This is a genomic window from Streptomyces doebereineriae (assembly GCF_031845645.1).
Classification (GTDB): Bacteria; Actinomycetota; Actinomycetes; order Streptomycetales; family Streptomycetaceae; genus Streptomyces; species Streptomyces canus.
The window spans coordinates 1-56,338 of the sequence record NZ_JAVREZ010000015.1; the positions used below are offsets into that span (position 1 = coordinate 1).

Here is a 56,338-nt window from a genome sequence, read left to right on the forward strand (position 1 = left end):
ACCGTGATGCAGGCCCTATCACCCCGAAGTGCCCGCGAACTGCGAAAGGTTGTCAGCCGGTCAGACGCCGTCTGGGACCGTCCATCCCCGCTCTATCACGCGGACGGTAGATAAAGAACAAGCTGAGAGCCTGTCTCTGAACCCCAGATCCGCAGAAGTTCGCCGTCGACCCTGGCACACAGCCCCCGGAGCGACGCCACAGTCCGTCTTGAGCCCTGGCGTTCGGGCGTGACAACGTCTGAACTTGTCAGGGAACTGGCCGAGGGAAGTCTGCGTCTCCTGTTCATGCCAAAGTGCATGAGGCGCATGCCGGAGTAGGCCAGGTCGGTCCCGAACGGAGGAGTGGTGACGGGTGGGGCACAGCCGGGGACAGTGATTGGCGAGCGGTACAGGCTGATCCGTCGGCTAGGTGAGGGTGGATTCGGTCAAGTGTGGAAGGCCCACGACGCGGCTCTGGGTGTGGACGTGGCGATCAAGCAGGTCCGCCTCGACGACTCGCTGCCGGATGAGATACGCGCGGAATTGTTGGCCCGGGCGGGGAGAGAGGCCCGCAACGCCGCACGGCTGCGCGATCACCCTCATATTGTCACCGTGTACGACGTGGTCGAGGTGGACGACACCCCCTGGATAGTCATGCAGTTGGTGGACGGTCACTCGCTTGCGGAGGAGCTGGAGGAACACGGCCCGCTGACGGTCGATCGGGCAGCCGCCGTCGCCGGTGGGGTGCTGCGCGCGTTGGAAGCGGCCCATCGGGCAGGCGTGGTGCACCGGGACGTAAAGCCAGCCAATGTGATGCTTGCGAAGAGCCGAGAGGTTCTGCTCGCGGACTTCGGGATCGCCGTTGGACACACTGATCCGCGCTTGACGGCCACCGCGCTGGTCATCGGCTCGCCAGGCTACATAGCCCCCGAGCGCCTTCAGGGCGCGCAAAGCGACGATCGGGCGGACCTCTTCTCACTCGGCGTGACGCTGTACAAAGCGGTAGAGGGCGTACTGCCGTTCCCAACGGACAATCCCATCGCAGCTCTCACCGAACCGCTCCGCACCCCTGCCAACGCCGGCCGACTGACTACTCTGATCACTGGGCTTCTAGAGAAGGATCCCACCCGACGCCCCGCCGTCGCCGAGGCGTTGGCAATGCTCGAGGCTTCCCCCGAACCCCCGGAGCCCCCTTCCAAGAAGGTGACGAATAATCCGGTTCCGGACAAGCCCGTCACGATTACCAACAGCACGCGGGAGCTCGTGAAGGCGTACGAAAAAGTTCCCTGGGGGGTAACGGGGAGGACCGTCAACTTTGGCTGCGCCGGAATTTTCATCGGCGGAATCGCCATGGACTTCGTCCTGAACCACTACTACGCACCCTTCAATGGTCCGGCCTGGGTGGTGACGCCCTTCCTCGTATGGATCTCGGTTGGCCTCCTCATCGGCTGCTACGCCATAGCCGAGGATTGGCTGAAGGCGATGTACACCCAATCCGATGTGGTCACCATCAACCGCCACGGCATCAGCATCAGCCGCTGGACGCCCCAGCGCAGGAGCTTTACGGTCCGATGGGACACATTGGAAGGCATCGCCGTCGATAACGGCTGTGTCATCGCATGGTTCAACAAGACGTTCGAGCCGACGGCCGAGTGGCAGGCTGCGAACGGTGTCAAGCCCCATCAGGGCGGCGGTTTCGACATATATACGCGCGCCGATAGCCCAGCTGCGGTCGATCCCAAACGGCTGCGTGACGGGCTAAAGAAGTTTGCTGGGCCCCGGTATAGCAACCCGAAGCGTGTGCCGGACCTCTGAGGTGGAGCCCTGGGCCGGTGGTCGCGCTACGGGCGCCTGTCGGCGGGTGCGGTCGGGCAGGCGATCGCCGGGAACGCCGCCGTATGGCCGCCCGCGGTGAACGTGATCGCGGCGGGGCGCTGGGCCCAGAAGGGGCAGACGTCGATGAGGTGGTCGCCGTGCTCACCGTTGAGGACGCGCAGCCACACCTCCGTGCTGGTGATGCTGGCGCGGTACGCGGTCACGTCCCACGGCTCGGTGGTGAACCCGCAGGTGTCAGCGCGGGCGATCACGGTGTCCGGGGCGTCGGCCGTGGACAGGTGCAGGCTGGCGCCGTCGTACACGAGCCGGATGCCGTCCTGCTCCAGGTCTCGTCGCCGGGGGGCCTGACGCAGGAGGTCGTACAGATCCCGGATCTTCAGCTGCGCCATGGCCTCGTCCTCTCGCCGCCCGTGGCATCGTGCCGACGGAGGTCAGTAGATCGGTTGCCGGTTGCGCTCATGAGGGGCTCAGGCCGTAGCGCCAGTGGTTGGTGAAGCGCTCCAGCGTCAGCTCGGCGTCGAGTTCTGTGTTCCATACCGCTGCAAGCCACATCGGGACGGTGTCCAGGCGCTCGCAGACCACGAGGCTCTCGGGCTGATGGGTGAGGTAGCAGCGGCTCTCGTCGGCGAAGGCCCCCAACTGCCCTGCGTAGCCGTCCTGCTGCTCGGCGCTGACGCACTTCAGGACGACTGTGAGGATCTCTTCCGACAGGTCGCGGTCGAAGCCGGTGTAGCCGGTGAGGGATACGAAGATGCTCTTGGCCGCCTCCAGCACCTGGTGCACCTGCCCCTCCCCCACGCTGTCGACTGGCGTCGGCAAGGGGTGTGGAGTCCGCCTCGGCGCGGGCGACGGTGTCTTAAGGGCAGCGGCCGTTGCCCGGGCCTGCTGGACGGTGCGGTCGGCGATGTGGGCGAGCCTGTCGGCGATCGCCTCGACAGCGCGAAACCAGCCGTCGTGGACCTGGGCGCTGCTGCCGGAGGGGGCCTGCATGTCCAGCTCGATGACTTCGCCCTGAGCGCTTTCCACGGCGCCGGCCTGGACGGCCGCGATGAGGGTGTGCACCTCAGCCGGGCTCGCGCCTGCGGCGCCGAGAAGCTCGGTCACACGCTGCTCGGCCTTCGCGGCCGTCGCTGCGTACACGGCGATCAGCGGTAACTTCCGGCGTTCTGGGTGGTGGCTCATGATGTGGAGTCCCTTGCTGCGGAGGGCGGTTCGGCTGCTGGTGCGCGCTGCTACCGGACTTCGACGGAGTACGAGGCGCCGGTGAACTCCCAGCCGTCGGTGCCTTCGCCGATGTCCTCGACGATGACGTCGTCGATGAAGTGGTCCTCGAACTCGTCGTCGGTGAGTTCACCGGCGAGCCAGAGTTCCTCGATCGCGTCCCAGTTGCCCCGGCTGCCGTCGATCCGCAGGGGGTTGGCGTCCCGGGTGCCGCGCGTACGTACGTCGTCGCCGGTTTTGACGACGCCGCTGATCTCGTACTGGCCGTCCGTGATGTGGTCGGGGAGCGGGTCGGCGGGGACGATGGCGACGTTCTCGTACGCGGTGTGGATGACGTCCAGGTAGCTGCGGCGGACGTTGTACTCGGCGTCGGACAGCCAGTTGAGGAGGGTCTTGGTCGTGACGTTCAGGCCGGCGTCCGCGAGGGCCTGCTGTCCGCGGTGGGTCGCGGTGAGCTGGCTGAGCTGGGCGTGCCAGTGCTTGGCGTTGTACGACGACAGCCGGTGGCGGGGGGTGACCTGGGAGCGCAGGAGGTCGTTGAGGGCGGCGCCCAGGGAGTCGCCGCGCCCGGTGGGGCCAGCCATCAGTCGTCACCCTCGGGGATCATCTGTCCGGGCTGGACGAACTTGGCCTTCACTTCCCCGAAGCCGGTCCCGATCCGGTACGTGTCGGGCGCGGTGCCGTCCGGCGCCCAGAAGACGGCCGCGTCGACGTTGCGCAGCGCGAGGAGCTGGTGACCTTCCTGGACGGCCCTGAAGGCCACCGACCAGTGGCGGACCGACGCTTCCGCGACCATGCTCATGCGCCAGTCCGGCCGCCAGAACGGGGACCGCTGGGAGGGGCGCTTGGGCCACAGCAGCCGCAGCGCGATGGACAGCCGGGTCTTGTACATCTTGTAGGGGTCTCCGCCGACCTGGACGAGCTCGGTCCGTGCCTTGCGGGTGGCCTCATAGAAGGGCTTGAAGAGGGACTCGTTGTACTTCCCGGTCCAGGAGTCGTAGATGGTCGGCATGGCGCCGAGATGCTTCTCCCGGACGAGCTTCTCCAGCTGCTTGATGTGGGGGGTGGTGACCCACACCCGGCCGTCCTCGTCGGGACGGTCGATGATCCGCCCCAGGGGGTGCGGCATGTCGGTGCGGGTCCACTCCGGGATGTCGATGAGATAGATGCCGGCCTTCGTCTTGTCGTACGCGTCGAGGGGGCCGGTGTGCAGAAGCTTGTTCGGGGCGAGGGGGACGCCTGAACAGGCTGAGGGGAAGGAGCCGTTACGGTCGATCAGGCACAGCACGCCCTCGCCGAACGAGTCGGGCACGTCGAACTGATCGCGCCGGACACGCTTGCCGTTCTCCCGGATGTGGGGAACACGGGTGACGGTGACGTCGGGGCGGACCCAGCGAGGCTCGCCGTCCATGTGCTCGCTGATCAGCGGCCACGGGCCGCTGTCACGCTCCTCCTTGCGGATAACGAGGATCGGGTGCATCTTCGAGCGGCCGACCGCATCCTTGAGGATCTTCAGAGCAGGGAACACGTGCCCCTCGGGCTCGTCAGCCTCGTCGCCCGGCTTCAGCCAGTCCTCGTCCTCGTCCTCGTCCTCCGCTACGTCGTCGGGGGCCTGTCCGCTGTCCGCCGGGACGTGGACAGGGGCACTGGCCGCAGGGTCCTTACCGGCGCTTGCGGCGGTGTCGGCGGACACGGGCGTGCCGTAGGGCCGCAGCGCGGCGGCGAGACGGTGCCCCTCATGGGTGTCCGGCCACTGGGAGACCGTGGCGGCGGCCTGGAGCAGCGACGGCAGGATCTCCTTCAGGGCGGCTTGGTCGCCGCCTGGGACTGCGGTCCGCCATGCCGCGAGCTCGTGGGTGAGGGCGGCGGGGATCCCCTGGTGTCCGCCGGATGTGTAGGGGAGGGCGGCTTCGGCCAGTTCCAGCGCCTGCGGTCCACCGGCGGACGCCGAGAGCCCCGGGCCCGCCGGGCTGTCGGCGCGGCCGAGGGGGGCGGCGCCGGCGTCGAGGAAGCGGGCGTGGATCAGGTCGGGCTGCAGGTACGCCGAGCCGATCGTGCCGAAGTCGCGCTCCGCGACGGTCACCTGGACCTTGGCGGGGTCCTCGGTCGGCGTGAGCGTCAAGGTGACGTCGGCGTCCAACAGGCCCAGGAGTGCGGGATCGTCGCTGTCCACGATGGCGAGCACTGGTACGTGCAGCGTGCGCGCGAGCGTGGCCAGGACCTGCGAGGCGTCCGGGAGACGGTCTCCGGACAGCGGCAGGCGGGCGCTGTGGGCGGCCTGCAGGCGGTCCACGACTACGAGGGCCAGGCCCTCCATGTGCGGTGCGGTCTCCCTGATGTCCTCGGCGGTCAGGTCACTGCCGTCATCGATCATCAGGAGGTCGCCGGCCTGGACGAGCTGGTGGGCGACTTTCTGCTCATGCTCGGTAAGGCGGCCCTGCTTGAGTCGCGCATATTCGCCGCCGGTCTCGGCGGAGATGATCCGGCGGAAGATGTCGTCCCGGTTCGGTCCCGAGGCCGCGTACAGGACCATGTCGTGGTCGACAAGTGCCGTCTTGCGTGCGGCCGCCAGACCCAGCAGGCTTCCGCCGACGCTCGGGCGGGCTGCCACGAGCGTCAGCTTGCCCCGCTGCAGACCGCCTGTCGCAGCGTCCAGGCCGGGCAGTCCGAAGGCAGGGCCGCCGGCAGGGCCGTCGGTGAGTACGGAACCGATGGCGTCGCCGAGCGTGGCGAGCCTGCGGGGCGTGCTGCCGCGGTCCTGGTTGCCTTGGCTGTTCACCGCACCTCCTGCGGTCGCCGCGCCGGGGTGTGCGGCTGTGTCGGACGAGAGGGCATCAGAAGGGGGATCGGCGGGGAGCAGTACCGCGACCGGCGTGGTGTTCCGCAGGAGCACCTGCGGCTGGCCCTTGGCCGCCAGCGTGACGAGGTCACCGAGGTCCTTCTGCGCCACGCTGAGCACATAGGCGGGGAAGGCATCCGTCTTTCGAGCAGCCGGGAACCGGTCCAGCGGCGCCAGCAGAGCGCGCACCTTGTGCTTGGTGATCACCGTGGTGCGCCCGTGATCCTCGGCGAGCTTCACCAGCGAATACAAGGTGTTCCGCGCCGTGGTCGCGTTGACCGCGCCCTCTTCCTGTGGCGACTGACTCACTCACCCTCCTAGGGAACTCTACCGCCCCTCATCATAGCAGAATTCACCCACTTCGCTTGAAGAAGTCACAATGTTCTATGACTTTCTCACTCACCATTGGTGACTCTATGGTGCGTGGATTGACGGGTGGGATCCTCCAGCCGTCAGCGGACAGCAAGGAGGCCGGGACCCCGGCCCCGGCCTCCGCTCCGCACGATCCGTGGTTCACACCTGCCGGACCGGCGGGTCAGCTCCCTGTCGGCGACTCCTTGTACGCGACGCGGCCGATGGCGGAGTAGGCCGTGCTCAGCCTGCCGTGGAGCGCACCCGCGAGGTCCTTCGCCGCGTCGGAGGACTCCGTGAAGCGCTGCAGGATGTCGTCGAGCGGTTCGCCCCGGTAGTCGCTCATCAGCTGGTCCTTGTCCTGCAGTTGCTGCACGGAGGCCTCGATCAACTCGATGGCGGTCCGCAACTCGCCGGCGCAGCGGGTGAGATAGCTGTGGACGCGGTGCGCCTCCCCCGGGTACTCAATACCGCGGTACTGAAGGGTACGGACGAGTTCGACGAGGGAGCGCGCCGCGCCCTCCGCATGCTGCTCGATGGATTCGGTCATTGATCCGGTTCTCCTAGGAGGGTGCTGGTCACGTGGTCGGGATGCGGGCGCCATGCCCAGTGCGGCTGGTCGGGCAGGAGGGTGGCGTCCAGGAACCGGACGATGGCGGGCCGGACGCTGGCCGCCTGATCGGTCTTCAACAGCGAGGCCGGAAGGGTCGGCCACCGTGCCGGGGACGGATGGTTCGGGATTCCCGCCCGGGACGGCGATAGCGGCCCGCGACGCGTCCTTCGTGCCGCTGTTATTGCCGTACAGGAGCCCGGTGGGCTTGGTGCCGTAGAACGTCCACATGCCCAGCGCCTCCTCCAGGAGCGCCGCCCGGTCTTCTGGGAGCAGCAGCTCGACGCAGCGGAGCATGATGTGTTCTTTGCCCGGCGCCGACGCCCGGACGACCAGGAGGAAGAACTGGGAGACGTCGGAGGTGAGGCCTCCTCCGTCCGGCTCGTGGGCCTCATGCAGGCTGTAGGCGGTTCCGGCCGTCACCGCGAGCACGATCGGGTCCTCGTCGAGGAGCTTCGCGGCCAGAGAGGCCTGGCACGGTGCGCACTGCTCGATGCGCGCGCCGATCAGTGCGGACGCGGTCCGCAGGTCCGGGGCCGCGTCGACTCCCCATCGGCCGGGGTCGTCCGGCTGGAGATCCTTGTCGGTCGGGCCGCTGGTGTGCTGGTGGAGTGTCCCGGCTTGGGCGGCGGTGTACGCGGCCCCCCGGCTCCGGCTTGTCTTCCGCGCCCGGCTCTTACGGCCGTGGCCCTTGGTCATGTCTCATCTTCCCGCGCCCGGCCCCATGATCCGATGCGCGCGTCGAAGAGCAGCATGCGGAAGGCTTCAACAGCTGGACAGCCGTCAAGAGTTGGTGTTCACCATCGCACTGATGCGCACAGTCCGGGCCCCTTGTACGGGACCCGCGGGCACCTCTGCCGTCATGCGACCCGGTCATGGGCCAGGCCGCTGGCTTGGGCCGATGCGACGGCCACTGCCACCTTACCGCCCTACGCTCGGACGCGGGACCCGATGACCGAAGTCGCCAAGGACTCTGTTCTTTAGCTGTTGTCCGTGGTCAGGGCCGTGGCCACGAGAGCCGACCCGGCAGGCGGTCCGGGGACGGGGTCGCCTGGTGTGGGCGCGGTCGGCGTGAATGTGGCGCCCCGGCCGCGTATCGGGACTCCCGTGAGTTCCTCGGCCTGCGGCACATCCTCCGGCCTCTCAAGCGCCGGCGGATCATCTTCAGCGACCCCACCACCCGGATCTTCTGCGGCATGCCGATCGCAACCGTCCCGCTGCCGGTCCAGGTCACCGCACTCCGAGATCTCCTTCAGGCCCAGGCGGCGCCGAAGGCCGCGATGTCAGCGCTGGTCATCTTCCATGCACTCACCTCCAAGGAATTACGAACCGTCATGACCACCGACCTGGGCGACGGCAGGCTGTTCCTTCCCACCCGCACGGTCCTGCTCGCCGCCCCGGTCCGCGACCGGATCGCGGCCTACCTGGACTACCGCAACAGCCGGTGGCCCCGCACCGCCAACCCCCACCTATTCCTCTCGCAGACCACCGCCTGCGGCGTGGAAACCGTCAGCAACGTCTGGATCAACAACATCCTCGGCATACCCGCCCGCCGACTCCGCGAGGATCGCCTACTCCACGAGGCCGAGGCCACCGCCGGCGATCCCCGCCGTATCTGCGACCTGTTCGGCCTCTCCGTTGGCGCAGCCCTCCGCTACAACTCCACCGTCGATCAGCCCGGCAACCTCCGCAACGCTGGCCCATCCCCGAGACCCCGCACGGACGGCTTCGACTGACACCGCCCCATTCGGCTCAACAAGACGCCCGTAGCAATCCCAATTGGGTGCCTCCGGAGTGCGGTGCTCGTGTGGCGTCCGCAGCGTGGGTTGTGACTTCTCCCCCAATCGTCTGATCCCGCCTGCGGCTGTGCCGTGCAGCGTGGGTCCAGGAAGGAAGACATGCCCATACGCAAGAGCTCGTCGGTCCGCGCAGTGGCAGCAGCCGCCATATGCGTCACCAGCCTCACCGCGCTCGGCGCAGGCCCGGCCTCAGCAGCGAGGGCCGACGGCCCCGCCCCCAGCGCCAGCCCGCAGCCGGAACGCACGAACGGCCAGTCCACAACACCGACACGGCAGCAGCCCGCCAAGCACACAGTTGTCCCCGGCGACACCCTGTGGGACATCGCCCAACAGACCCTCGGCAACCCCCTGCGGTGGGAAGAGATCTACACGCTCAACCAGCAGACCATCGAGGATGAGGCTCGCCGACACGGCTACGCCTCCAGCGACCGGGGCCACTGGATCTTCCCCGGAACCGTGCTGACGGTTCCCCCGAAGGAAGGCAGCGGGGTGGGGTCGCCCGCCGCTCGGGCCGCACTGGCGAAGCTCCAGAAAAGGATCATGGACTACGTCGCGAAGGGCACTACGCACACGTTCGCCAACTTCCTGGACGCCAGCACCGGGAGGATCGTCCTCGACACCGATGCCCCGGCGAACGTCCTGTCCCGACTCACCGATTTCTCCGGCGAGCCAGCGGGCGAAGCCCAGGTGATCCGCAACATGCAGGTGAACCGGGGAGTGACCACCAAATTCCTACAGTCCCGTCTAAGGGATGAGCCGCCATTCAAGGGTGGTGGCGGAATCCGCGTCGGCCTGGGCGGTTGCTCTGCGGGCTACGCCGTAAAGAAAGACGGAAAGGAGTTCATGGTCACCGCCGGTCACTGCTTCGAGGACGGCGACACAGTCCGCACCCAGCGCCTCGGGGGCCCCATATACGGCAAGGTCTCCGACCGGCTCTTCGGCGGATTCACCTTCCGGGACACCGAGCTCATCGGCGGGAAAGACTACGACGGGCAGATTTTCACCGGGCCCGTAGACAGCACCACCCACGCTCGGGTTGTTGGGGCCGAAGCTGTCACTTTGGACGGAGACTACTGCTTCAGCGGCGCCGCCAGCGGCGAAGTCTGTGGTGAGACGGTCCTGGACACCGGCAGCGGCTTTGGCGCCGGCCTCACGACCCTGGCATGCCCGGTGGACGTGGATTGGACCAAAACACCCCCGGAGGTCAAGCAGGCGAGTTGCGTCACAAACGTGATCGTCTTCGAGGGCCCAGCGCCGGACCACGGGGACTCTGGCGCCCCGTTCTACACCACGGATGGCGACGGCAACGCGATCATCCGTGGTCACATCAGCGGGTTCAATCGCATCCATTACATCGCCGAGTCGTGGACCACGGTGCAGCGTGAACTCGGTGTCGACATCCTCATCGGCGAGGTCGAGCACGGCGAGGTCGAGCACGGCCCGACCGCCTGAGTGTCGCGTCGCTTCGAAGCCCGTGCGTCGGTCCTCCGCACCGACGACGGCGGTACTTCCCTCCAGTTGGGCGGGTCCGGTAAACCCGGGCCCGCCAAAGTACAGTTATGGGCGTGCTACCCGTCGGTTCGGCTTCGAGCACCCCTCGGAAAACTCGAACCCACGGCCTTTAGACATCCGGATCAACACCTTTCGCGCGGACTCGCAGTCCCCGAGGGCACGGTGACGGCCGCCGAGCCGCAGCCATCGGAAGGAGCCGACCCAGTCCTTGTACGCCTCCATCAGGCAGAACCAGGAGTCCTCGGGTTCCAGGTGCATCGGCTTCTTCCCCGCCCGCCGGACGTCGCCGAGGACGACTCCCCTGTCGAAGCCGACGTTGTAGGCACAGATGGCCCTTCCCTTGGTGACTTGGCGCAGCCGCGGGAGGACCTTCTCGAAGGGCCGGGCGTCGGCCACCATCTCGTCGGTGATGCCGTGGACCCAACGGGCACCGTCGCTGATCGGCTCGGTCGGCCTGACCAGGGTGTCCAGCAACTTCTTGCCGGTAGCTGCGTCGATCACGGCGACCTCGACGATCTGCCCGGGCAGGTCGGTCGTCTCGGTGTCGATGATGACCGCGGCGTCCGGCTGAAGGAGTTCGCGCGCAATGCGGGTCACCTCGCCCCACGCCGGGCACAGGGTGATCTCGCTGGCGTACGGGGCGGCCACCGGGTCGGCGAGCAGCTCCTGCCGGACCTCATCCTCGGTCGGCCCGCCGTCGACGCGCTCCCAGTCCAGTTCCCAGTCCCCGGAGTACGGGGAGGACCAGGCCCACACCGTCGTATGGTGCCGGTCGGCCAACCCCTGCGCGAAGCCCTTCACCACGGCGGCCCGGGTGGGGGCGAGGGCCGCGTACTCGCGCAGCGGCGAGACTGCGCCCTTGGGCAGGCCCCGAGCGGCTTCCCAGTCCACGCCCGGCATGTCCCGCACGGCGCGCACGTCGCCGAGGCGGTACAGCGCGACGGTGACGGTGCGGTGCCGGCCGACCTCGCGCTCGTAGGTGTCCGCGGGCGTGATCCACCCGGCCGCCTCCACGTACTTCCAGTCGGCTGGGTGCCGGATCTCCAGCACGTCGGCGGCGGCCTGCGCGGTGATGTACTGCTCCCCGTCCGCCTCGGCGGCCAGCGTCTCCAGCTCGGTGATCAGGTAGCGGCCGCCCTTGCCCTGGGTGATGCGCCCCTCCTCGCCCATCCGCACGATGTCCCGCCAGTGCCAGCCGATCCGCGCGGCCGCCGCATCCCTCGGGACGCTCGCCGCCTCCCACGCGATCCGCTCGGCGACCACGCCGCGCACCAGGTGCTCGTCGAGGGCGAGCGCGGCGGCCGTCGCGTACATCGGCCTGCGCTTGAAGTAGTCGACGACCACTAGGTGCTCCTGGACGACGAGTTCGTCGATGTCGTCCATCGTCACCTCGACATCCAGCCGTTCGGACAGCAGGCCCGCGATCCGCCAGCCACCCAGCTCCTCCGGCAGCGCTGGCGACTCTTCGGCAGTCGTCTCGGTGGTCTGCGTGGTGACCTCGGTCATCAGCGCTCCCTCGTCGGTGCCGGGGCAGGGGTGGTGGTCAGCAATTGGCGCCGCTCGGGGGGCCAGATCAGGCTGAGGTACTGCATGGCGTGGGTCGCGTAGCTGATGTCGACGTTCGCGTCGGTCACCTTGTACGGCGTCTGTCCGGGGACGTCGATGCGGACGGTGGCTCTGGGCCAGGGGATGCCGTCGCGGCCCTCGGCGTCGATGTATCCGCCGAACTCCTCGTACCGGTCGCCGGGATTGGGCACGCGCAGGTCCGGGAGGTACACGGTGAGCGTCTGGCCGCCCGCAAAAACCAGGGTGGCGGGCTCGGCCGGGGTGGTCCGGGGTACCTTGTCGAGGGCGCGCAGCCACTGCTCGGCGGCCGCGCGGGAGAAGGTGGGACTTTCCTCGGTGCCGCCGACCGGCTTCGGGAAGTCGTCGTGCTTCCGGCGCCAGTTGGCGACGCAGGCGCGGCCGACTCCGGCCATCCGCCCGATCGTGGACAGGGTTACTTCCGTGTCGTTCATGGAGGCCCCCGTCACAGGAACGAGACGCGGGCGACGACGGCCAGGAGTTCGCCCGCGTCTCCCGCGGCCTGCAGCGCTCCTGGGTCCTCAGGCCTCGTGACCGGCCCGGCGACGAGCACGTGCTGGACGTGGTCGAACAGGTCCCACGCCGCTGCTGGCAGGCTGACGGACTGGGCGGCCCGCCACAGCTCGATGTCGTCCTCGCCGTCCGAGCCGACGTGCACCAGTCCCGACAGGGAACGGTTGGCGATGTTCGCGCGCAGCCGCCAGCTCGGATCCATGCCCGGCATCCCGTGCAGACCCCAGTGCTCCCAATCGGTTCGTCGCTTGAGGTCCTCGATCCCGGCTTCCTCGGTCTCCGGGTAGAGCACCAGCATCGGCATCGACCGCCCGTCAGGCGTGGTCGTCTGCATCAGCGTCACGCCGTAGTTCGGGGCCAGGTGGTAGGGGTCGACGTCATCGCCCAAGTCAAGGTCGTCCAGGGTGAAGACCTTGATCCCGGCCTCGCGGAGGGCGTCCATCGAGTCGGCGGGCCGCTGACGCGGGGGCGCTTCCATGGACCCGGCGAGCCCGACCCCGGCCCGCGCCGCCCCGGAGCTGGCCCAGACATCGAGCGCCTCGCCCAACAGGTCCGCGGCGGCGTCCTCACTCAGCTCGCCGACAGACCGCAGGATTGCTCCGGCTGCGCTGGTCTGGAACGCGCCGTGCGCCTGCTCGATCCACGCCCGGGCGGCCGAACCGGCGGCGGGAGTCTCCCAGACGGAGTCGTGCGGCGGAGTCAGGAAGACGGCGCCGGCGAGTCCGGCGAGGGTGGCCCGGTCGGCGACGACCGCCGGGATCAGCCTGCTCTGGCAGGGCGCGCATCCGGCCCAGACCGCGCCGACCATCCTGGTTGCCAGGTCGTGGTCGGTCTCCCAGCCCGGCACGTACGGCAGCATCCCCTCCATCAGCCCGGTGTCCGGCTCGGTGTGGAGGTGCCCGGCCCCGTCCAACCCGCCGGCCTTGAGCACGTCGGCGATCCGCTCGGGCGTCGCCCCTGCCAGCGCCCAATGGTCGAGCGCGTCCTGGAGGAGTTCGCCAGCGTGCGCTGCCTCCATCGTCTCGACGACCGCCGCTGCTTCGGTGACATCGCCTGAGACGGCGGCCGCGCGGGCGATCGGCACCCACGACCTGGTCGTGGCCGACACCAACGACGAGTGCGCGGCCCCCTCGTTGAGCGGCAGTCCGTACGGGACGCCGGCGAGCGCGGCCAGCAGCAGACGGTGCCTGCTCACGACCTTGTTGGCGAGGGTCTCCTGGCACGGGCCGCACTTCGCCCGGGACGCGCCGACCAGCCGCGCCGCGACCTCCAGCTCCACTGTCCCGAGCTCGTACCGGGTTTCTTTAAGGATCGACACGTCGGACGGCGGATGCCGGTGCACCGTGCCCGTCGACACGGAGGCCCTGGAGGCCCCCGTGCGCTCGGCGGCCCGCTTATTCCGCTGCTTCTTCCGCTGGTGCTTGACCATGGCAGTCAGCCTTTTCCTCGCGTGCGCGGACCCATGACCCGATGCACGCGCGACTGAGACGACTGCGGTGATCGGCAACAGCACGCCACAACGGCGACGTGAACTTCGCACTGATGCGCACGGACCCGAGGTCCCGCGTACCTTCGCCTCAACCGCCAACAGTCATGGGCCGAGGCGGGCTTGGGCCGGTGCGCGGCCCGTGTTAAGACCATAGCGGTCCCCACTGACAACCAGTGCACGAACGCCTGTCGATGGTCCCTCGCCATGCAGCACCAGGCCCGGGTCGGACGCCCATCTGCGTCGCCGGCGCACTCATACCAGCACCTGGGGATGGCAGAGCCTGGATTCCCGTAACCCGTCGCACGTCAGGGTGACAGTTCGGCAAGAACCCTGTTGCGAGAGAACCGCTTGCAGATACTGGCGTCCATGGCGATGAGTCTGGGCCTGGAGCCGAAGGTGCTAAAGGCAGCCCTGGAGGGCGTGATGCCCTGGCTGACGCCAACAGATCTTGCGTCGGAGGCGTTGGAGAAGCTGGACCGACCGCTGCTGGCCTGGATGCAGGATCCCAAGGTCCACATGTTCGACTCGGCGGCGCACTACGCCGAGTACGCAGACGAGCCAGGTGGCCTGTCCCGGCTGGAGCGGGAGATCGCGAAGCTGTCACCCCGCCCGGAATGGGAGATGGAACGGGTGTGGTCTCCGGACGAGGAAACCGACGAAGCCTATGACGCCGCCTACGAGGAGGCGTGTGTGACGATCGGTGGCCACCGGCTGCATCCGCGCGATCTCGACGCTTACACGTCTATCGCCTACGAACTCGCCGACCTGGCTGACCAGGACGAGGAGTTCGACCCGAATGACGTGGAGAGCAAAGACGATCTCGTCCGTGGTGACCTGGACGCCGGGTTGGGCTGGGCTGCCGCCGGGGTCTGCGTTCTGCAGCAGTCGCTCCCCTACCCCTTCCGCGACGTCCTGCCGTATGGCTGCCTCGACAACCGGCCCGCTCACCGCCTGGTGTACGCCTATGCGAGCCTGCTGCAGTTGAAGCATCCACGCAAGGCCGCCGTCTGGTTCACTGCGATGGTCTACTTCAGCCCGATGGACAACATGGGCGCCCGCTTCCTCGCCCCGGGAGGGCCGTCAAGCGGAATCTGACTCCCCCAGCGGTAACGGCCGGGAGCCATCGAGCCGCGACCACAAGTGCGGACACGTGACTTCTAGCCGCCGTTGGCCCGGTCGCCCTCGCCCGCCTGGCGGACAGGCCCGGCCAGCGCTTCGGTTTCCTGCAAGAGACGGTCCGTGGGAGTGAAGTCCCCCAGTTCGATCGCGAGTGCGGCGCGCACGAACGCGGCGATGGTGATGCCCTCGGTGATCACCTCGAAGATGCGCAGCGCGTTGTCCTCGTACTCCGGGTGGTGTCGACAACCTGCCTGCACGCAGTGGGCTTTGACGGCCAGGGCGAGCCGCGTGTAGGCGGCGTTCTTCTCGTCTGTGAGCTGGGCAGGACGGCCCCAGTGATCCAGGGTGACCAGGATGTGGGCGCGCTTTTCGATCGGGCGGGTGATCGGGCGGATGATCTGGAGCCGTCCGCCGCCGGGGGTGATGTAGAGAGCGCGCGTGGGCTCCACCGGAATCGGGGCGTACGGATGGATCCGCGGCAGACCGCTCTCCCCCGCTAGCAGCGCAGGTAGTCCGTCGTACTCGGTGTCGGGGCCTGCAGCGTCGTGGTACTCGGTCGTCATGCGGTCCTCTCTATCAGTCGGGGGGAGCGAGCTCAGGTCCGCAGTCATGCGCGGGTGCCGGGTGCGTTCCGCGGTAGTGCGGCGGTCATCGCCACAAGCGTCCCCGCCTCGGCCCGGTCGTACTTGAAAGTCTTGGCATCGCCTCAGCGTCCCCTGCATGAACCGCCGGCCTCAGCCGACTGTGGAATCCCGTCCGGCCCACGCTTCCGCTTCTGTCCTCCGATCCGAATCGCATCGGTCGTCAGCCGTACAGCCACTGCTCCCAGGCTTTGCGGCCGGTCAAGGCTGCGGTGGGGATGCCTAGTTCGGTCAGTGCGCGGGGTATACGCGTTCGTAGGCCGCGTTGTAGGCGCTGGCGAGGGCGGCGTCGCCGAGCAGCCACGGCGCGGGCGTGTGGTCGAGGTCGAGCACGGCGAAGGCGCCTTCGTAGCGGATGTGGCCGTGGAGGAGGCCGCGCTCGAGCAGGGTGTGCCAGCCGCGCCCGACTCTCTCGATTTCGGTCATGCCCTTGGCGGTGTCGATGACGGAAGCGACGTCGAACCGGCGGGGCGGGATGCGGGCATAGAGCTTCGCGATCAACCAGGGCAGGCCCAAGATCCGAAAGAGGTGGGTGCGATGAGCGCCGCCGGAGGAGACGTTGTAGAGCGGTCCAGCCGGTCCGTTGATGACTCCGAGGGAGATTTCGGGTTCCTCGGCGAGGTGGTGGCGGACGAACGCGGCGAGTTGCTCGGGCTCGGTGGTGAGTAGTTCGTGGGTAGCCCGGGGTATCCAGCTGGGGCCGCGCGAGGCCTCGGACCGGTCGAAGTCACCCCAGACCTCATCAACGGCCTGCACGATGGCGTCGGTCCGCACCCAGGCGGCGCTCTCGCTGAATGCCCAGGCGTGCTCCCGCTGGGGGTTATAGAGGTTGAAATACGGCGACTGCGGCGCATCGGCCTGAAGCTGGGTGGTGGCCGCGCGCACCCGATCGCTGATCTCGTGCTCGGGCCAGGTCTGCTGGAGTTCGGTGATGGCGGCGACGGTGGCCTCGAGCGCGGCACGGTCGGCATCGAAAGCGCGTAGGACATCCGCCCGACCGATGCCGGATACGTAACTCTCCGCGGCGGGGGCTTCCGGCCTTTCACCGTGCAAGGTCAGGGTGATCTGTGGCCGGTGCCGGCTGGTGGCCTCGAACGACTGCAGGGCTTGCCCGACGGCGTCGGGCGTGGCGCTCCACCCGCGCACAGAAAGACCGTCGTCGCGGTCCGCGGTCAGGGCGCCGTCGCTGTGCCACGTCGCTGCCCAGGTGCCGCCCGGCCGGTCGAGGTGCACGGGACGGCGCGCGAGGTCGGCTTCAAGTCGCTGAAGGTCGCCGCGGCGCCGGGCCCGGGCGAGCAGGCTCGGCGCGGGACGCAGCACACCCGCCAGGAGCGCTTCGTCGAGCGGATACTCTGCGCGCTCGCCGTGCCATTCGCGCAGGAGGTCTCGTGCCTGGGCGATGCGGTGGGCCGCCTGCTGGGCTGCGTCGCGAAGTTCGTCGCCGTCGAGGTGGCCCGCGACGGCGGCCGCCGCATGCTGGCCGGCCTCGGCCACCACCTGGTCCCACTGGTACAGCTCCTCGGTGGCCTGGTGCCACAGGTAGCCCTTGCGGACGGACGTGTCCGACTCCTGGGCCGCGGTGAGGGACCGTACGATCTGGGCGCGTTCGACGGGCGGCTGGCTGCGGGCGCGGCGAACGGCCAACTGCAGCAGGATCGAAGTGAGGCGGCGAGCGAGGTGCGTGGGCCGGGAGCGGCCGGTCTTCCTAATGCATGTCGTCGTGCGCGAAGCCGCGCATGTGGGGCATGTCCAGTCCAGTGCGTCCCAGCCGGCCGCCACGCATTCGTCCTCTCGTCGGCGATGTTGGGCGAACTCGCTCTCCGTTTGACCACGGAGCCTGCGCGCGGGGCGGGCAGATCACCGTGTTGCGGGGCGATCTCTATGGCTCTTCTGTTCCCAGAGCTTGCCGTGCGGCTTGCTGGAAGGCACGGTCTGGTGCGCGTTTTGCCTGCCACGCTTCCTTGAAGCGCTCGGCGTATTCGGGGAGTTGGCCGTGGCCTTCCCGCAGGGCCGCCGACAACCAGTCCAACCCGGCCATCTCCCAGTCGTACATCGCCACGCGCAGTTCCTCAGCCGCCTCCGCTGCGGCCACCGGGCCGGCCACAGCTACGGCTGCGACCGCGGTGCTGAACTGGACCCACGTCTCATGCGACTCGGCGGAGGAGGCCCTCCACTGCTCAGGCGTGGACTGCTCGTCCCAGACCAGGTCCGAAAAGCGCCACCATGACGCCGACAGCAGCTTCGTGCTCGCGATGAGCGCCCCATACGCCTCCCGTCGCGCATCTTCGCGCCGGTACGCCCGCTCAGCATGCAACTGCCGCTGCTGCTGACGCCCTTGACCAACGACCGAGACCCAGCCGCCGGCCACCGCTCCGAGCACGCCGATCGCCGCGCCCACTACACCCGCCACGCTCGCGTCCATCACCGCGCATTAGATACCGAGGCCGCAGCACAGGCCAGAGCGCCTATCGCCGGACAAGCCTGCACGTGGGCTCGGCCCTGCCCCTGCCCCTTCGTGTACGGCGGGAGGCGCAGGGGGCTGTCACTGTTCAGGGTGAGCCGGGTCCCGGCACGGGCTCAGCGTCCCGGCCTGCTGTTCGAACGGAAGTACTGTTAGGGCGTGGCGCAGAAGGACGAGACGACGTATGACTTCCCGAAGGACCTCATCGAGGCCCAGGGCGAGCTTGAGGAGGTTCGAGGCGAGCTGAAGATCCTTCTCAAGCGGCAGCCCTGGTCCGTCGAGCCGCTGGCCGCGTGGACGGCCCACGAGAACCACTGGCGCCCGTCTTCCCGCCCTGATTCCCCGGGCTGGGACCCTGAGGACCAGCAGCGGATCGGCACGTTGCGCACGCGCAAACTCGAGCTCGCTACTCTGATCGTCGGCCACCCATTCTGGAAAGAGATCGCCGCTGAGGAACGAGCGGATGCCCGCACCAAGCTCAAGCACCGCCGTCAGAAGCTGTGAACGAACTGCCACACTGACGGCATCTGTGGCCACCGAACAGTTCCGGTCGTTCAGGAGTCGCGAGGAAACGCGGTCGAACGGAGAGCCCTCACCGTCCGGTCTGGACTGGCGAGGTTTTGGTCCGCTCTGGTGACCATGGGGATGCGGGCGAACCCTCGGAAGGGCAGGCGGTCTGGTGTCCTTCGCGGCGAGAGGCCTCGATCCGGTCCGCGGAGTAGGTGATCGGCCATGCTCGGAACGATCGGGAGTGTAGACAGCGGACGGTTCGATGAACTGGTTGCTACCTCACTGGACCTGGTCGAAGTGGACGCTCGAGCCCAGTTCGGCATCGGTGACGCGGCGCTGGAGATAGAACCCCTTCGCAGCCACGGCGGGCACCAACCGATAGACGATGATGATCAGTTGAGCGTGGAGGCGTCGCTGCGACTGTTCGCCGACCGGCTCGGGCTCTCCTTCTATACCGTGCGTACGCAGCGGTGGGTGGCCGCCCAGTGGCCAGCCGAACACCGGCAGAAGGGCGTGTCGTACGAGGTGCACCGGATCCTGGCGTCCTGGCCGGAGCGGTTCGAGCTGATCAGGAACCCGCCGCTGAACGAGCGCACCGGCCTGAGGCAGTGGACCGGCGAGGCGGCGAAGAAGGCAGTGGGCTGGAAGACCGAGAACCCGGCCACCGCGCAGGAGAAGGTCGCCGCGGTCCATGAGCTGGTCCAGGGCGACGAAACTGTCGCCGCACAGGTGGCCTGCGACTTCCTGCGCCTGCCTGAGGTTGCCTTCCGCGCGATGCGCGATGCGCAGGCCAGGGAGATGGTCAACGAGGCCCAGTTCGAGCAGGCCGAGCTCCTGGACGAGGACGAGTTCGAGGAGGACTACGACAACACCTTCGGTGCCTACGAGGAGAGCGACCGGTTCGATGATCCGGTGAGGATGGTCCGCAGCTGGCACAAGGCGATGGAGTTCTCCGACCTGGTCGCCGTCTGTCAGGGCTTTATCGCCGGTGCCGCCCGGCTGGTGCCCAAACTCCGCGCGCACGATCTGACACAGCCCCAGGCCGAGACGATCGGGCGTCAGGTGGAGAAGATCCGCGCGACGGCCGATTGGATCGAATCAGCTGTGGCCACGGGCAAGTTCGACCTAGACGAACAACTCGCCCAACTCCTTCGGGACCAGTAGTGAAGCGGGCGGGATTGCCCGCCCACGTCCACGGCAGCGCAGTGCGCAAGGCCCTGCAAGAGGCTCGGCCGGCTGGGTTGTCGCTGGCGCAGCTGTGCCGGGCGACCAAGCGGACGCCGGCGCAGGTGTGGGCAGGGCTGCGGTACTTGAGGAGGGTCGCGGTGAAGGAAGGGCTTCCGCCCGTCACCTATGACCGTCGGGACGGCTTCCAGTTGTCGAACGCGAGTGAGGTCTGGATCGCGTACGAGCGGGCGGTGTTCCGCTCCGAGTTGCACCGGGTCACCAACTTCATCACCGGGATCGTCGCACCGCATTCCAAGAAGACGCCCGAGGACGAGTGGATCCGCCTGGTCCTCGAACAACTCGGCGGGGTCAAAGCCACGCTCGAAGTCCTCACCCGCATGGAACGTTGAGAGAGGCCAGATCAGATGCGGGAACCCTGCTATCCCACGGACATGACTGACGCGGAGTGGGAGCTCATCGAGCCGCTGCTTCCGCCGCCGGCCTGCACCCAGCCGAGCGGTGGGCGGCCCGAGAAGTACGACCGGCGCACCGTCATCGACGCAATCAGATACCTCGTCGACAACGGGATCAAGTGGAGGGCCCTTCCCACCGACTTCGGCATCCCGTGGCGCAGCCTCTACGCCTACTTCCAACGCTGGGCAGCAGCCGGGTTGGTTACACACATCCGCGACCAGCTCCACCAGCAGGTCCGCGTGCGCGAGAGCAAGAACCCGCGGACGGTGACGGTGATCCTCGACGCCCAGAGCGTCAAGGGTGCTGAAACTGTGGGGGCAGCAACGCGAGGCTACGACGCGGGCAAGAAGATCAATGGACGCAAGCGCCACCTCGCGGTTGATACCCGTGGTCTTCCCATGTTCGTCATGGTCACCACCGCTGGCATCAACGACGGTCCGCTTGGCCGTGACATGCTCCTCCGACTCCGCCTCGCCCACCCCGAAGTGACCCTGGCCTGGGCCGACTCGGCCTACCTACCGCTGGTGGACTGGGCCAACACCTTCCTCGGAATCACCCTCCAGACCGTGTCGAGACCACGAGGACAGAAGGGCTTCGTAGTGCTACCGAAGCGCTGGGTCGTCGAGAGGGCCATCAGCTGGATCATGAGAGCCCGCCGTAACGTCCGGGACTACGAGCGCCTTCCCCAACACAGCGAGGCCCACATCTCGTGGACCCTGATCACTCTGATGACGCGGCGGCTGACCAAGTCGCTGAGGAAGCAGTCGACCGCCCCACCTGCGGCGGCTCCAGAAATGCCTCGCCCGGTACGAATCCGCGCCAGCTCCGATGCGATCCGGCTGGCCCCGGCGCCATTGCGTTGAGTCAGCACGCTCGATTCAAGCGGTTGTCGTGGCCTCCGCTGTGAGAGCCCAGCGCTCGTGGTCCCTCCATGCGCCGTTGATGAACTGGAAGGCGGCCGAGTAGCCCTCGCGCTGGAACCCGAGCCGCTTGGCCAAGTTGAGGGAGGGGACGTTGTCAGGCTGAATATTCGCCTCCAGACGGTGCAGTTCCAACTTGCCGAAAGCGTGCTCGATGAGGAGCCGGAGCCCTTCTGTCATGTAACCGTGCCCTGCCGTGGAGGCATAAGCGGTGTATCCCAGGGTTCCGCTCTGGAGCGTGCCCCGGACGATGTTATTGATGTTGACTCCGCCGACGATTGCGCCGGTGCTGCGCAGGCAGATCACAAAGCCTTCGTGCGTGGGCTGCTCAAACCGCTCGAGGTAGGTGTGGAACGCTTCCTCCGTCTGCTCGCGGGCTCCTAGCCAGCGCTGCAGCATCTCGGCGCTGTCGTGCGCCAACGCCGTCAACTCTTCGTAGTCCTCGCGGAACACGTGGCGAAGAGCCACGCGTGGTCCTTGCAGGAGGTAATCGGTTATTGCCATCCGGGGATCCTACGCAGATGGCTCTGTACACCGGATCGCCCACGCAAGGGGGTTCGTTCACAGCCTCTCAGTCGACGGAGAAGGCCACCGCCTAGTCTTCTGAGTCGGCCTTGCGTAAAAGAAGGCTCACCCGGCGTCATCTTGAAGCGGTCGAGAGATCCGTTCAGCCGATGGTGAAGCGCTGGTTCTGGGCGCCTCGGTCACAGCGGCCCGTGCGGTAGTAGCCGTCGTCCTGCTGGTAGAGACAGCGGCCCGTGCCGACGCTTTGGAGCATGATGGCGCTGCGGGCGGCAGGCTGGACGGTGCGCCACTTCTGGTATGACCCGCCGTTACAGCGCAGGGGGTAGACGTCACCCCGGTCATTACTGTCGAGGCAGCGGCCCCAAGTGTAGTTCTTAAGAGTCGTGCTGGTGTTGAGGCGGCCGTTCCAATGCCACAGGATGCTGCCGCGTCCGCTGGTGCAGCGGTCGCCCTTGAGGCCGGTTTCGTCCGTCTCGCGCAGGCAGTCACCGTAGCGGTAGTTCGCGAAGCGGCCGGTGGAGGTAGCAGCCGAGGCGGGTGTGGGGGTGAGGAGGGGGAGGGCGAGGCCGGCTGCGGCGATGAGGGCGGCGAAGGCCTTCCGGGTCGGGCGGCGCACTGGGGTCTCCTTACAGTGATTTCAGAGGTACCTCGACAGGATCCTTGAACACCACCGCCTACGCCTGAAAAAGGGGGAAAACCACCACATCGAGCCACTCATGCCGACCGATCCGGTCCGCGGACAGCGCTGGGCCAATCACCGCGGCACGCTCGAGGCCACCGCGTGGAAGTACCGCACCAACTCGCCCTGGCGGGACCTCCCCGAGGAGCTCGGTCCGATCAACTGACCAACCCCTCAAAGAGACGCTCGAGACCTCGCTGTCCCTGACAGTCGTCGCATGACGGCGAGCCGGTGCGCGAGCGGGCTCTGGTACTACGCTCGGGCCCGCCACGACGATCGGGCCCAGGCGGAGTCACGCCGTGGAGAACGCGCACTTTCGCCGCCCCTATGCGTGTAGGAACGGCCTCAGACGCGCCCCCGGCTGTTACTGCGAGACGGGCGCCTCACCGGAGACGGTCACGCCTGCCTGGCGGAAGTCCTCCAGAGTCGATGCTGTGGTGTCCGGGGCGACGCCGACCGAGTAGTCCAGGAGCACGCGGGCGCGGAACCCGGCCTTGACGGCATCCAGCGCGGTCGCGCGCACGCAGTGGTCGGTGGCGATGCCCACCACGTCGACTTCTTCCACCTCCCGCGAACGAAGCCAGTCCGCCAGGGGTGTGCCGTGTTCGTCGGCGCCCTCGAAACCGCTCTTGGAGGCGCTGTGGGCTCCCTTGAAGAAGACGGCGTCCACCTTGCCCCCCGCGGCCGTGGGAGCGAAGTTCGGGTGGGCCTCGCCGCCCCCTTCCCCGACCACGCAGTGGACGGGGAAGCTTTCCTTGAAGTCGGGGTTCTCGGAGAAGTGGCTGCCCGGATCGATGTGGTGGTCCCGGGTGGCCACCACGTACTGATAGTCAGACCCGGCGCTGCGTTCCACCAGATCGGCGACAGCGGTCGCGATCCGCGCCCCGCCCTTAACCGGGACACTGCCTCCCTCACAAAAGTCGTTCTGCACATCCACGACAATCAACCCTCGGCCCACGACAACACACCTTTCAGAAAACGGATGAACAGGAAAAAGCGCCGCTCCGGAGAGCCCTGGGCTTCTGAGGGGTCGGCGCTGCGGAGCGGGGACGGCGGTTACGGGGCGGGGGTGTACGACACGACGCTGTCCTCGCAGGGACCATCGGCGAACACCTTCAGCGCCTCGAGTTCGGCAGTGTCGGCGGTCAGTTGCCAGCGCAGCTTGGTGGCGACCCACTCCCCCACGTACCGGCACTGCGCATCTGGTGCCGGCGGCATCCACTGGGCCGGGTCCTGGTCTGACTTCTGGCGGTTCGTACGGGCCGTCACCGCGACCAGCGACGCCGGCGCGCCCTGGTCGTTGGCGTAGGCCTCACGCCGGGCGGGCGTCCAGGCGGAGGCGCCCGAATCCCAGGCCTCGGCGAGGGGCACCATGTGGTCGATGTCCAGGGCGCCTGGGTCGGTGACCTCCTGGCCGTCGTAGTAGGAGAACCAGAGACCGCCGGTCAGCCGGCAGCCGGGGCCCACCTCCGGAGCCCTGACGGCCTCGGCCAGCAGGACCTCGTTACGGGTGCTGCACCCGTCGGTGGCGATGTCGCCGGCGTTCCAGTGCCGGAACGACGAGCGGGTGTAGCCGGAACGGTCCTCATCATCGAGGCGCACCCGGTCGATCGCGTCAGTGAGCGTCGTGACCTGCGCGGCCCGCGCTCTGGCAGGAGCCTGGGCGGCTTGTACGGGACCGGAAGCGATGAGCGGGACCACCGCAAGCGTCAGCACGCCGAAGCCCCGCAGAAAGTTCTTGAACACCCCCGCGTTCTACAGGCCAACCCACCCCCAGCAGACGCCCAACCGGCTCTCTCTCACCCTCACGGGCGGACACATTCACCGCAAAAACGATTCACGGGCGGGCTGCGTCGCACATCGAATGTGCAGGTCGCCAGCTCGATGCCTGTCCCAACATCCACCGCGACCTGAGGCGTGTGGCGGTGCGCGACAGCGTCGGTGCGTGCATGCGTTTGGTGGCTCGGCCTTAGGAAGCGCGGCGGGTTATCGGGTTCACACGGTGGCGTGCACCGGACGGCCGGCTGGCGCACTGCCCCGCTTGGGCGCGCGGTCACGCGGCCGTCTTCTTGCCTCGGCGCCCGGTGCGGGCGAGGGCGTCGATCAGCTGCTCGCGGCTCATCTTCGACCGGCCAGGAATGTCCTGGGCGGTTACCTGCTGATAGAGCTCCGCCTTGCTCAACTGCCGTAGCTCGCTCTTCCCGGCGCCGCGGCTGCGCGAGGACGACGCACGCGCCTGCTTCGGCGGCGCCTTTTTCGTCTTGCTCGCTGCTGTCTTCCGCGCCGGCGTGCGGGCCGCTGCCTTCTTCCGGGATGCCGCCGGCTTCTTGCCGCCCGCGGAGCGGGTCCGCTCCAGGCTGCCTTGCAGGGCCTCCATCAGGTCGACGACGTTGGTGGCCTGGGGCGCCTCTTCGGCGACGGCTACCTCCTGGCCCTCAGCCTTCGCCTGCACCAGCTCGCGCACCTTGTCCTGGTAGGTGTCGTGATACCGGGCCGGATTCCATGGGCCGCTGAGGGCGTCGACCAGCTGGAGAGCCATGTCCAGCTCCTTGCCCTTGCCGGCCCGGCCGGAGGGCAGCTCCGGCAGTTCCTTGCGCGGGTCACGGACCTCATCGGCCCAGTGGAGGGTCTGCAGGACCAGGACTTCCGCGCGGAGCGCGGTCAGGTACTGCTTGCCCCGCATGACGAAGGAGGCGATCCCCACCTTGTTGGCATCCGCGAGGGCGGCGCGCAGCAGGTCGTACACCTTGAGGTATTCCTTGCCGCGCGGCGCGAGGTAGTAGGTGCGGTCGAAGTAGACGGGCTCGATGGCGTCCAGGTCGACGAAGTCGCTGATGTCGATGGTCTGGGAGCGGCCGGGCGCGATCTCGTCGAGTTCGTCGGGCTCGACGATGACGTACTCCCCCTCGCCGACCTCGAAGCCCTTGATGATGTCGTCGCTGTCCACTTCGTCGCCGGTGCGTTCGTTGACGCGCCGGTTGCGGATGCGGTCCGAGGTGCCGCGCTGCAGCTGATGGAAGTGGACCGTGTGGTCCTCCGTTGCCGTGAACAGGCCGACCGGCACGCTGACCAGCCCGAACGTGATCACGCCTGTCCAGATCGCGCGTGCCATGACGCCCACTCCGTCCCATCCGCCCAGCGGGCGCACCCGGTGAAGGTGCGTGTGATCTCCACGCTGACACTGCTCGTTTCCCTGCGCGCGGCGGGTATGGCAGGCGGAGCACACCGCCAGGTCCGCATCCTTCACCCTGCGGCCAGCCGGACTGTTCATGCGCTCTGGCATCAGCGCCGACGCCTGTGCCAGGGCATTCACGTGGGGACTCCGGTCAGTGTTCCTGCCCGAAGAGGGGAATCTCGGAGGGTGCGAGATCAGTGCGCACGCGCAGGAGCCGGACCGGGTGCCTCCACCGCCCCGACGCGTCCAAGGCCACGTCGACGGCGACTTCCGCGACGATGACCGGTTCCACCAGCCGCACGTGGAGCTCCTGCCGTGAGCCCCACCCGGCTGAGAAGGTCCACCCGGTCCAGGGATGGCCGGGGCGGCCGGGCTGGAGCTCGTCGGCGAGGGCCTGGCGGGCGGCTGCGTTCAGCACGGTGGTGCGGCCGGTGTACTGAAGTCGGCCGGTTGCGTCGAAGCGTCCAAGGAAGGCTGTGGCCGGGGCGGCCAGGGTGCCGGTGACCGCGCCGATCAGGGCCTCGGTGCTGTGCCGGGAACGGTACTTCCGCCATCCTCTCCAGCCGGGCACGTAACTTTGATCAAGGCGTTTGAACACGAGGCCTTCCATGCCCACCGAGGACCACTGCAGCCATGCGGCGGCCTGCTGCGGATCGGTGGTGGACGGGCACAACGTCCATGGGGGTTGAAGCTGCTGGCTGGTGAAGAGCTTTTCCAGCGCCCTGCGGCGTTCTTGGTAGGGCTGACCGGTCCGGTCGGTGCCCAGGCGCAGCAGGTCGAAGGCGACGAAGTGGGCCGGCCATTGCGCGGCCGCCTGGGCGGCGGCTCCTGCTCTGCGGTGCCGCCGTTGCTGCAGCCGTTCGAAGGCGAGCTGGTCGTTCTCCCATACCACCAGTTCCCCGTCGAGTGCGATGTCGTCGGGCAAGTCGGCGGCTGCGGCAACAATCTCGGGAAACGCCCCGGTCAGGTCGCCTCCGGCGCGGGAGCGGATCAGTACCCGGCCGCCGGACCAGCGGCCCACCAGTGCCCGGTAGCCATCCCACTTCGGCTCTCCCGCCCACCCCGGCAGCAGCACAGGGTCGGGCGCAGAGGCGGCGAGCATCGGTTCCGGAAGCATCCACGTCACAGCCCCATGCCGTCACTCAGACCGCCCTTCCGCAATCCGAGTGACGGCGCACACGACCACAGGCCCGACCATGGCCTTGGGCACCCCGCCTATGGGGCCGACCACGGCAGGTCAGCGCGCCGGCGTGCCGTTGGTGGTGACGGGCCACCCGCCGCGGGGGTGCCTGGTGCCGGTGGTGCTTTTAGGCTGGGAGAGCTCGGGGCGTACTGGGAGGTCTGCCATGCCCCGAACGATCTGGTCCGGCGCGATCAGCTTCGGTCTCGTGAGCATCCCGATCCGCGTCGCGTCCGCGACCGAGAACCACTCGATCCAGTTCCACCAGTACCACCTGGAGGACATGGGCCGGGTACGGGTGCGGAAATTCTGCGAGCTTGAGGATCGCGAGATCGCCCAGTCGGAGATCGGCAAGGGCTATGAGTACGCCAAGAACCAGGTGGTGGCGATCTCGGATGCGGAGCTGCAAGAGCTGCCGCTGCCCACGGCGAAGGCGATTGAGATCCAGGCCTTCGTGCCCCTGGAGTCCATCGATCCGATCCGCATCGCGGAGGGTTACTACCTCGTGCCGGACGGGCAGGTGGCGGCGAAGCCGTACAAGCTGCTGCGCCAAGCACTGGGGAGGTCGTCGAAGGTGGCGATCGCCAAGTACGCCTGGAGCGGCCGGGAGCGTTTGGGACTGCTGCGGCTGCGCGACGATGCGATCGTGTTGCATGCGATGCGCTGGCCGGACGAAGTGCGCGATCCGGCCGCCGTCGACCCGCCGCACGAGACGGTGTCGGAAAAGGAGATCGAGCAGGCGCTCGCGCTCATCGACCGCATGACCCAGGACGACCTCGATGGCCCCGAGTTCACCGACACCTACACCGACGCCCTGGCAAAGATCATCGAGGCGAAGCGGGAAGAGAAGCCCCTTCCCCAAGCCCCGGAGCCCGAGCAGCCGGGCCGAGTCCTCGACCTCATGGCCGCACTCAACGAGTCCGTCCAGCAGGCCAAGGCCTCCCGCGGCGGGGACGCCGACGTCCACGAGATGCCGAAGAAGCAGCCGGCCAAGAAGACGGCAGCGAAGAAGACCACGAAGAAGCCGGCAGCGCGCCGATCACGCAGCGCCTGATCGGTTGCCGCGCACAGGGGTGCCGGGTCGGGCTTCCGCCCGGGGTCCACGACTGCATCCGTTGCGCTCGATGTTCGACCGTGTCCCGCTGCTTGTATTGCCTCGGCGTCGAAAGCGGGCGGGCGCGCCAGGACTCACGCGTACCCGCGAAGTGCCTTGTGGGCGCCGTAGGCCTCGATGAACCCCTGGACCGCCTCCAGATCAAAGCCGGAGCGCCATTTCGACTTGCTGCCGTCGAGGTAGCGCAGGTCGACCCAGGTGGAGACGGCACGCGACGAATCGGAACTGGCCACTTGCAGCTTCATGCTGGCCAGATCCTGGAAGACGACGATCGTCAGCGGCTTGCGTTCGCTGATGTACTCGACGGAGCCGTCCAGCGTAATCACCAGCAGCGGGTCTGGATCGTTCGACGTCCCGCGGAAGAAGCCGGACAGCGCGCCCCGCCTCTTGGTGAACACGCGCCACTGCGGCGGCACGGGACCTTGGCGCGCCTGCCACAGGATCGTTCGTGGATCCGTCATGGCACCTCGCACAGGTCATGGCCGGTCGGCTCCGGCCGTCTACTTTTCGACGAAGATGATCTCTTCGGGCTGGTGGGTCATCCTCACGGTGTTGCCGTTGGTGATCTCAATGGCGTGTTGCAGGCCGGTGATCTCCTTGGAGGTCGGCGGCATGTGGAACTTGTCGGCGCCTCCGCCCAGGTAGGCGGGGAGGCAGGCAAGGGAGGGGCTTGTGGGGTCGAGGTCCAGGTATTCCTTCAGTCGGCGGAACAACTTCGGGAGGATGACCGCTCCGTCGTCGGCCGTGAGCGAGGCCATTCCGGTGATCTTCACTCCGGACTGCGTGACGTCCTTGGCCCACACGCCCAGCGGCGGTGTGGAGAGGCGGGCCTGCTGGGCGGCGGTGGCGAGGACGTTGCGCAGGGAGACGGGAAAGCCGGTGTAGAAGGTCGGGTAGGCCAGGCCGAGCTCGAGCAGGTGGTGGTTGGCGGTCTTCTTCAGCAGGGCATCACTGACGTTGATCTCGTAGCCGCTGCACCCGGGCGGGGTGCCCCGGCCGACCAGGGCCACGCAGCGGCCGTAGACGTCGGAGCCTCGGGTGAGGATGAAGCCGGGCACGCTGGCGGGGGTGAGGGTGACGGTCTCGTCCGGCTTACGGACGATGCTGGTGAAGCCGAGGAACGTCAGCAGTTCGTCCGCGGCCTGGTGGGCGAGGTCGATCGGCTGGTGCTGGTCCGGTCCGTAGCTGCCCGCGTAGTGGGTCTCCAGCGCGTCGATGCCTTCGAGCCGGATGTTGGCGTGGCCGTCGGCGGCGGGCAGGATCGGTTTGCACCCGGGGACGAGCTTCCAGTCGGCCACGTTGTCCGGGATGAACGAGATGGTGTCGCCGTCCGGCTTGGCCTTCTCCGACACCTTGAACGAGCCCTTGATGAGCAGCATAGGCATGGCGACTCCCTTAACGAACATCACTCTGTGTGTTCGATGATGACACAGAGTGCTTGACTTGTCGCGTGCAGATCATCTCGCCCTGGACCCCGCCCCCACGCTCACCGGAGCCCCGGCAGGCAGGGAAGACCCCGGAAGGTGAGCGCGGATCCGGCGCCACCCGGGCGACACGTGGAGAACGCCACGCCACACATTCGAACAAGTTTTCGGTTTTCGGTTATGGTGGAGACCTGGAGGGACACGCGTCAGGGGAGGGGCGAACGAGAGGCAGGAGGTGCGCAGCAATGGATTTACTCATCTGCACGTCGCCTCCGGCTATTCAGCCCGCTACGGCGCATCGCTCCCCGGCGCTCTGGTCCAGCGCGCTGCCGAGCGCGGGATGACGACGCTCGCACTGACCGACCGGGATACCGTCGCGGGCACGGTCCGCTTCGCCACCGCCGCTGCGGCCGCCGGAATCCGCCCCGTTTTCGGCGTCGACGTCGCTGTCGCCCCGCTCAACTCGCCCGACCCTGCTGCCGGACGCCCGCGTACGCCCGCGCGCGGCGGCGCGCACGTGATCGAACCGCCGCTGCGGATCACCCTGCTCGCGCAAAACGCGGCCGGATGGGCACGGTTGTGCCGCCTGGTGTCCGCCGCACACGCCGTGGCCGACGGCACGGCGCCAGTCGTGTCGTGGGCGACCTTGCGCGCGTACGCCGATGACGATCTGGTGGTGCTGCTCGGCCCGGCCTCCGAGCCGGTGCGGGCCCTGTCCGCCGGCCGTCCGGACGTGGCCGAGCAGCTGCTGGTGCCATGGCGGGAGCTGGCCGGAGAGCGGCTGCGGCTGGAGGCCGTGCACCTGGGCCGGCAGGGCACCGGCGCGGGCTCGCTGCGGCTGGCCGCGCGCACTGTGGGCCTGGCCGACCAGCTCGGTGTGCCTGCGGTGCTGTCGAACGCGGTCCGCTACGCCGATCCCGACCAGCACCGGCTGGCCGACGTGCTCGACGCGGCCCGGCTGCTGCGGCCCGTCGACCGTCGGCACTTGGACGGCGGGCAGCGCTGGCTGAAGGGTGTCGATGTCATGGCGGCGGCCGCCGAGCGGATCGCCCAGGCCGTCGGTGACGACCCCGCGCGGACCGTCCGCCTGCTGGCCGAGACCGAGGCCACAGGCCAGTCCTGCACCCTCACGCCGGCCGATCTCGGGCTCGGACGTCCCCACTTCCCCGAACCGTCCGTCGTGGGCGCGGGTCCCGAGCGAGGTTCGGCCATGCGGCTGCTGAGGCAGCGGTGTGAGGCCGGGATGGCCGCCCGGGGACTAGACACGGACGAGCCTGCGATGCGGCAGCTCGACTACGAGCTGGAGGTGATCGGCCGGCTGGGCTTTGAGGGGTACTTCCTGGCCGTGGCCCAAGTCGTCGCGGACACCCGGGCGCTGGGGATCCGGGTCGCCGCGCGAGGCTCCGGCGCCGGCTCCATGGTCAACCACGCGCTGTTCGTCGCCACGGCCAACCCGCTCGAACACCGGCTCCTCTTCGAACGCTTCCTCTCAGAGCGCCGAACGTCGCTGCCGGACATCGACCTCGACGTGGAGTCCGAGCGGCGCCTGGAGGTGTACGACGCGATCATCGAACGGTTCGGGAAGGAGCGGACCGCGGTCACCGGCATGCCCGAGACCTACCGCGCCCGTCACGCCGTGCGCGACACCGGCCTTGCTCTCGGGATCCCGCCGCAGGTCATCGGCGATATCGCCAAGAGCTTCCCGCACATCCGGGCCCGGGACATCCGCGGCGCCCTGGCCGAGTTGCCGGAGCTGCGACAACTCGCCGCACAGGCAGAGAAGTTCGGGCCGCTGTGGGAGCTCGCCGAGGGCCTGGATGCGCTGCCGCGCGGCTACGCGATGCACCCGTGCGGGGTGATCCTGTCGAACGCGGCGCTGCTGGACCGGCTTCCGGTGCAGCCGACCCCGGCCGGCTACCCGATGGTCATGGCTGACAAGGAGGACGTCGAGGATCTCGGTCTTCTGAAGCTCGACGTGCTGGGCGTGCGCATGCAGTCTGCGATGGCGTACGCGGTCGCCGAGATCCGCCGCACGACCGGACGCGCGCTCGATCTGGACAATCCCGATCACGTCAGCCTGAATGACCAGCGGGCCTTCGAGATGATCCGCGCCTCGGACACCGTCGGCCTCTTCCAGCTCGAAAGTCCTGGTCAGCAGGATTTGGTGGGCCGTCTGCAGCCGCGGCACATGCAGGACGTCGTCGCGGATATCAGCCTCTTCAGGCCTGGCCCGGTCAGTGGCGGCATGCCGGCTCTCTTCATTGCGGCTCGCCACGGTGCGGCGCCGAGGTACGCGCACCCGGACTTGGAGCCGATCTTGTCCGATACATACGGCGTGGTGATCTGGCATGAGCAGATCATCGCCATCTTGTCCCGGATGACCGGCTGCGACCGGGCCGCCGGCGACGTCGCCCGCCGCGCCCTGGCCGACGTCGACCGGCTGCCGAGGGTCGAGGGCTGGTTCCGTCGTACGGCCGGGGAGCGCGGCTACGCCAAGGACGTGCTGGACGAGGTGTGGGAGACCGTGTCCTCTTTCGGCGCGTACGGCTTCTGCCGCGCGCACGCGGTGGCCTTCGCCGTCCCCGCTCTGCAGTCCGCGTATCTGAAGGCGCACTTCCCGGCGTACTTGTATGCGGGGCTGCTGGAGCACGATCCGGGGATGTGGCCGCGCCGGGTCATCGTCGCCGACGCCCGCCGCCACGGCGTGCCGGTGCTGCCCGTCGACGTCAACCATTCCCGCGGGCAGCACAGTGTGGAGCAGACCGGAAAGGGCTGGGGGGTGCGCCTGGCGTTCTCCACTATCAAGGGCATCAGTGAGGCGGAGACCGCGCGTCTGGTGGCCGGTCAGCCTTACACCGGCCTGCAGGATGTGTGGCTGCCGGCCCGCCCGTCCCTGCCGCTGGCGCAGCGTCTGATCCGCATCGGCGCCTTCGATGCCCTCTCCCCCGGCCTGACCCGGCGGGACCTGCTGCTGCAGGCCACCGAACTGCACCGGCAGTCCCGCAACCGCACCGCCACCGACGGGCAGCTGCCGCTGGGGGGCGAACTGGTGACCGCAGCCCCGAGCGGGCTGCCGGAGATGACCAGTCGCGACCAGCTCGGCGCCGAACTCGACACCCTCTCCATCGATGTGAGCCGGCATCTGATGGAGCACCACCACCGGCTGCTGCGCGAGCTCGGCGCGACCGACGCCGCCCACTTGCGCGCTCTGGTGCCCGGACAGAAGGTCCTGGTCGCCGGGGTACGGGCCTCCACACAGACGCCGCCGATCCCGTCCGGCAAGCGCGTCATCTTCTGCACCCTGGAGGACGGCTCCGGCCTGGTCGACATCGCCTTCTTCGAGGACTCCCACGAAAACGTCGCACACACCGTGTTCCACTCCGGACTGCTGCTCGTACGCGGCACCGTCACCGCCCGCGGCCCGCGCCGCACGGTCGTCGGCGAAATGGCCTGGGACCTGGACGAGGTGGCCGCCGCCCGCCGCGACCACGGCCCCCAGGCCGCCCTCGACCTCCTCGGCCGCACCGGCCCGGCCCCCACCCCCGCACAGCCGGCCCCACCCCAGCGCACGCTCGCCGACGGCACGGCCGGGGCCCGGCTCCACCCCTATGCCGATCTCCAGCCCGCCGGCACCCGCTCCGCGGACCTGAAACGGCTCGGGCACCGAAGCCAGGGAAGCGCAGGGTGATCATGAGCCGCAGCATCCTCCGTCTCTCCTTCGACCTGCCGCCCGATGCCGACGTCGAACTCCCGGAACGGCTGCGCCGCTTGCTGGAGGACTTCACGCCGCGCGTACAGATGCTCGAGGGCGGTGCCCTCCTCGACCTCACCGGGGCAACGCGCTGGTGGCAGCGCGATGCCCGCGGCATCACCGAACTCGTCCAGCTCCGCGCACTCGCCCTCTTCGGGGTGCGCAGCGCGGCGGGCGTGGCCGGCACCCCGATGCTCGCCACCATGGCCTGCGCCCTCACCCCCTTCGGGCGGCGCACCGTCATCGACGACTCCCCCGAAGCGATCTCAGCCTTCCTGCGGCCCCGGCCCGTACGGGAATTGCCCGGCGTCGGCGGGAAGACCGCGACGCTGCTGGGCGAGTACGGCCTGCACACCGTCGGCGACGTCGCCGACGTCCCCCAGCACACCCTGCAGCGCCTCCTTGGCGCCCGCGCTGGCCGCGCCCTCCACGAGCACGCCCACGGCCGCGACACCCAGGTCGTCGATCCCACCCCGGCTCCGGCGAGCCTCAGCACGGAACACCGCTTTGCCCGGGACGAACTCGACCCGGCCGCCCACCGGCGCACCCTCCTCGCCCTCGCCGACGACCTCGGTGCCCGCCTGCGCGCCACCGACCAGATCGCCACCGGCGTGACCTTGACGGTCCGCTACGCCGACGGCAGCGCCACCCGCCGCAGCCGCACCCTGCCCGAAGCCACCCAGCACACCCTCCTTCTGGCCCGGACCGCGTACGCGGTGTACGAATCCCTCGGGCTCCAGCGCGCCCGAGTGCGCTGCATCGCGCTGCGCGCCGACGCGCTTCGGCCCGCCGCCCGGGCCACCCGGCAGCTCACCCTCGATGCGGGGGACGACAAACCCTTCGCGATCGAAGCCGTCGCCGATCGCGCGCGGGCTCGATACGGGCACAACGTGATCTATCCCGCCGCTCTCGCGATCACCTCGTCGCCTTCCGCCCCTAAGAACGGCCAACGCCGATGAGGGCAGCTGCCCGGCTGCCGCGGCCCGCCGATGTACGGCAGGATGCCCGCGAGGCCAACGTGGCGCCGTCAGCCCGGAAGGCCGCCTACGCGGATGGGATCCAGGTGTACGACGTGGGCTGGGCCGGCTAGCCCGCTATGCCGCGCACGGCTGAATCCTGGCAACCTCGCCTCCCGGTAGCGGCCGAAGTGCGAGGGACCGAGGGCCGGTTCACGATGAGGGGATGAGTACTCCTTCGGAAGGCCGCCGCAACAAGGAACTGCGGCTGGCCGTCGCCATGCGGGGCGGGGTCAGTCTGGCCGTTTGGATGGGCGGAGCCTGCTGCGAACTGGCCCGCCTACGGGCTGCGGCTCCCAGCAGCCCCGGGGAGGGCGACCCCACCACCGCCGTCTACAGCGCCGTCCTCGAACAGTGCGAGTACGAGGACGTCGACATCGACGTCCTCGCCGGGACCAGCGCCGGCGGCCTCAACGGGGTGCTGCTCGCCTGCCACCTCGTCTACGGCATGCCCTTCGGCCCCGATGTACGCCGGCTGTGGCTGGAGCTCGGCGACCTCGAAGGGCTACTCAACCACTCGACCCCCTTACACACGCCGCCCAGCTCCCTGATGCGGGGCGACAAGGTGTTCTACGGCCAGCTGCGCGCCGCACTCGATGACCTCCTCGCACAGCCCCCCGACCCCGGCTGGCACCCCGCCCGCTCGCTGCGACTGATCCTCACCGCGACCCGGCTGCGCCCCCGCCGGGACTGGGTGCGGCCGAACCTCGGTCAGCTGCTGCTCGTGGGCCGTTCCCACGCCTACTTCCGCTTTCGCCACCGCCCAGGCCTGACCGACTTCCCCGCCGACCTACTGGCCCGGGAACTGGCCCTGGACCGGCTCGCATACGCCGCCCGGACGTCGTCGTCCTTCCCGGGCGCCTTCGAACCGGCCCGGATGTACGTGGGCAACGAACCGCCCCCGCCCGATGCCCCGCCCCGCGTGAACATGCGCGGGGTGAGCAGCGAGACCGGGTACCCGGACGACAACCTCGGCGGTTGCACCGAGATGATTGACGGCGGTCTGCTGGACAATATCCCTGTCGCCTGGGCTGTCCGCGCCGTCGGCGGAGCACCCGTCGAACGCCCTGCCGACCGGTGGCTGCTCTTCCTGCAGCCTGTCCCGCCCTTCCCGCCGAAGCCGGAGAGGGGCACCGACGAGCGCGTCACCCGGCTGGTGCGAACCGCCGCCGCCTCCTTCGCCGTGAAATCGGGTTCGGAGTCCCTGCGCGACGACGCCCTCGAACTGCGCGCCGCCGCAGCTGCCCAGCAGCCGGAGGCGGTTGCGGGGGTGCTGCCGCGCAGCCTGATCGGCCTGATCCAGGCCGGAACTTCGGGGCTGGGCTCGTACCTGCGGACCGTCGGTCTGGCGGAGGCCGGGCGGCTGGTGCGGTTGCTGGAGGACCCGGCGGAGGTGACCGGCCCCGACGCGCTGCCGCTGCCGTCCGGGCCGGGCCCGCTGAGGGCCCTGGACGAGAGTGCCGGGCCGGGGTCGGTGGAGCTTTTCACCCAGCTGCGCTTGGGCTACGGCACGCTGCTGCCCACCCCGCACGCCTCCCCGCTCGCCCTGGCCCGGGCCGTACGGCTGCTCCTGGACTGGGTCCGGGCCCGCGAGGGCAGCTCGGCGCCGCCTCCTGCGGCAACGTCCGCCGCCTGCCGCCGGAGGCTGCACACATACCGTTCCGCGGTCGCCACGCTGATCGCCGCCCGGGACCGGCTGCTGCTGCGCTGCTATGCGGACGCCCTCGCCGGCGGCGCGCTCCCCGAGAACGCCTGCTCCGCGCACCGGGACGCCACACGCCTGCTGCAGTTGCTGACACCCGCTCTCCCGGCCTGGGACGCGGCGCCGGAGGCCTGGCAGGACTGGTCGGCGCTGCTGGCCGCGGCCGTCGCCGGCCCCGGCGCGGACCTGGGCGTCCCCGGCGCCGACCCGGAGGCGCTCGAGAACCCGTACGCCCCGTGGTGGGACCACCTCGCCGCCCTCGGCTGCTCCATCGGCCTGAGTCTGGGCCCCGGCCCCGACGACGCCTACCTGGCCTTTCGTCAAGCCGCCACGGCACCGGCCGGAGCCGGCCCGGGCATGCCGGAGGCGCTCACCGCCGCCGAGGTGCTGACCGGGCCGCTGCGCCCGGACCCGCTCGCCGAGGCGAACGACCTGTCCTTCCACACCATCTCGGCCGCCAACGCCAGCTGGGCCACCCGCGAGGTGTTCGGGGCGGGCGCGCCGCTCACTCCCCAGGACCTCGTCGCTGCCAAGCTGAGCGGCAACCAGCTCAGCAACTTCGCCGCTTTCCTCAGCGCCCGCTGGCGGATCAGTGACTGGACCTGGGGCCGCCTCGACGCGGCCTCCTCCCTCATCTCCGTAGTCGCCACCGATGAGCGGCTCGCGGCCCGGTTCGGCGCGGCGGCAGACGACACCGCCCTGGGCGTGCAGGTGGCGGCCGCCATGCCACCCGGCTCGCCCTTCGCACTGCTGTGGGCCAACGACCTGGCCGAGAACCCCGACGTGCCTCGCTGGGACCGGGTGCGGGGCGTGCTCACTGCCGTGCGTCAGCGCGAGATCCTCGACGAGGAACTGCCGATGATCGCCCACCTGCAGGCCGAGAGCATCAACCTGCCCGCCCTTCCGCCTGACCCCTCACCCCTGCCCGACGAGGCCTTCGCCCAGGCCCTGGACGACTTCCGGGCCATCGGCGCGGAGAAAGTCTCCGAGCTGGTCAGGGCCCGCGATCCGCGCCGGGCCGCCCTGCGGGCCGGGCTCCTCGCCTGGCCCGCGATCCAGCCGTCCGGCAGAGGACGGGCCCGTGTCGCCCGGAATGCGCTGGCCTTGCTGAAGCCCCTGCTTGTCACCATGCCCCTGCTGTCCATCCTCGCACCGGCCACGGCCTTCGCGGCGGTGGCCCTGATGTGGACCGGGGCGGCCTTCGGCGCGGGCCGCTGGAGTTCCATGCCGGCCCACGTCCCCCTCTGCCTCTTCGCCACGGCTGCCCTCGTGGCCGCGGCGTGCCGGCTGCGTGGGCCAGCAGCCGTGCGGTGGCCCGTGCGGGTCGCCGCGTTCCTGGCGCCTGCCGCGGCCTTCGCGTTCGCCACCTGCCACGGCCTGCGCACCCCTGACCTCGGCACGCCCGCCCGCTCCGTGACCGTCGGCCTCGCCTACGCCCTGGCTGCGGCCCTACTGCTCCAGGTGGGGTCGGTCCGCCCCAAAGCCCTGGCGGCCTGCGCGGCGGGCGCGGGCGTGATCGCGGCGGCAGTCCAAGCCGTCGGTGGCGTGCTCGGCTCCTCCGCCGCCCTGGGCAGCTGGTGGGTGGCCCTGGTGCTCTACGGGGTCCTCGGCTGGATCACCACCGCGTTCCCCTGGCTGTACCCCCGAAGCGGCGCAGCCGACGCACCCCTCGCCTGACGGTGGGCGTGGGATGGGGCCCGGCCCAGTGCGTCCGACTCGGACGGAGGGCTGTCACCATCGGCCGCTATGACCTTTCTCGGGGAGCCGGACCACTTCATAGGGTCAGGGACGCGCAGGTCCCGATATCCGTCCTGAATCTTCAGCGCTCCTTGCTCGAAGTCCTCATCCGGCGCGGTCTCCTCAGGGCAGAGGCAGCTGACCGAGCGGCCGACCGTGGTCGGCCTGTGCCTCCAGTAGAGCGGCCACGTCCGGCCCCCTCGTGAAGACGGGGCCTGCCCAGCCCTCTGGAACGGGCGCAGGTTCAAGACGCACCTGGGTGCCATGGGCGCTGGCGGCGGCGAGGAGAGCCTGCAGCACGTTCAGTCCCTCCAGATCGAGGGCGCCAAGGCGCGCCTGCCAGGTCTTCGTGGTGTCGTGGAACGATGCGATCGTGCGGAGCCGGTTCAGCTGCGCTTTCCATTGCGGATCGGCGGCTGACGCCGCCCAGATGGTGACCTGTAACACCCATGCTTGGTCAGGGGAGTTCGGCGAACTGGTCATGCCCTGACGGTAGATGCTGCCACTGACAGAGCCCCGGTCGGGTGAATCCGCGCTCGGCGCACAACCTCCGCCGTTCCGAGCACGTACTGACAGATATGGACCCGATCCGAGAAGCTCACCTGTCCGAACCGGGCCTGCTCGTCATCGACGTGGCAGGTCTCGACGATGCCACCGTTCTCGCCTTCCATGCGGCGATCGCCCGCATCTGGGCAACGACGGCCGCCGAGCCCACCACCCGGGATGCCGGACAGCCAGGTGTGCGGCTGCGGATGTACGCCGACCTGCGCCAGGTGTCCGAGGAAGGCTTCTCACCGGGGCGGGCGCGCGGGAGCGGAGAGTGAGGCTGGCTCCGTCGCTACGGGGGAAAGCGACGGAGCCAGCCTGCGTCCACGGTGCCACACCCGCCTCCACCGCGCTCGTTATCGGCGCGAACTCGCCTGAACCGCGGCGCGCAAGGGCCGGCAGGTGTCACGCGGGGTGTTCGTCGAGGAGCTGGGGCCCGTTGTTGCGGACGTTGTTGACGGCGGTGGAGACGGGCCGGGCCTTCAGGTGGCCTTCGGCCGGCTGGTCGAGCAGCGCCCGCAGCTCGTCAGGGTCCTGGTGGGTGGGGTCGAGCCAGGCGTCGTAGTGGTCGGGGGTGAGGGCGAGCGGCATGCGGGGGTGCACCCGGCCGGCCACGTCGGTGGCTTCGGTGGTGATGATGGTGCAGGTCATCAGCCAGGCGGCTGGGTCGTCGTCCTGCTTCACGGCCGGGTCGCGCCAGTACTCGTACAGACCGGCCAGGGCCATCACTTGCTCGTCCTGGGGGTGGATGAAGTACGGCTGCTTGCGGGGCTTGCCGGTGGCCGGGTCCTTGATCTGTTCCCACTCGTAGAAGCCGTCGGCGGGCAACAGGCAGCGGCGCCGCGCGAAGGCGCGGCGGTAGGCGGGCTTTTCGTGCACCGTCTCGACCCGCGCGTTGATCATCCGGGCGCCGATCTTCACGTCCTTCGCCCACGACGGGACCAGGCCCCAGCGCAGCGGCCGCAGTTCCCGCTGCACTGCCGCAATGTCGTCCTTGTCGCGGGGAGCGCGCTCGAGGACTGCCCACACGTCGTTGGTTGGGGCGACGTTCCAGTTCGGCGCGAGCGTCTCCTTCGCGGGGACGTCGGGCACCTGGAAGAGCGGCGCCAACTCCTGCGGGCTACGAGTGGATGCGTATCGACCACACATACCGCCACTCTCGCACCCCCGCAGGGCTGGGCAACCGTGCGACCCGGGTCTACAGCACGCGCAGGACGCCGACGACTTTGCCGAGGATGCGTACGTCGTCGCCGGGGATGGGTTCGAAGGACGGGTTGCGCGGCATCAGCCACACCTGCTCGTTCTGCCGCCTCAACACTTTCACCGTGGCCTCGTCGTCCAGGAGCGCGGCGACGATGTCGCCGTGGTCGGCGCTGTCTTGCCGCCGTACGGTCACGACATCGCCGTCACAGATCGCCGCGTCGATCATGGAGTCGCCGGACACTGTCAGGGCGAACAGGTCACCCTCGCCCACGACCTGCCGGGGCAGCGAGTAGACGTCCTCGACCATCTCCTCGGCCAGCAGGGGCGCCCCGGCCGCGATCCGGCCGACGAGCGGCACGTCGACAGGGACCACGCCCCGGCTTCCCAGGTCCGGTGCCCACGACGGTCGCACGCGGTAGGCGCGGGGGGTGTGTGGGTCGCGGTAAAGGACGCCCTTGCCCTCGAGGGCCGTCAGTTGGTAGGCGACCGAGGATGTACTGGCGAGCTCCACGGCATGGCCGATCTCCCGCATCGACGGCGGGTAGCCCTGCCGCAGAACCGCCTCGGTGATGCAGCGGACGATCGCTGCCTGCCGGTCCGTCAGCTCCCCCTCGGCCGTCCGGATGCCCGGGGGCCGGCCTCGCCGTGCAGGGTTCTCCATCCGGGGCGCCTCCGTACAAGATCTCTCAGAACGCGACGATAACCCGTCACCCTGCATAAATGGAACACTGTTTCGACTGCCCTGATGCGCAGAGGCGTGTTCGGAGAGTGTGGGGCCTCGCGCGGTCGCGCCGGGAGGCGAGCGGCGGGTCGGGAAACGGATGCGGGCCCCGACCGGTTGACTCCGTCGGGGCCCACGCCAGAGGCAGGCGGATCAGGCGATGCGGCATCCGCTCTGGCCCTCGGGCCACTGAGCGGGTCAGATCTCCGGCTGGCCTTAACACGTGAGGGCACCCGCCTTGCGGCCGCGTCCGCTATGCGCGATGCGATGTCACGAGCTCAGTCGTCGATGAACATGTCCGCCCGGAGCCAGCCGTACGTGCCCGCGGGCAAGCCGCCCTGCGACTTCTTCAGCAGCTTGGTGTAGTACCAGAGCTTGCCGCCCCTCGACGTGAGGCAGTACTCGCGGACTCGGTCGCCCTTGTAGACCAGGCCCTTGGACGAATAGCTCGTCCCGGGACCCGAGCGGTAGTTGACGCCGTTCGTGGAGACAGTCCCGTTGTCGTCGGGGAAGTTGACGGTGCAGGCGGAGGAGCCCACGGCCGACGCGCTGGGCGCGAGGGCTACGGCGGCACCGGTGAGGAGACTGACAGACAGGGCAAAAGTTGCTATTCGCCGACGAAGTGGCATGCGTTGTTTTCCTTCGGAGATTGGTTGGGTGAAAGAAGCCCCCGGCGCGGGGTCGGCCGCGGCCTGGTCAGCACGCCGGAGAATCTCGGTGGTGATCCGGATCAGCGAGATGGGCACCGCCCATTCGTGCGCGACGCGCAAGCCAGGCCGACACCACGTTCTGCCTCGACTGGAGCGAGGCTGGGGCAGAGCTACTCGCTTCTGCTCTGTGAGTTCTCTTTGCTGGTGACAGGGGTCTGGGAGGTGCTCGCCGGTCTGCGGAGGGGCGCGCGCTGGGGGCTGGCGCATCAGGCGAGCGAGGCCAGCGCCGTGCTGAGGAGCCAGATCACTCCGGCCAAGGGGATGAGGACGACGTAGGCCAGAGGCCGCTGGAGGACTGGCTTGCCGGGGTCTGGCCGGGGTCGGCCGGGCAGCGGGACGGGCGGTGGCAGACGACGCAGTCGGCGATAGGCGGCCGCGTTGGCGACCAGCGCGGCGGGGGCCGCGGCGGCCAGCGACAGGGGGTTCCACCAGCCCAGGCACAGCGTTCGGACCGTGAGTTTGCGGATGAGGGCGGTGCCGCAGGGTCCGCAGAAGGGGCCGTCGATAGCCTGCCAGCGCATCCACACCAGCAGGCCCTGGTGGGAGCGCACGGTGACCGCGGCGACCTCGGCTGCGGCACACATGCGGCACCGGGTGGTGAGATCGAGTGCGGGGTTGTCGACGCTGTGCCAGGCGACGGCGGGCGTGGCGTCGGTGCACTGCGGAGTGTTGTTCGCGTACCAGTCCGGGAGCGTGTACTGGGCGACGAAGCCGACGTCGAGGTTGGTGCGCGGCTGGTGAGGGAGGCTCACTAAGGGATCTCCGAGTCGCTTCGAGGAGGTGGGGGTCAGGCCGCGGGCCGGCGGGCCTGGCGCACGGCCTGGGCGAAGTCGCGGCATGCGGCTGCGGCGGCCGTTGCCGGGGCGTCGGGTTCGGTCTGCATGCGGCGGATGACGGCGGAGCCGATCACCACGGCGTCCGAGAAGCACGACACTTGGGCGGCCTGCTGGGGTGAGCTGATGCCGACTCCGGTGGCGACCGGTAGGCCGGTGGCCTCGCGCAGACGGCGTACCAGGCGCGGCAGATGCGGGCTGAGGGGGAGCCGGGTGCCGGTCAGACCCGGGGTCGCGGGGGCGTAGAGCATGCCGGTGGTCGTCTCGCCGAGCTCGGCGAGACGGGCGGAGGATGCGTGCCGCGGGGCCAGGGCCACCGTGTACAGCCCGGCCTCGGCGGCGGTCTCGCGCCACAGGGGCGCTGCGTGCGGGGGGAGGTCGGGTACGAGCACCCCTGCCCCGCCGGCGGCGGCCAGCTCGCGTGTGAAAGCCGTGGCGCCGTAGGAGCGGATCGGCTCCCAATACGACATGGCCACCAGGGCAGTTCTGGTGCGGGCGGTCAACTCGACGGCGGCTGCGAACAGGTCGCGCATCTGGAAGCCGTCCGAGCCGGCGAGGGCCTGCGTGGCGGCCTGCCGGATCACCGGGCCGTCCATCGGGCAGCTGTGGTGCGGGACGCCGAGCTCCAGCACGTCGGCGTGCTCGGCGGCGCGCAGCAGTGCCTCGCGGCTGGCCGCGCGGTTCGGGTAGTTGACGGGCAGGTAGATGGCGAGCGGGGCACGCTGCTCTTCGCGGCTGGTCGCGAGGGCGTAGTCCAGACGGGCAGCGGACCAGGAGGGAGGAGAAGTGCGCATAACGGCCTCTCGGGTCGGCCAGACCTGGTTGGGCAGCTGTGGCGATCCGGGCATGACGAGGAAGTGGCTCTCCGGGCCGGCAAGGGTCCGGCCGTGCGGCCGGGCCCTTGCCGATGGGCCTGCGCCGCCCGGGGGAAGACGGGCCGACCCGCGGCTGTTGGGTTCACGGAAGGTGCGGTGATCCCAAGAGCCGAGCCGGATGGCCGGTTGGACCGCCGGGCGGGGCAGCCGCAGTCATGGCTGCTCAGGTATTCGGCGAGGCGGGGAAGCCCCACGACTTGTAGCCGCCGCAGCACTGGTGCCAGTCCAGGAGGAGCGTGCCGTCGGCGTACGCCTTGGTGGAGTTGACCTTGGCCTTGATCGTGCCGGTCGTGTACGAGCCGGAGTTGGCGCTGGTCTCCAGCTTCCCCTCGAGGTTGAAGTCCTTCTTCGCCACGGTCGGGTCGGTGCCGCGCACCGACTTCTTCACCACCAGGCGGTACTTGGCGCCGTCGAAGATGTTGGGGTGGGTGTTGTTGAACGTCGGCCCATCCCACTTGATGGTGGCCTTGCCGTAGACGTAGGCGCCGCTGCGTGCGGAGCAGTTCTTGACGGTGACCTTCCAGTTGTCAGGCCACGGTCCCGCGTAGTTGGCCGTGTCGATGGTGTGGGAGCCCTTGGAGCAGTGCCAGCTCAGGGCGGATGCCGGGGCGGCGGACAGCATCGTCGCGGTGCCGGCTACGGCTGCGACGGCGAGGAGTCCTGATCCTGCGCGGCGGGTCACGCGGTGGTGCGTCAAGGGATGGCGCACAGCAACCTCCTGTTGAGGGTGCTGGGGCTCCAGCCCAGGAGGTTGCGCCCAGTCCTGCTGTGAGCAGGACCGGTGCGGCTATCCTGGTGCGAGGCGTGCGACAACACGCCTGCTGTGGCACCCCAGCGGGTTCATGGATTCGAGCTCTGGGTGCGGGCGGCTCTCGCGAGCCGCCACTGGTGGCCGTGTTCTGCGACAACAGGACACGGCCACATTCAGTTGTTGACGGAGCTGACTCGACACGGGTCGAGGGCCGGGGCGTGCCTCTCCCGCGACAACAGGAGAGGCATGTCCCTGCCAGCCATCCAGATGTGCGGCGCTCGGGCCTCGCGGCCCGCGGGGTGTCCGGGCTCACACGCCCTGGATTGCGTGAGTCTCGGAGACGTTCGCCGCCCGCCCAACCCGCAAAAACAAGGTCGGACACCTGGTTTGGTTACAGGGACTCAACCATGTGCGGTGCGAAAGAATCAACGTCGGCGTAGTGGGCGCAGTGATAATGCGACTAACCTCATCGCTTACTGTCCGCACACAGAAGACCAGCACTCGCGGTGAGTGGTCTGCGTCGGTCCGGGCCCCTTGGTGTCCGGCGCCGGGCAGTGACCGGTTTGGATTTCAGGAGGCACGGTGGCACGGCAGCCAGTTCAGGCGCGAGCTCGGGCGAAGTACGACGCGATCTTCAAAGCTGCCGCGGAGCTGTTCGACGAGCAGGGCTTCGCCAAGACGACGGTGGACCAGATCCTGGAGAGGGCGGGCAGCCTCTCCCGGGGCTCCCTGTACAACCTGTGGCGGGACAAGGACGAGCTCGCCTACAGCGTGGTCCAAGAGTCGCTGATCATGGATTCGATCACGCTGGGCACGCCTCGTCTGCAGAGCGTTGTCGACGCGTCGATCCTTCTGGCGGTGTTGACGCCGCATGTGACGGTGATCAGGGCCGCGAACCGCCTGGCGACGGAGCAGGGCAAGCCCTTCTTCGGATACCTGTGGCGGACCTACACCCCTGTGATCGCTGAACTGATGAAGGACGCCCGGGACTTGGGCGAACTCCAGCCGGGGCTGGAGCCCGCCGACTGGGCGGCGCTGTGGGTCGACGCGTGGGTCGGCCTGGACCTGCGTTTCCGGGAGAATTACGGCGAGCTCGCGGTCGCGGTTGACCGGCTGAACCAGCAGATGGTTCACGCCGTGGCCACCGCGGAGACGGCGGCGAAGTTGCAGGTCTCCGTCGGGCGCGGCCATGAGCTGGTCCATACCTCTCAGCATGCTGACGCCTACTACACCTCCGTGCAGGGGCAGTTGAAGGAGAAGCGCGGTTCCGCAGACACGCCCGCTGCCACGGACTGAACGGCAGGGCGCGAAGGGGGCGCGGTCGACGATGACGCTCCTTGCTTCGCGCCCTGCGGTGCGTCAGGCCAGGCGGATGGGGATCTCCGTGAACCCGTTGGCGATGAAGGAGTGCGGCTGGGGCAGCCGTGCGGCGTCGACTGCCAGGCGGGCGTCGGGGAAGGCTTCCAGCCAGCGGGAGACGGCGATGACCACTTCGCGTCGGGCCAGCGGAGCGCCGGGGCACACGTGCGGTCCGTGCCCGAACGCGAGGTGCTTGCGGCGGGTCGGGCGGCGGACGTTGTAGACGCCGGGCGCGGTGTGGACATCCGGGTCTGTCCCGGCGGCCGCGGCGTGAATCAAGATCGGTTCCCCCTTCCGGAACACCTGGCCGCTTTCGGCATCTTCGAAATCGCGGACGGCGAAGCGCAGCGGAACGCTGGCGGCCGGCGGCTGTAGCCGCAGGCTCTCCTCCAGAGCGTCGTCCAAGGAGACCTCCCCGCCGAGGACGAGGGCGCGCTGCGCGGGATGCGTCAGCAGGTGCACGATCAGGGTGCCGATGGCGTGCACCGTGGTCTCGGTGGCGGCGATGACGACCAGCATCAGCTGGGCCAGGAGGTCCTCGTCGGACAGCGGGCTGTCGGTCTGCTCGGCGGCGCGGATCAGGTCACTCACCAGGTCGTCCCCGAGGTGGTCACGCCTGGCGGCCACCATCTCTCCCAGTAGTTCCAGCACGGTGTCCATGGAGCGCTGCATGTCCGCCGGGCCTGCGGAGGTGTCGAACAGTCCCGTTGCCGCCTGGCCGAACTGTCCCATGAGGGCGGACGGTACGCCCATCAGGCGGGTGATGACCTGCTGCGGGATCCGCAGGGCGAACGCGGGCACCAGGTCCACGACGCCGGAGGCGTCCGCAAGAGCTTCCAGGTCCTCGAGGGCCTCCTCGACGATGGCCTCGATCACCGGCGTCATCTCCCGTACCCGGCGAGGCGTGAGGCCGGCCTGGATCGGGGCGCGCAGCCGCGCGTGTTCCTCGCCCTCGGCGTTGAGTGCGTTGCGGGGGCCGGCCCACTGGCGGAGCACGCCGTCAACGGCAAGGCTGCCGTCCCGGAAGCCGGGCCAGTGGTCGGCGTTACGGCTGACGTCGCGGCCCGCGGTCAGGCGCTGTGCCAGGTCGTAGGCGACGATGACCCGGGCCTGAACGCCGCCGGGCAGCTCGACCAGTGGGGCGGGTCCGTAGTGCTGCAGGGTGCGGCCCTCGACACCATTGCTGGACCCGGGGACTGATCCCTTCAGCTGGAAAGGGCATCCGCCTGCAACGGCGGAGGGCGGCATCGGTGGCCGCGCTTCGGGGCGGTGGATCCTGAGTGCCGCCGGGGTGCCGGACGTGGTGTCGGCGCCCTCCGGATTCTGGATGAGGGTCACGGGTTGAGCTCCTGACTTTGCTACGCAGAGTGACGATCACGCGATGCCTTCCGTCCGGCACCAGCAGGGCGGAAAGAACATATGCGCTAAGTGGGGTGATCTTTGCAATTGCATGCATAGGTGACACCTGTCCGGAGCGATGTCCATGAACCGTTCCGAACTAGGTGAGTCACATGATTTGATTTGCGTTCCATCGTCAGGGCCGGTGAGCCGGTTAGCAACGGCCCGCATGCCGGGCGCAGTCTGACTGCGAACGCATATCAACAACGCTCGACAGCACGGGAGAAGCGAGTGAGGAGCCGAAAGCCCGAGCACGACTACGAGCACGTGTGGCAGTGGCTGCTGCGGTACTACCGCGGCAGGTTGACGCGACCGGATGCCGGGCTGCCCCCGCTGGTGAGCCGACGGGGCGGGCCGCGCTCCCCGGGCTTACGACAGGTCGACGTGGATGTCCTCCTCGGAGGCGGAGCCGGCGTCTACGCGAAGGTCGAGAACAACGACTTCCGGCCCCAGCCCGAGCTGTTCCTGCGCATCACCGAGCTGCTCAGATTCAGCCCGTACCACCTGCGGATCGCCTACCTGGACCTGTACGGGGCCGAACCGGTGCTGCCGGTGGAACAGCCCTCCCCGCACTGGCGCAAAGTCCTCAGCGGACAGAGCGAGATGGCGTGCGCACTCATGCCCGACGGCCACCTGGTCGCGGCGAACGGCGCCTTCGCGGAGCTGTTCGCAACGGGCAGGCCGCCGACGAACTTCTGGCGGTGGGCCCTGTGGTCCGAGGAGGCCCAAGCAGTCCTCGTCGACCGGGAGAAGTGGGTCGCGCGCCTGGTGACCGAGCTGCGGCTGGCCCAGCACCGCTACCCCGACGACCGTGCGGTGCAGACGATCTGCGCGGACCTGGAGCGCGATCCCCGGCTGCAGCAGCTCACCGAGTCGCTCGTCGGCCTGGACAACGAAGAACTGCCGCTGCGCCACCGGACGCGAGGGCCGGGCACGGCGCGGTTCATGGCGTCACACACACCGGCCGGACTCAGCGTCTGGACGGTCCTTTTCGAGGCCGCCGCCTAGGAAGCCCGGCCACCGCAGTCGATGGGAGGAGACCGACCGATGTACGTGTTAGTGCCGGACGACATGGAGTTCCTGGTCCGGTTCAACGAGATCGAAAGCCCTCTGCTGACCAGCCTGCGCGACTACACGCTCATGGAGCTGTATGTGGAAGAGGCCGAACTCATCCGCGACGCGCACAAGGCCTGGAGCGACATCCACCGGCAACTTCCCGCCGTGCTCCAGTGGAAGGATCTCCCGGAAGACGGGGCAGCACCGGACCAGGGCGGATACCTGCTGCACAGCCCCCGTGGCCGGCAGCTGACCAGCCTGTACGCCGTGGAAGTAAGTCCCCGCCACCTGGAGACCCTGCGGGCCTGCCACACCATGCTGGCCGAGGCGGAGCAGACGGGCTACGGCCCGCTGGCGAACGCCCTCTTCGCCATCCAGCGCGCCGCGGACAACCAGCGCAAACGTCTCCTCGACGGCTACCGCCGGGTGGTGGAGGTCCTCGAACTCAAGGCCCCCTACAACCTGGTCGAGTCCCTGCGGCGGGCGACCCCGACCGGGCCCGAGGCGCCGGCGGTCGGCATCACCCTCAACGGCGAGGAGTACGCCTCCTACCAGAAGCTGGGCAAGGACATGGTGGCCGTGCTGAGCGTGGGCGACAGTTTCGCCTACCTCCAGCACGCCCGGATGTACGCCTGACCTGGCTACGGCGATGTCATTTGGGACCACCGAGGCGTCTCGAAGCGGCCCCGATCCGTGAAGATCGCCTCCTGTGAAGGTGGCCTGGAATGGCTCCACTTGGTTCTTCTGGCTCGTCACTCAGGGGGCCAGTTCAGATCGTCGCGGTACAGGCTTCACCAATTGGGCCCGCGGAGGCGCCTTGGTGGAGCCGGAAGAGCACGCCGCAGCCAATACAGCGCGACGGACAAGGTTCTGGTGAAGGTGGCGTGGTGTGTACGCCCAGCGCTGTCCCGCTCCAGACCACGCCGACGCAACGCTGGTCAGCGGCCCTAGCGGCGCGGCAGCAGACGGCGCCAGGTGAAGCGCGGCCACCGCTTGAGGCCTGACCCTCGCTCAGCCCCCGAAGAGCGCTGCCACCGACGCGATGATGGCCAGCGCGGGTTGCGCGATGTCCGCGCTGCCGGCCATCAGCTCACGGAGGCGGTCCATGCGGGTGCGGACGGCGGGCACGTCCGGTTCGGGTTCGCTGGTCAGGCGAGCCAGGTCGTGTACCGTGCCGGCCGCCTCGTCGCGCTGGTCGTCGGACAAGGTTCTGCTGGACAGAACCAGTTCGAGGAGCCGGGTCAGATCATCACTGCCCGCGCTCGGCCCGTACGTGTTCTGGAAGTCGCGAACCACCGTGTCCTTCGGGCGGTTGATGAACGTGGTCTTCTCGCCCTGGAAGTAGAAGTTCTCCGACACCGCTGCTCCTGATGTGACGACGACTCGGCAGTTGATGAACGTATGGGTGTGATCCGTGCTGGACGACTGCACGGTGCTCAACCGGCCCTTGATAGCATCCGCCGCCGCGCGTACGCGTGCGAACGCCTCGGCGTCGGCGGCCCGTCCCGTGGTGGCGAGGATACTCAGTACGGCCTGGGGCGATGGCTTGGGCCTGGCCGGCAGCGGCTGCTTGCGCCACCACTCGGGATCCTGTCGCCGGATTTCGGCGAACCATTCCTTATACCGCTCGTGAGCCATGGCCTCCTCTTCCCACATCTCCGCCTGGAGGCTGGTGACAGATGTGTCGCGCATGGCGCCGAGAGCTGTCGCGATACCGCCGAACAGAGAGCGGAAGGAGCCGACCGAGACGTCCTCGATGCGGAACACGACCTTCTCCGCCTCGGCCGGTGACCCTCCGGTCGGCTGGAAGAACACCAGACACGGCAGGAGCGCGCGGTCGAGCCCCATGAAGTCGGCGATCTCGTACGCGCCTTGGCGGTCGTAGGGCCGCCAGTTCAACCACCTCATCATGGACAACGTCCGGTACAGCTCCGGTTCCAGGTGCCCCCGCCAGTACCTCTTGGCCGTACGCCAGTCAGTGGGCCGCTCGACGACGAACACCCGGGTCGCCGGGCCGGAGAGGGCGTTCAGATCGTCGAAATGCGTACGGACGTAGGCCGCGAGTTCCGTGTCGGCATCGGTGTACAGCAACACGCCCCACAGACGCGGGCCACCGTCCGGGGGGAGCACCCCCTCGGCGAGCTCAAGCCTGCGGATCAGCGCAGCCGAGTCTTCGATGGGGGCGAGCGCGTACATCCCCGGAGGATGCTTGACGTACAGCACCAGCGGGTCGTCCTCGGCCAGGTCGAGGTCGGCGATTCGCTGGTCGGCCGGTAGTTTCTCCCTGGTCACGGCATCGGCGAGCCACATCTCCAGCGGCGGCCAGCGTGTGACCGTCGCTGCACGCGCTTGGGCGAAGGCCGCATCCATGAGCGCGCCGACCGTCGCGCTCTCCGGCACGGAAACGTCGATCATCATCCCGTCAACGTGCCGGCCAAGGGCCCGCCAGCGTTCTGTACCCGGCTCGGCGAACGGCCCGTCATTTGCGAACAGTCTTTTGGCCGCCTTGTCGCCCGGTAGCGGTCGATGACTGGCAAGGTCTCCCTCGGCAACATAGATCTTCAAGCGCAACGGCCGCCCCCTCAACACCAGTTCCTCCTACCGAGTATGGCCAACGCGGGCCCCGCGGCAGCGACTGTCAACCGATCGGGGGAGGAGGAGTTCGTCAAGCTTCCGGCGCGCAGTGCGCACCGCCGCCCGCTGCCGGGGAGCTCCCGGAGCTTGGCTGCGGCGTGCTCTTCCGGCTCTACCAAGGCGCCTCCAGGGCCCAGTTTGTGAAGCCTGTACCGCGACGATCTCAACTGGCCCCCTGAGTGACGAGCCAGAAGGGCCAAGTGGAGCCATTCCAGGCCACCTTCACGGGAGACGATCTTCACAGATCGGGGCCGCTTCGAGACGCCTCGGTGGTCCCAAATGGCGTCGCCGTAGCCACGCCTGACCTGCGCGCCCGCGCCGCAGGCCGGCGTGGACGGGGTCACGCGACGAGGGGCACCGGCGGGTCGAGGCGCAGCATGGGGTGGTCGTCCAGGAGCTCGCCGGGCACGGCGAAGGCCTCGCTGAGGATCAGGGTGTGCGGGGCCAGGGTCGCGATGGCGGCTTCCACCGCATCGGGCAGCGCACGGACTTGCTCGGCGGTCAGCCGTTCGTGCGCGAGCAGCTCGCCGCTGTGCGCGGTCACGTAGCGCAGGGCGAACAGCCTATGCAGGTCGTGCAGAAGGCGGCCGGCCAGCGGGTTGTCGGCCTGTGGGGCTTCGGTGAGGAGTTCCTGCGCAGCCAGCCAGTGGACGTGTGCGTCGACCAGGGACAGGGCCGGGCCTGAGGCGCCGTTCCAGCGGTCCATGGGTGAGCCGACGCGACGGGCGCGCAGCCGGGCGCGGGCCTGCCCGTGCCGTATGCGCTCCAGGTCCGCCAGCAGGTCGTTCAGGTGCACGGGGTCGTGCAGCGTCCGGGTGACAGGGGCTTTCTCACCAGGGGGTTGCGGGGTGAAGCCGCCCAGCAGCATCTCCCCCGCGGCCTTGATCCAGATGACGAGGTTGTCGCCCTCGGCGGTGATGGTGCCCTCGTTGGCGGCCAGTTGGCCGGCGATCCCGTTCGCCAGGACCAGCCCGTGTCCCCCGCACCGCTCCCGGCATTGCGTCATGACCTGCCGGGCCTGCCAGGTGACCCATCCCTTGGTGATGGCCACCAGACGCTCGGCGTCGGCGCGCTCGCTCTCCACGGCCTCGGTCCACCGTCGCACGGCGACCCGGTGCAGCAGTGTGGCCGCATAGGTGGTGGCCATGGCCTCGATCAGCGGCCCGTGGTGGCTCCGGTGGGCCATCAAGGGCACTCTCTGTTTCTTGGTCATCCCGGAGGTGATCCGCTGGTGGCCATGGCGCACGGCGACGGCCAGGGCGTGCCGCGTCACCCCCAGGCTGGAGGCGCTCATGCACAGCTTGCCCATGGTGACGCGGCCGATGGAGCGCAGGAACCGCCTTCGGGGGCTGCCGAGGGTGCTGGTGAACGTCCCGTCGGGGCTGAGCCGGCCGTGGTCGGCCTGGAGTAACGCGGTGAGCGGCAGGCGCACGCCGTGGAAGGAGGTGGCGCAGTGGTCGACGGGGCTGCTGGCCGTCTGGGGCAGCAACTCCACCTCCACGCCCGGCAGGTGACGGCCCTTCGCGTCGGTCAGCGGGGTCAGGAAGAGGAAGACTCCCTCGTTCTTCCCGTCGATCATCAGGCGTGCGGCCACCAGAGCGTCCTTCGGGCCGCCGGCCGAGGACGTGTTGGGCATCCACTTGCGTGCCCCCCGCGTCGGGGTGGTCAGCACGAATCCGCCCGTGGCCCGATCGAAGGTCGCGGTGGTCTCCAACTGGGGGGCGTCGTTGCCGTGCGCCTGCTCGGTGCACAGGAAGGTGCCGATCCGCTCCATCCGGAAGTACGGGCCGAGGTCGCGGTCAGCGTGGTCGTGGTCCAGCAGGCTTCCGAGGAAGAGGTTGAAGTGGATGCTGGCGATGGTGCCCGTACCGGCGTCGGCGGCTCCCACCCACTCGTGCAGGGCCGTCAGCGCGCTCGCGTCGGTGACCAGAGCACGTGGATCGGCGATCGCCTCGTTCACGATGCGGAGCCGCTGATAGGACAGTTCGGTGCGTTCCTGGTGCGTCAGCCCCTCCTGGAAGGAGAAGAGGGTGGAGCTGAACAGGTCTTTCCAGGGCCCGTGGTTCTGCTCCGCGCGGGAGCCGAAAAGGGCGAGTCTGAGTGAGGCCAGGGAGTCGGGGGCTTCAGACAGAGGGGAGGGGGTCACAGGGGGCAACGTAGCCCGAGAGCCTGCTCACCACAGCATGATCATCAACACGATTGAACGGCCTGTGCGGTGGTAGATACCCGCTCAACCGACCGTTAAATAACCTATGTTGGGGTTCGGTGACAGCACATTACCGGCTCCGCTCGAAAGCCGTGCCTTGCCAGCGGCCCGGCAGGTCCCCGCTTCGTGAGCGGGCTGCAGAAGCGGTGACTACGCGGCCGCCGACGTGTACCGCCAACGGCATGGTCCAGTCCACCTCTGTCGTGCCCGAAACTGCGCGCAGCTGCTCGCTGCGCAGTGCCGCCGCCCACCGCAAGAGCTGGTCGACGTCACGCTGTGGGTCCGAGGAGCGTTGCCCGATGTAGAGCCGGGGGTCGGTCTCGACCGCCCAGCGTGCGGGCACGTGCGGGGAGGCGGGCTGGGGTGCGACTGCGGCATCGAGCGACATGGGACTCCTCGGGAAGACCGACCCCGTCCGGCCGACGTGCGGTCGCCAGCAACCTAGCCACCCGTTGCCGGACCGCCGAAGGCTGTAATCCACCCCCTGGGCTCCTTATGTCCGGGTGTGAGCAGTTGGGGTACAGGAACGGCCTTGGGGAGCAGGAAGCGGCTGGCCTTGTCCGCGGGGCGTCAGTCGGCTGGTCGGCCGGAGTGCGGGAGCTGCGGAGCCGGGCGAGAGCGGCGCTGTACGGGATCTGTTCCCGGGCGGCGAGCTCGCGGGCGCGGCGCTTGAGGTCGTTGCTGACGTGCCGTGACATATAAATCTCCGAGGCAGGCCCCACGCCGCAGGTGTCAGGGCCTTGCTCGCGCTCCGTCAGTTTTCTGGCGTACCGATCGCCCGGCGGCTCATTCGGTTGCGCAGGCGTGCCCACCGAGACGGGCGGGGTTCGGTTACCGCCACGACGACTCGCCCGAAGGCTGATAGTGCCGCGTCGAGCTTGGCGCTGTCCTTGACGTCCCCAACGGCTTCCAGCAGGTCATTCGTCGCCTCGACAACGCGCCCATCCGCGTGCCGCAGGAACGGGGCTGCTACTTCGTAAACGCGGGCCATGGGCTCACGCAGAGCGGCCACGGCGGTCTTGCTGGCGTACGACTCGCGCAGGCTCAGCCGTGCAGCCTCGCCCATGCCGACCGCGAACATGTCCCGGTTGGTACCGCCCAGGGCGCGTACGCGGGCGGCCTCACCACCGCCCGCGCAGGCCACCATGAATACCAGCCGCAACACCTCAATGGGGTGCTCCCACAGGCGGCGGCTCATGGCGGCGGAGGCCTTGACGTGGGTAACAGCGACGATCAGGGCGTCAGCCCGCTCGCGGAAGGCGGCCAGTTCGGCTTGGTGGTCGGCGCGGTCACGCGACCAGTTCGTCAGGTACCAGATCACCAAACCACTGGCGAGGGCGATGACACCGTTGACGATGGTGTCCATCTGGCCTGCGAGGGCTTCGAGGAGCGTGTTCACGGCGGCAGCTTCCCGGGAGGCTGATCAGCCGGGGAGGGCTGTTGCCCGATGCGGACGGAACCCGGACCGTCCTGTTGCGATCAGTGTCAGCCGGCGTGGTCGTGCTGGATCCGGTCCTCGCGGGCGGCGAGCGGATCGTTGGCCGCTGCGAGGACCGCGCCCCGCATGAAGTCGTCGACGTCCTTCCCCGCGGCCTCTGCAGCACGGTGCACCTGATCCTGCTCGGCGACCGTCAGAGACACTGCGATAGCCGAAACGCGGGCAACATACATGCGGGGACCGTACCAGCGCAGACCTTCGCGCTCCTCCACCAGTGGCCTGCGCCCTCTGCTGGAGGCGGCTGACGGCGTGGACTGCGGAGTTGATCGGATACGGTCGCAACGACGCCGGCGTGGCCGCATCCGGCCGGCAGGAAGGGGCGGATCCGATGACCACCGATGCTGGGCTCCCCTCTGTCAGAGAGTCCCTCCAGCTCGCGCTCCTGGCGGAACCCGAAGGCAGCCCGCTCGTGGACGAACTCGCCGAAGCCGCCGCCGACCACTACCAGCTCAACTACAGCAAGCACCCCGTCCCGGTGCTGTTCCAGGAGGTCCGCGCGGCCCGCACCCTGCTGGCCAGGCTGCTCGCTGCCGGCACGGACGGCACCGAGCTGCACCGCCAGGTCGGCCGCCTGTCGGGACTGCTGGGCAACCTGGCCTTCCACCTCGACGATCCGGCTGGCGCACGCACCCACCTGGGCACCGCCGTGTCGTACGCCAACCGGTGCGGTGACACGGCGCTGGCGGCGTGGGCGTACGGGGCACAGAGCATGGTGGCCCGCCACACCGGCAACCTCACCGCCGCGCTCGCGTACGCCGAGCGCGGCGCGGCCGCGGCCCCCGCCGGCCTGGTCCGTGCCCAGCTTCACGCCTGGGTGCTGCTGCCCACCCTCGCCCAGCAGGGCCGCGACCAGGAGGCGAGCGCCGCCCTCGACGTGGCGCTGACAGAACTCGAGGCCGACCCGGCCGGACAGGCCCCGGGGCGTTTCGGCTTCGACGAGCCTGAACTTGCCCTGCACCAAGCCGAGGCGCACCTCACGCTGGGCCGCACCGAACAAGCCCGCGCCCGCGCCGAGGCCTCCGCGGCCGCATGCACCACCGGCACCCCCGGATGGGCCGCCGCCACCCTGGTCCTCGCTCAGTCCGAGGCCTCCGACCAACCTTCTGATGCCGCCCAGCGCGCCCTGGACGTTCTTGAGCGGGTGCCGCCGAGCCGCTTGCGTGCCACCGCCCGCACCCGGCTGGAGCGCCTGGAAGGGCTGCTCGCCGCCCGTCCCGCCGAGCATGTGGCAGATCTGCGCGAACGCCTGCGCACTCTGCCGCCGCCCGTGGACGCATCCGGAGCAGCGTCCGCGTGACGGAGGAGGTCTGCCGGTCACTGCGCGGCGTCAACTCTTCCTGTTGCCGGGGCCCTGTGGCGCTCTCGATGGACGGGAATGCGGTGCTCCTTGCGTAGCCGGGTGAGGGTGTTGGGAGCCACCTTGAGTTTCGCGTAGGTCGCGCGCTGGGAGGCCCCGGCCAGCAGCATCGCCACGGCCTGCGCTTCGAGCTTTTTGCGCTGGGCGGGCGTGCGTCTGGCCCGGCCGGGCGGCAGGGGGATGCGGTGAGCGCGCCGGACGCGGCTGATGGCCCTGTCGCTGGTCTTCAGGCTTTCCTTGACCTGGGCGTAGGTCGCTCCGGCACGCAGAAGGGTGGCGATCTTGAGGTCGCGCTGGTTGCGCTGGTCGCGCGGGCTCGTCACCGCGGCCTCCTGGACGGCCGAGCGCCGTGACGTCCGCGGCCCCGTGGCGTGGGCACCGGGGGCCTGGACTCGGGGGGTTGCGTCTGCGCTGCCTCGTCGAGGTCGCGGGCCATGTTGGTGAAGGTCACGGACCAGGTCCGGGTGAGGGTGCGGGAAATCTGCAACGCCGTGAAGCAGCCCACGAGGGTGGGAACGAGGATCGTGGCCACGGGGGCGATCCAGACGGTACTCATGCGTCTCCGTGAGTGGCTGGGCGGAGCCCTGCTGCCGGGCCGAAGCCAACCGGCCCGGCAGCAGGCGGGTCCGTGCGCGGCTGATGCACGGGAGAAGCCGCGCACGGACGTTTCTTTGCCGGGATCGACAGCTGGCTGGCGCTACGCGGGATGCGGTCAGGCTGCAGAGGGTCCGAGGCGGACGGGCAGGCGGGTGTGCCCGTTCGTGATGATGCTCGGCAGGGGCTCCAACTGGTCGGGCTCGACGGCCAGGCTCAGGTGCGGGAAGCGTGCGAACAGTTCCTCGAGCGCGGTGCGGATCTCGATGCGGGCCAGCTCCATACCCACGCACAAGTGCGCGCCGTGGCCGAACGCGAGATGCTCGCGAGTGGTGGGCCGGGTGACGTCGAATTCGTCGGCGCTGTCGCCGTGCACCTTCCGGTCGCGGCCGACCGCCGCGTAGTTGATGGCGATGGCGTCACCGCGGGCGAAGGTGATGCCGCTCTCTTCGTCGGTCACGTCCTCGGCCGCGAACCTGAGGATGATCGTGGCGACGGGCGCCTGATGGCGCAGGCACTCATCGACGACCTGGTTCCACGGCACGGTTCCGCTCGTGGCCAGAGCCAACTGGTCGGGGTGGGTGACCAGGTTGACCACCGCGTGGTCGATCGCGTTGACGGTCGTCTCGTGGCCGGCACCGATCAGCAAGATGAAACTGTCGGCAAGCTCCTTGTCGTTGATCTCGCCGTTGTCGCGTGCGGCGATGAGCTGGGACGTGATGTCGTCCGCCGGGTTGCGCCGCTTGTAGCCGATCAGCTTGGCGATGAGCTCGTAGATGCGGACCATCGCGGCCTGGCCCTCTTCGGGGCTGGTCGTGGTGATGAACAGCGCGCCGACCGAGTCCCGGAAGTCGTCGTGGAACTCGTCCGGGACGCCGAGTATCAGGTTGACCGACAGGAGGGGCAGCCGCCACGCGAACCGGGCCCGCAGGTCCACCACGTCGTCGGGGCCCACGACAGCGAGCTCGTCGAGCAGGGCGCGGGTGATCTCGGCGATCTGGGAGGCCAGGGCGCGCACGCGGCGCGCACTGAACGCGGACGCCAGGGGGCGGCGCAGCCGCTTGTGTTCCTCCCCGTACGCCGTCAGGGCGTTGCGGACGTCGACCCAGATCCGCAGCGGCCAGTCAGCGGGAATCTCGTGGTTGAAGTAGGCCGGCCAGTGCTGGTAGGCGTCTTTGCTGATCTTGGGGTGAGAGAGGAGACGCCGGATGAGGTCGGGATCAGTGACCGTCCAGGCGGGGATGCCGCCGGGCAGGATGACGCGGGCGG

53 protein-coding genes and 1 pseudogene (1 of these 54 cut by a window edge) are annotated in these 56,338 nt (G+C 69.1%); 19 read left to right on the forward strand and 35 right to left on the reverse strand.

The window, feature by feature from the left end:
• Positions 1-372: 372 nt before the first annotated feature.
• Positions 373-1,794: a serine/threonine-protein kinase gene (locus RNB18_RS34495; protein ID WP_311718019.1), complete on the forward strand. Its 1,422-nt coding sequence runs from the start codon at positions 373-375 to the stop codon at positions 1,792-1,794.
• A gap of 26 nt (positions 1,795-1,820) precedes the next feature.
• Here RNB18_RS34495 and RNB18_RS34500 read toward each other — a convergent pair whose 3' ends face one another.
• The 5 genes from RNB18_RS34500 to RNB18_RS34520 all read right to left on the reverse strand — a co-directional run bounded on the left by RNB18_RS34500 (position 1,821) and on the right by RNB18_RS34520 (position 7,535).
• Positions 1,821-2,204, reverse strand: coding sequence for a hypothetical protein (locus RNB18_RS34500; RefSeq protein ID WP_311718020.1), 384 nt, complete (start codon positions 2,202-2,204; stop codon positions 1,821-1,823).
• A gap of 67 nt (positions 2,205-2,271) precedes the next feature.
• Complete coding sequence (locus RNB18_RS34505) at positions 2,272-2,997, reverse strand: hypothetical protein (protein ID WP_311718021.1); 726 nt, start codon at positions 2,995-2,997, stop codon at positions 2,272-2,274.
• 50 nt (positions 2,998-3,047) lie between these two features.
• The gene (locus tag RNB18_RS34510; protein WP_311718022.1) at positions 3,048-3,620 is read right to left on the reverse strand and encodes a hypothetical protein; all 573 of its coding nucleotides are present in this window, start codon (positions 3,618-3,620) and stop codon (positions 3,048-3,050) included.
• Positions 3,620-6,184 (reverse strand): DnaB-like helicase C-terminal domain-containing protein, encoded by a 2,565-nt coding sequence (locus tag RNB18_RS34515; RefSeq protein ID WP_311718023.1) that lies wholly within the window; start codon positions 6,182-6,184, stop codon positions 3,620-3,622. Before RNB18_RS34515 ends, RNB18_RS34510 begins: the two co-directional genes overlap by 1 nt.
• Positions 6,185-6,410: 226 nt before the next feature.
• Positions 6,411-7,535 carry a hypothetical protein gene (locus RNB18_RS34520; RefSeq protein WP_311718024.1) on the reverse strand — a complete coding sequence of 375 codons (1,125 nt, stop codon included), beginning with the start codon at positions 7,533-7,535 and terminating at the stop codon, positions 6,411-6,413.
• Between the two features lie 497 nt (positions 7,536-8,032).
• Here RNB18_RS34520 and RNB18_RS34525 point away from each other — a divergent pair, with 497 nt between their 5' ends.
• Both RNB18_RS34525 and RNB18_RS34530 read left to right on the forward strand, forming a co-directional pair.
• Positions 8,033-8,572 carry a hypothetical protein gene (locus RNB18_RS34525; protein WP_311718025.1) on the forward strand — a complete coding sequence of 180 codons (540 nt, stop codon included), beginning with the start codon at positions 8,033-8,035 and terminating at the stop codon, positions 8,570-8,572.
• Positions 8,573-8,734: 162 nt separating this feature from the next.
• Complete coding sequence (locus tag RNB18_RS34530) at positions 8,735-10,087, forward strand: LysM peptidoglycan-binding domain-containing protein (RefSeq protein ID WP_311718026.1); 1,353 nt, start codon at positions 8,735-8,737, stop codon at positions 10,085-10,087.
• Positions 10,088-10,192: 105 nt separating this feature from the next.
• Here the strand turns inward: RNB18_RS34530 and RNB18_RS34535 are convergent, their stop codons facing one another.
• Genes RNB18_RS34535 through RNB18_RS34545 form a run of 3 tightly spaced genes read right to left on the reverse strand, consistent with a single transcriptional unit; the run spans position 10,193 to position 13,673 of the window.
• On the reverse strand, positions 10,193-11,653 hold the full coding sequence (locus RNB18_RS34535) for a 3'-5' exonuclease (protein WP_311718027.1): 1,461 nt from the start codon (positions 11,651-11,653) through the stop codon (positions 10,193-10,195).
• Complete coding sequence (locus tag RNB18_RS34540; protein WP_311718256.1) at positions 11,653-12,165, reverse strand: hypothetical protein; 513 nt, start codon at positions 12,163-12,165, stop codon at positions 11,653-11,655. Before RNB18_RS34540 ends, RNB18_RS34535 begins: the two co-directional genes overlap by 1 nt.
• 11 nt (positions 12,166-12,176) lie before the next feature.
• Positions 12,177-13,673, reverse strand: a complete 1,497-nt coding sequence (locus RNB18_RS34545) for a hypothetical protein (protein ID WP_311718028.1) — start codon at positions 13,671-13,673, stop codon at positions 12,177-12,179.
• 426 nt (positions 13,674-14,099) lie between these two features.
• On the opposite strand from RNB18_RS34545, the gene RNB18_RS34550 reads away from it, so the two are divergent.
• Entirely contained in the window at positions 14,100-14,828 is a 729-nt protein-coding gene (locus RNB18_RS34550; RefSeq protein WP_311718029.1) for a hypothetical protein, read from the forward strand.
• 62 nt (positions 14,829-14,890) lie between these two features.
• Here RNB18_RS34550 and RNB18_RS34555 read toward each other — a convergent pair whose 3' ends face one another.
• The 3 genes from RNB18_RS34555 to RNB18_RS34565 form a co-directional block, all read right to left on the reverse strand.
• A complete protein-coding gene (locus RNB18_RS34555) occupies positions 14,891-15,415 on the reverse strand; it encodes a DUF6420 family protein (protein ID WP_311718030.1) in 525 nt (174 codons plus the stop codon).
• Positions 15,416-15,724: 309 nt separating this feature from the next.
• Positions 15,725-17,272: a hypothetical protein gene (locus RNB18_RS34560; RefSeq protein WP_311718031.1), complete on the reverse strand. Its 1,548-nt coding sequence runs from the start codon at positions 17,270-17,272 to the stop codon at positions 15,725-15,727.
• A gap of 100 nt (positions 17,273-17,372) precedes the next feature.
• Entirely contained in the window at positions 17,373-17,915 is a 543-nt protein-coding gene (locus RNB18_RS34565; protein ID WP_311718032.1) for a hypothetical protein, read from the reverse strand.
• A gap of 198 nt (positions 17,916-18,113) precedes the next feature.
• Between RNB18_RS34565 and RNB18_RS34570 the strand changes: the two genes are divergently transcribed.
• The 4 genes from RNB18_RS34570 (at position 18,114) to RNB18_RS34585 (ending at position 20,968) form a co-directional block, all read left to right on the forward strand.
• Complete coding sequence (locus tag RNB18_RS34570) at positions 18,114-18,458, forward strand: hypothetical protein (protein ID WP_311718033.1); 345 nt, start codon at positions 18,114-18,116, stop codon at positions 18,456-18,458.
• Positions 18,459-18,686: 228 nt separating this feature from the next.
• Entirely contained in the window at positions 18,687-19,628 is a 942-nt protein-coding gene (locus RNB18_RS34575; protein ID WP_311718034.1) for a DUF6192 family protein, read from the forward strand.
• Between the two features lie 161 nt (positions 19,629-19,789).
• A complete protein-coding gene (locus RNB18_RS34580; protein ID WP_311718035.1) occupies positions 19,790-20,041 on the forward strand; it encodes a hypothetical protein in 252 nt (83 codons plus the stop codon).
• Between the two features lie 42 nt (positions 20,042-20,083).
• Positions 20,084-20,968, forward strand: a complete 885-nt coding sequence (locus RNB18_RS34585; protein WP_311718036.1) for an IS5 family transposase — start codon at positions 20,084-20,086, stop codon at positions 20,966-20,968.
• Between the two features lie 15 nt (positions 20,969-20,983).
• Here the strand turns inward: RNB18_RS34585 and RNB18_RS34590 are convergent, their stop codons facing one another.
• Together RNB18_RS34590 and RNB18_RS34595 are read right to left on the reverse strand one after the other, a co-directional pair.
• Positions 20,984-21,529 (reverse strand): GNAT family N-acetyltransferase, encoded by a 546-nt coding sequence (locus RNB18_RS34590; protein WP_311718037.1) that lies wholly within the window; start codon positions 21,527-21,529, stop codon positions 20,984-20,986.
• A gap of 163 nt (positions 21,530-21,692) precedes the next feature.
• Entirely contained in the window at positions 21,693-22,166 is a 474-nt protein-coding gene (locus RNB18_RS34595) for an RICIN domain-containing protein (RefSeq protein WP_311718038.1), read from the reverse strand.
• Between the two features lie 64 nt (positions 22,167-22,230).
• On the opposite strand from RNB18_RS34595, the pseudogene RNB18_RS34600 reads away from it, so the two are divergent.
• Positions 22,231-22,383 (forward strand): annotated as a pseudogene (locus RNB18_RS34600) (transposase); the annotation flags it as partial.
• Positions 22,384-22,593: 210 nt separating this feature from the next.
• Here RNB18_RS34600 and RNB18_RS34605 read toward each other — a convergent pair.
• From RNB18_RS34605 to RNB18_RS34620, 4 genes are all read right to left on the reverse strand, one after another.
• Entirely contained in the window at positions 22,594-23,187 is a 594-nt protein-coding gene (locus tag RNB18_RS34605) for an isochorismatase family protein (RefSeq protein WP_311718039.1), read from the reverse strand.
• Between the two features lie 98 nt (positions 23,188-23,285).
• Positions 23,286-23,975 (reverse strand): HNH endonuclease family protein, encoded by a 690-nt coding sequence (locus RNB18_RS34610; protein WP_311718040.1) that lies wholly within the window; start codon positions 23,973-23,975, stop codon positions 23,286-23,288.
• 307 nt (positions 23,976-24,282) lie between these two features.
• A complete protein-coding gene (ku, locus tag RNB18_RS34615) occupies positions 24,283-25,341 on the reverse strand; it encodes a non-homologous end joining protein Ku (protein WP_311718041.1) in 1,059 nt (352 codons plus the stop codon).
• Positions 25,342-25,555: 214 nt separating this feature from the next.
• Complete coding sequence (locus RNB18_RS34620) at positions 25,556-26,521, reverse strand: ATP-dependent DNA ligase (RefSeq protein WP_311718042.1); 966 nt, start codon at positions 26,519-26,521, stop codon at positions 25,556-25,558.
• Between the two features lie 229 nt (positions 26,522-26,750).
• Between RNB18_RS34620 and ku (RNB18_RS34625) the strand changes: the two genes are divergently transcribed.
• Positions 26,751-27,638, forward strand: a complete 888-nt coding sequence (ku, locus tag RNB18_RS34625; protein ID WP_311718244.1) for a non-homologous end joining protein Ku — start codon at positions 26,751-26,753, stop codon at positions 27,636-27,638.
• Positions 27,639-27,772: 134 nt separating this feature from the next.
• On the opposite strand, the gene RNB18_RS34630 is transcribed toward ku (RNB18_RS34625), so the two are convergent.
• The gene (locus tag RNB18_RS34630; RefSeq protein WP_311718043.1) at positions 27,773-28,159 is read right to left on the reverse strand and encodes a hypothetical protein; all 387 of its coding nucleotides are present in this window, start codon (positions 28,157-28,159) and stop codon (positions 27,773-27,775) included.
• Between the two features lie 39 nt (positions 28,160-28,198).
• Positions 28,199-29,083 carry a thermonuclease family protein gene (locus tag RNB18_RS34635; protein WP_311718044.1) on the reverse strand — a complete coding sequence of 295 codons (885 nt, stop codon included), beginning with the start codon at positions 29,081-29,083 and terminating at the stop codon, positions 28,199-28,201.
• A gap of 274 nt (positions 29,084-29,357) precedes the next feature.
• On the opposite strand from RNB18_RS34635, the gene RNB18_RS34640 reads away from it, so the two are divergent.
• From RNB18_RS34640 to RNB18_RS34655, 4 genes are all read left to right on the forward strand, one after another.
• Positions 29,358-32,810, forward strand: coding sequence for a DNA polymerase III subunit alpha (locus RNB18_RS34640; RefSeq protein WP_311718045.1), 3,453 nt, complete (start codon positions 29,358-29,360; stop codon positions 32,808-32,810).
• Between the two features lie 2 nt (positions 32,811-32,812).
• Positions 32,813-33,832: a DNA polymerase Y family protein gene (locus tag RNB18_RS34645; RefSeq protein ID WP_311718046.1), complete on the forward strand. Its 1,020-nt coding sequence runs from the start codon at positions 32,813-32,815 to the stop codon at positions 33,830-33,832.
• Positions 33,829-33,963 (forward strand): hypothetical protein, encoded by a 135-nt coding sequence (locus RNB18_RS34650; RefSeq protein ID WP_311718047.1) that lies wholly within the window; start codon positions 33,829-33,831, stop codon positions 33,961-33,963. The genes RNB18_RS34645 and RNB18_RS34650 overlap by 4 nt, the downstream gene beginning before the upstream one ends.
• A 92-nt stretch (positions 33,964-34,055) precedes the next feature.
• Complete coding sequence (locus RNB18_RS34655) at positions 34,056-37,268, forward strand: DUF3376 domain-containing protein (protein ID WP_311718048.1); 3,213 nt, start codon at positions 34,056-34,058, stop codon at positions 37,266-37,268.
• Positions 37,269-37,451: 183 nt separating this feature from the next.
• On the opposite strand, the gene RNB18_RS34660 is transcribed toward RNB18_RS34655, so the two are convergent.
• A complete protein-coding gene (locus RNB18_RS34660; RefSeq protein ID WP_311718049.1) occupies positions 37,452-37,811 on the reverse strand; it encodes a hypothetical protein in 360 nt (119 codons plus the stop codon).
• A 95-nt stretch (positions 37,812-37,906) separates the two neighbouring features.
• On the opposite strand from RNB18_RS34660, the gene RNB18_RS34665 reads away from it, so the two are divergent.
• Positions 37,907-38,152: a DUF6207 family protein gene (locus RNB18_RS34665; protein ID WP_311718050.1), complete on the forward strand. Its 246-nt coding sequence runs from the start codon at positions 37,907-37,909 to the stop codon at positions 38,150-38,152.
• Positions 38,153-38,279: 127 nt separating this feature from the next.
• On the opposite strand, the gene RNB18_RS34670 is transcribed toward RNB18_RS34665, so the two are convergent.
• From RNB18_RS34670 to RNB18_RS34695, 6 genes are all read right to left on the reverse strand, one after another.
• Positions 38,280-39,023, reverse strand: a complete 744-nt coding sequence (locus RNB18_RS34670; protein ID WP_311718051.1) for an SOS response-associated peptidase — start codon at positions 39,021-39,023, stop codon at positions 38,280-38,282.
• Positions 39,024-39,072: 49 nt separating this feature from the next.
• On the reverse strand, positions 39,073-39,795 hold the full coding sequence (gene lexA / locus RNB18_RS34675; RefSeq protein WP_394817719.1) for a transcriptional repressor LexA: 723 nt from the start codon (positions 39,793-39,795) through the stop codon (positions 39,073-39,075).
• A 281-nt stretch (positions 39,796-40,076) separates the two neighbouring features.
• On the reverse strand, positions 40,077-40,427 hold the full coding sequence (locus RNB18_RS34680) for an SH3 domain-containing protein (protein ID WP_311718053.1): 351 nt from the start codon (positions 40,425-40,427) through the stop codon (positions 40,077-40,079).
• Positions 40,428-40,714: 287 nt separating this feature from the next.
• A complete protein-coding gene (locus RNB18_RS34685) occupies positions 40,715-41,260 on the reverse strand; it encodes a hypothetical protein (protein WP_311718054.1) in 546 nt (181 codons plus the stop codon).
• A 35-nt stretch (positions 41,261-41,295) separates the two neighbouring features.
• A complete protein-coding gene (gene trpA, locus RNB18_RS34690; RefSeq protein ID WP_311718055.1) occupies positions 41,296-42,135 on the reverse strand; it encodes a tryptophan synthase subunit alpha in 840 nt (279 codons plus the stop codon).
• 244 nt (positions 42,136-42,379) lie between these two features.
• Entirely contained in the window at positions 42,380-42,898 is a 519-nt protein-coding gene (locus tag RNB18_RS34695; RefSeq protein WP_311718056.1) for a hypothetical protein, read from the reverse strand.
• 651 nt (positions 42,899-43,549) lie between these two features.
• Here RNB18_RS34695 and RNB18_RS34700 point away from each other — a divergent pair.
• On the forward strand, positions 43,550-44,263 hold the full coding sequence (locus RNB18_RS34700) for a TetR/AcrR family transcriptional regulator (protein WP_266518906.1): 714 nt from the start codon (positions 43,550-43,552) through the stop codon (positions 44,261-44,263).
• Positions 44,264-44,326: 63 nt separating this feature from the next.
• Here RNB18_RS34700 and RNB18_RS34705 read toward each other — a convergent pair whose 3' ends face one another.
• Complete coding sequence (locus tag RNB18_RS34705; protein WP_311718057.1) at positions 44,327-45,664, reverse strand: cytochrome P450; 1,338 nt, start codon at positions 45,662-45,664, stop codon at positions 44,327-44,329.
• A 291-nt stretch (positions 45,665-45,955) separates the two neighbouring features.
• Between RNB18_RS34705 and RNB18_RS34710 the strand changes: the two genes are divergently transcribed.
• Positions 45,956-46,732: an MmyB family transcriptional regulator gene (locus RNB18_RS34710; RefSeq protein WP_311718058.1), complete on the forward strand. Its 777-nt coding sequence runs from the start codon at positions 45,956-45,958 to the stop codon at positions 46,730-46,732.
• A 39-nt stretch (positions 46,733-46,771) separates the two neighbouring features.
• On the forward strand, positions 46,772-47,416 hold the full coding sequence (locus RNB18_RS34715) for a hypothetical protein (protein WP_311718059.1): 645 nt from the start codon (positions 46,772-46,774) through the stop codon (positions 47,414-47,416).
• A gap of 375 nt (positions 47,417-47,791) precedes the next feature.
• Here RNB18_RS34715 and RNB18_RS34720 read toward each other — a convergent pair whose 3' ends face one another.
• The 5 genes from RNB18_RS34720 to RNB18_RS34740 all read right to left on the reverse strand — a co-directional run bounded on the left by RNB18_RS34720 (position 47,792) and on the right by RNB18_RS34740 (position 53,261).
• Entirely contained in the window at positions 47,792-49,366 is a 1,575-nt protein-coding gene (locus tag RNB18_RS34720; RefSeq protein ID WP_311718060.1) for a hypothetical protein, read from the reverse strand.
• Between the two features lie 388 nt (positions 49,367-49,754).
• Positions 49,755-51,560, reverse strand: coding sequence for an acyl-CoA dehydrogenase family protein (locus RNB18_RS34725; RefSeq protein WP_311718061.1), 1,806 nt, complete (start codon positions 51,558-51,560; stop codon positions 49,755-49,757).
• A gap of 130 nt (positions 51,561-51,690) precedes the next feature.
• Positions 51,691-52,008: a hypothetical protein gene (locus RNB18_RS34730; RefSeq protein WP_311718062.1), complete on the reverse strand. Its 318-nt coding sequence runs from the start codon at positions 52,006-52,008 to the stop codon at positions 51,691-51,693.
• 366 nt (positions 52,009-52,374) lie between these two features.
• Positions 52,375-53,019, reverse strand: a complete 645-nt coding sequence (locus RNB18_RS34735) for a hypothetical protein (RefSeq protein ID WP_311718063.1) — start codon at positions 53,017-53,019, stop codon at positions 52,375-52,377.
• 86 nt (positions 53,020-53,105) lie between these two features.
• A complete protein-coding gene (locus RNB18_RS34740; protein ID WP_311718064.1) occupies positions 53,106-53,261 on the reverse strand; it encodes a hypothetical protein in 156 nt (51 codons plus the stop codon).
• Positions 53,262-53,446: 185 nt separating this feature from the next.
• Here RNB18_RS34740 and RNB18_RS34745 point away from each other — a divergent pair, with 185 nt between their 5' ends.
• Complete coding sequence (locus RNB18_RS34745) at positions 53,447-54,415, forward strand: Twin-arginine translocation pathway signal (protein WP_311718065.1); 969 nt, start codon at positions 53,447-53,449, stop codon at positions 54,413-54,415.
• Positions 54,416-54,432: 17 nt separating this feature from the next.
• Here the strand turns inward: RNB18_RS34745 and RNB18_RS34750 are convergent, their stop codons facing one another.
• The 3 genes from RNB18_RS34750 to RNB18_RS34760 form a co-directional block, all read right to left on the reverse strand.
• The gene (locus RNB18_RS34750; RefSeq protein WP_311718066.1) at positions 54,433-54,798 is read right to left on the reverse strand and encodes a hypothetical protein; all 366 of its coding nucleotides are present in this window, start codon (positions 54,796-54,798) and stop codon (positions 54,433-54,435) included.
• Complete coding sequence (locus RNB18_RS34755) at positions 54,795-55,031, reverse strand: hypothetical protein (protein ID WP_311718067.1); 237 nt, start codon at positions 55,029-55,031, stop codon at positions 54,795-54,797. The genes RNB18_RS34750 and RNB18_RS34755 overlap by 4 nt, the downstream gene beginning before the upstream one ends.
• Before the next feature lie 156 nt (positions 55,032-55,187).
• Positions 55,188-56,338: the 3' portion of a cytochrome P450 family protein gene (locus tag RNB18_RS34760; protein ID WP_311718068.1), read on the reverse strand. 109 nt of this gene lie beyond the right edge of the window; only the last 1,151 of its 1,260 coding nucleotides appear in the window; the start codon falls outside the window, past its right edge; the stop codon is at positions 55,188-55,190.

Excerpts from the sequence above, each read along its gene's own strand:
- RNB18_RS34500 (WP_311718020.1), bottom strand. The coding sequence starts at position 2,204 with ATGGCGCAGCTGAAGATCCGGGATCTGTACGACCTCCTGCGTCAGGCC.
- RNB18_RS34505 (WP_311718021.1), bottom strand. The coding sequence starts at position 2,997 with ATGAGCCACCACCCAGAACGCCGGAAGTTACCGCTGATCGCCGTGTAC.
- RNB18_RS34510 (WP_311718022.1), bottom strand. The coding sequence starts at position 3,620 with ATGGCTGGCCCCACCGGGCGCGGCGACTCCCTGGGCGCCGCCCTCAAC.
- RNB18_RS34520 (WP_311718024.1), bottom strand. The coding sequence starts at position 7,535 with ATGACCAAGGGCCACGGCCGTAAGAGCCGGGCGCGGAAGACAAGCCGG.
- RNB18_RS34525 (WP_311718025.1), top strand. The coding sequence starts at position 8,033 with ATGCCGATCGCAACCGTCCCGCTGCCGGTCCAGGTCACCGCACTCCGA.
- RNB18_RS34530 (WP_311718026.1), top strand. The coding sequence starts at position 8,735 with ATGCCCATACGCAAGAGCTCGTCGGTCCGCGCAGTGGCAGCAGCCGCC.
- RNB18_RS34535 (WP_311718027.1), bottom strand. The coding sequence starts at position 11,653 with ATGACCGAGGTCACCACGCAGACCACCGAGACGACTGCCGAAGAGTCG.
- RNB18_RS34540 (WP_311718256.1), bottom strand. The coding sequence starts at position 12,165 with ATGAACGACACGGAAGTAACCCTGTCCACGATCGGGCGGATGGCCGGA.
- RNB18_RS34545 (WP_311718028.1), bottom strand. The coding sequence starts at position 13,673 with ATGGTCAAGCACCAGCGGAAGAAGCAGCGGAATAAGCGGGCCGCCGAG.
- RNB18_RS34550 (WP_311718029.1), top strand. The coding sequence starts at position 14,100 with ATGGCGATGAGTCTGGGCCTGGAGCCGAAGGTGCTAAAGGCAGCCCTG.
- RNB18_RS34555 (WP_311718030.1), bottom strand. The coding sequence starts at position 15,415 with ATGACGACCGAGTACCACGACGCTGCAGGCCCCGACACCGAGTACGAC.
- RNB18_RS34565 (WP_311718032.1), bottom strand. The coding sequence starts at position 17,915 with ATGGACGCGAGCGTGGCGGGTGTAGTGGGCGCGGCGATCGGCGTGCTC.
- RNB18_RS34575 (WP_311718034.1), top strand. The coding sequence starts at position 18,687 with ATGCTCGGAACGATCGGGAGTGTAGACAGCGGACGGTTCGATGAACTG.
- RNB18_RS34585 (WP_311718036.1), top strand. The coding sequence starts at position 20,084 with ATGACTGACGCGGAGTGGGAGCTCATCGAGCCGCTGCTTCCGCCGCCG.
- RNB18_RS34590 (WP_311718037.1), bottom strand. The coding sequence starts at position 21,529 with ATGGCAATAACCGATTACCTCCTGCAAGGACCACGCGTGGCTCTTCGC.
- ku (WP_311718041.1), bottom strand. The coding sequence starts at position 25,341 with ATGGCACGCGCGATCTGGACAGGCGTGATCACGTTCGGGCTGGTCAGC.
- RNB18_RS34620 (WP_311718042.1), bottom strand. The coding sequence starts at position 26,521 with ATGCTTCCGGAACCGATGCTCGCCGCCTCTGCGCCCGACCCTGTGCTG.
- ku (WP_311718244.1), top strand. The coding sequence starts at position 26,751 with ATGCCCCGAACGATCTGGTCCGGCGCGATCAGCTTCGGTCTCGTGAGC.
- RNB18_RS34630 (WP_311718043.1), bottom strand. The coding sequence starts at position 28,159 with ATGACGGATCCACGAACGATCCTGTGGCAGGCGCGCCAAGGTCCCGTG.
- RNB18_RS34635 (WP_311718044.1), bottom strand. The coding sequence starts at position 29,083 with ATGCCTATGCTGCTCATCAAGGGCTCGTTCAAGGTGTCGGAGAAGGCC.
- RNB18_RS34645 (WP_311718046.1), top strand. The coding sequence starts at position 32,813 with ATGAGCCGCAGCATCCTCCGTCTCTCCTTCGACCTGCCGCCCGATGCC.
- RNB18_RS34650 (WP_311718047.1), top strand. The coding sequence starts at position 33,829 with ATGAGGGCAGCTGCCCGGCTGCCGCGGCCCGCCGATGTACGGCAGGAT.
- RNB18_RS34655 (WP_311718048.1), top strand. The coding sequence starts at position 34,056 with ATGAGTACTCCTTCGGAAGGCCGCCGCAACAAGGAACTGCGGCTGGCC.
- RNB18_RS34660 (WP_311718049.1), bottom strand. The coding sequence starts at position 37,811 with ATGACCAGTTCGCCGAACTCCCCTGACCAAGCATGGGTGTTACAGGTC.
- RNB18_RS34665 (WP_311718050.1), top strand. The coding sequence starts at position 37,907 with ATGGACCCGATCCGAGAAGCTCACCTGTCCGAACCGGGCCTGCTCGTC.
- RNB18_RS34670 (WP_311718051.1), bottom strand. The coding sequence starts at position 39,023 with ATGTGTGGTCGATACGCATCCACTCGTAGCCCGCAGGAGTTGGCGCCG.
- lexA (WP_394817719.1), bottom strand. The coding sequence starts at position 39,795 with ATGCAGGGTGACGGGTTATCGTCGCGTTCTGAGAGATCTTGTACGGAG.
- RNB18_RS34680 (WP_311718053.1), bottom strand. The coding sequence starts at position 40,427 with ATGCCACTTCGTCGGCGAATAGCAACTTTTGCCCTGTCTGTCAGTCTC.
- trpA (WP_311718055.1), bottom strand. The coding sequence starts at position 42,135 with ATGCGCACTTCTCCTCCCTCCTGGTCCGCTGCCCGTCTGGACTACGCC.
- RNB18_RS34715 (WP_311718059.1), top strand. The coding sequence starts at position 46,772 with ATGTACGTGTTAGTGCCGGACGACATGGAGTTCCTGGTCCGGTTCAAC.
- RNB18_RS34730 (WP_311718062.1), bottom strand. The coding sequence starts at position 52,008 with ATGTCGCTCGATGCCGCAGTCGCACCCCAGCCCGCCTCCCCGCACGTG.
- RNB18_RS34745 (WP_311718065.1), top strand. The coding sequence starts at position 53,447 with ATGACCACCGATGCTGGGCTCCCCTCTGTCAGAGAGTCCCTCCAGCTC.
- RNB18_RS34755 (WP_311718067.1), bottom strand. The coding sequence starts at position 55,031 with ATGAGTACCGTCTGGATCGCCCCCGTGGCCACGATCCTCGTTCCCACC.